55 protein-coding genes and 2 rRNA genes (1 of these 57 cut by a window edge) are annotated in these 55,774 nt (G+C 70.2%); 33 read left to right on the top strand and 24 right to left on the bottom strand.

Going from position 1 to position 55,774, the window contains the following annotated elements:
* The 8 genes from D7231_RS17560 to D7231_RS17595 form a co-directional block, all read left to right on the top strand.
* A 23S ribosomal RNA gene (locus D7231_RS17560) occupies positions 1–95 on the top strand; the annotation flags it as partial.
* Positions 96–170: 75 nt separating this feature from the next.
* A 5S ribosomal RNA gene (rrf, locus tag D7231_RS17565) occupies positions 171–287 on the top strand.
* A gap of 85 nt (positions 288–372) precedes the next feature.
* Positions 373–1,545: an acetoin utilization protein AcuC gene (locus D7231_RS17570; protein ID WP_120756435.1), complete on the top strand. Its 1,173-nt coding sequence runs from the start codon at positions 373–375 to the stop codon at positions 1,543–1,545.
* A 175-nt stretch (positions 1,546–1,720) separates the two neighbouring features.
* Positions 1,721–2,587 carry a phosphatase gene (locus D7231_RS17575; protein ID WP_120756801.1) on the top strand — a complete coding sequence of 289 codons (867 nt, stop codon included), beginning with the start codon at positions 1,721–1,723 and terminating at the stop codon, positions 2,585–2,587.
* A gap of 128 nt (positions 2,588–2,715) precedes the next feature.
* The gene (locus D7231_RS17580) at positions 2,716–2,925 is read left to right on the top strand and encodes a helix-turn-helix domain-containing protein (protein ID WP_158673778.1); all 210 of its coding nucleotides are present in this window, start codon (positions 2,716–2,718) and stop codon (positions 2,923–2,925) included.
* 110 nt (positions 2,926–3,035) lie between these two features.
* Positions 3,036–3,134, top strand: coding sequence for a 30S ribosomal protein bS22 (locus tag D7231_RS17585; RefSeq protein ID WP_003948845.1), 99 nt, complete (start codon positions 3,036–3,038; stop codon positions 3,132–3,134).
* Between the two features lie 287 nt (positions 3,135–3,421).
* On the top strand, positions 3,422–4,468 hold the full coding sequence (locus D7231_RS17590; RefSeq protein ID WP_120756437.1) for an NAD-dependent epimerase/dehydratase family protein: 1,047 nt from the start codon (positions 3,422–3,424) through the stop codon (positions 4,466–4,468).
* Positions 4,469–4,482: 14 nt separating this feature from the next.
* Entirely contained in the window at positions 4,483–5,556 is a 1,074-nt protein-coding gene (locus D7231_RS17595) for a lysophospholipid acyltransferase family protein (RefSeq protein ID WP_120756438.1), read from the top strand.
* A 66-nt stretch (positions 5,557–5,622) separates the two neighbouring features.
* Here D7231_RS17595 and D7231_RS17600 read toward each other — a convergent pair whose 3' ends face one another.
* From D7231_RS17600 to D7231_RS17615, 4 genes are all read right to left on the bottom strand, one after another.
* Positions 5,623–6,828, bottom strand: coding sequence for a DUF5667 domain-containing protein (locus D7231_RS17600; protein WP_120756439.1), 1,206 nt, complete (start codon positions 6,826–6,828; stop codon positions 5,623–5,625).
* A 205-nt stretch (positions 6,829–7,033) separates the two neighbouring features.
* On the bottom strand, positions 7,034–7,870 hold the full coding sequence (locus D7231_RS17605) for an ECF subfamily RNA polymerase sigma factor, BldN family (protein WP_120756440.1): 837 nt from the start codon (positions 7,868–7,870) through the stop codon (positions 7,034–7,036).
* Between the two features lie 453 nt (positions 7,871–8,323).
* Complete coding sequence (locus D7231_RS17610; RefSeq protein WP_120756441.1) at positions 8,324–9,271, bottom strand: HAD family hydrolase; 948 nt, start codon at positions 9,269–9,271, stop codon at positions 8,324–8,326.
* A 119-nt stretch (positions 9,272–9,390) separates the two neighbouring features.
* Complete coding sequence (locus tag D7231_RS17615) at positions 9,391–9,678, bottom strand: glutaredoxin family protein (RefSeq protein WP_120756442.1); 288 nt, start codon at positions 9,676–9,678, stop codon at positions 9,391–9,393.
* A 422-nt stretch (positions 9,679–10,100) separates the two neighbouring features.
* Here D7231_RS17615 and D7231_RS17620 point away from each other — a divergent pair, with 422 nt between their 5' ends.
* From D7231_RS17620 to D7231_RS17645, 6 genes are all read left to right on the top strand, one after another.
* Positions 10,101–10,895 (top strand): redox-sensing transcriptional repressor Rex, encoded by a 795-nt coding sequence (locus D7231_RS17620; RefSeq protein WP_120756443.1) that lies wholly within the window; start codon positions 10,101–10,103, stop codon positions 10,893–10,895.
* Entirely contained in the window at positions 10,892–12,406 is a 1,515-nt protein-coding gene (locus tag D7231_RS17625; RefSeq protein ID WP_120756444.1) for a glutamyl-tRNA reductase, read from the top strand. The genes D7231_RS17620 and D7231_RS17625 overlap by 4 nt, the downstream gene beginning before the upstream one ends.
* Positions 12,403–13,410 (top strand): hydroxymethylbilane synthase, encoded by a 1,008-nt coding sequence (gene hemC / locus D7231_RS17630; protein WP_120756445.1) that lies wholly within the window; start codon positions 12,403–12,405, stop codon positions 13,408–13,410. Before D7231_RS17625 ends, hemC begins: the two co-directional genes overlap by 4 nt.
* Entirely contained in the window at positions 13,407–15,056 is a 1,650-nt protein-coding gene (locus D7231_RS17635) for a bifunctional uroporphyrinogen-III C-methyltransferase/uroporphyrinogen-III synthase (protein ID WP_120756446.1), read from the top strand. The genes hemC and D7231_RS17635 overlap by 4 nt, the downstream gene beginning before the upstream one ends.
* Positions 15,053–16,048 carry a porphobilinogen synthase gene (gene hemB / locus D7231_RS17640; RefSeq protein WP_120756447.1) on the top strand — a complete coding sequence of 332 codons (996 nt, stop codon included), beginning with the start codon at positions 15,053–15,055 and terminating at the stop codon, positions 16,046–16,048. The genes D7231_RS17635 and hemB overlap by 4 nt, the downstream gene beginning before the upstream one ends.
* A 114-nt stretch (positions 16,049–16,162) precedes the next feature.
* Entirely contained in the window at positions 16,163–16,627 is a 465-nt protein-coding gene (locus D7231_RS17645) for an ATP-binding protein (RefSeq protein ID WP_120756448.1), read from the top strand.
* A gap of 22 nt (positions 16,628–16,649) precedes the next feature.
* Here D7231_RS17645 and argS read toward each other — a convergent pair whose 3' ends face one another.
* Positions 16,650–18,410 (bottom strand): arginine--tRNA ligase, encoded by a 1,761-nt coding sequence (argS, locus tag D7231_RS17650; protein WP_120756449.1) that lies wholly within the window; start codon positions 18,408–18,410, stop codon positions 16,650–16,652.
* Between the two features lie 160 nt (positions 18,411–18,570).
* On the opposite strand from argS, the gene lysS reads away from it, so the two are divergent.
* Positions 18,571–20,319, top strand: coding sequence for a lysine--tRNA ligase (gene lysS, locus D7231_RS17655; protein WP_120756450.1), 1,749 nt, complete (start codon positions 18,571–18,573; stop codon positions 20,317–20,319).
* A 175-nt stretch (positions 20,320–20,494) separates the two neighbouring features.
* Here the strand turns inward: lysS and D7231_RS17660 are convergent, their stop codons facing one another.
* Together D7231_RS17660 and D7231_RS17665 are read right to left on the bottom strand one after the other, a co-directional pair.
* Complete coding sequence (locus D7231_RS17660) at positions 20,495–21,214, bottom strand: hypothetical protein (RefSeq protein WP_120756451.1); 720 nt, start codon at positions 21,212–21,214, stop codon at positions 20,495–20,497.
* Positions 21,215–21,387: 173 nt separating this feature from the next.
* Positions 21,388–22,275 carry a hypothetical protein gene (locus D7231_RS17665; protein WP_120756452.1) on the bottom strand — a complete coding sequence of 296 codons (888 nt, stop codon included), beginning with the start codon at positions 22,273–22,275 and terminating at the stop codon, positions 21,388–21,390.
* A gap of 187 nt (positions 22,276–22,462) precedes the next feature.
* Here D7231_RS17665 and D7231_RS17670 point away from each other — a divergent pair, with 187 nt between their 5' ends.
* Positions 22,463–23,656, top strand: coding sequence for an RtcB family protein (locus D7231_RS17670; protein WP_120756453.1), 1,194 nt, complete (start codon positions 22,463–22,465; stop codon positions 23,654–23,656).
* Positions 23,657–23,683: 27 nt separating this feature from the next.
* On the opposite strand, the gene D7231_RS17675 is transcribed toward D7231_RS17670, so the two are convergent.
* The 3 genes from D7231_RS17675 to D7231_RS17685 all read right to left on the bottom strand — a co-directional run bounded on the left by D7231_RS17675 (position 23,684) and on the right by D7231_RS17685 (position 25,365).
* The gene (locus D7231_RS17675) at positions 23,684–24,079 is read right to left on the bottom strand and encodes a VOC family protein (protein ID WP_120756454.1); all 396 of its coding nucleotides are present in this window, start codon (positions 24,077–24,079) and stop codon (positions 23,684–23,686) included.
* Between the two features lie 123 nt (positions 24,080–24,202).
* On the bottom strand, positions 24,203–24,946 hold the full coding sequence (locus D7231_RS17680; RefSeq protein ID WP_120756455.1) for an SDR family NAD(P)-dependent oxidoreductase: 744 nt from the start codon (positions 24,944–24,946) through the stop codon (positions 24,203–24,205).
* A 77-nt stretch (positions 24,947–25,023) separates the two neighbouring features.
* Entirely contained in the window at positions 25,024–25,365 is a 342-nt protein-coding gene (locus tag D7231_RS17685; RefSeq protein ID WP_120756456.1) for a YnfA family protein, read from the bottom strand.
* Positions 25,366–25,840: 475 nt separating this feature from the next.
* Between D7231_RS17685 and D7231_RS17690 the strand changes: the two genes are divergently transcribed.
* The 3 genes from D7231_RS17690 (at position 25,841) to D7231_RS17700 (ending at position 27,760) form a co-directional block, all read left to right on the top strand.
* Complete coding sequence (locus tag D7231_RS17690; protein ID WP_158673779.1) at positions 25,841–26,224, top strand: STAS domain-containing protein; 384 nt, start codon at positions 25,841–25,843, stop codon at positions 26,222–26,224.
* Between the two features lie 70 nt (positions 26,225–26,294).
* A complete protein-coding gene (locus D7231_RS17695; protein ID WP_120756458.1) occupies positions 26,295–27,026 on the top strand; it encodes an ANTAR domain-containing protein in 732 nt (243 codons plus the stop codon).
* 5 nt (positions 27,027–27,031) lie between these two features.
* Complete coding sequence (locus tag D7231_RS17700) at positions 27,032–27,760, top strand: GAF and ANTAR domain-containing protein (protein ID WP_324196809.1); 729 nt, start codon at positions 27,032–27,034, stop codon at positions 27,758–27,760.
* 20 nt (positions 27,761–27,780) lie between these two features.
* Here D7231_RS17700 and D7231_RS17705 read toward each other — a convergent pair whose 3' ends face one another.
* The gene (locus D7231_RS17705; protein ID WP_120756460.1) at positions 27,781–28,422 is read right to left on the bottom strand and encodes a hypothetical protein; all 642 of its coding nucleotides are present in this window, start codon (positions 28,420–28,422) and stop codon (positions 27,781–27,783) included.
* A 199-nt stretch (positions 28,423–28,621) separates the two neighbouring features.
* Between D7231_RS17705 and D7231_RS17710 the strand changes: the two genes are divergently transcribed.
* Entirely contained in the window at positions 28,622–30,418 is a 1,797-nt protein-coding gene (locus D7231_RS17710; protein WP_241999781.1) for a recombinase family protein, read from the top strand.
* A 44-nt stretch (positions 30,419–30,462) separates the two neighbouring features.
* Here the strand turns inward: D7231_RS17710 and D7231_RS36195 are convergent, their stop codons facing one another.
* The 5 genes from D7231_RS36195 to D7231_RS17730 all read right to left on the bottom strand — a co-directional run bounded on the left by D7231_RS36195 (position 30,463) and on the right by D7231_RS17730 (position 34,612).
* Positions 30,463–31,080, bottom strand: coding sequence for a recombination directionality factor (locus D7231_RS36195; RefSeq protein ID WP_147449755.1), 618 nt, complete (start codon positions 31,078–31,080; stop codon positions 30,463–30,465).
* The gene (locus D7231_RS17715; protein ID WP_120756802.1) at positions 31,077–32,450 is read right to left on the bottom strand and encodes a replication initiator; all 1,374 of its coding nucleotides are present in this window, start codon (positions 32,448–32,450) and stop codon (positions 31,077–31,079) included. Before D7231_RS17715 ends, D7231_RS36195 begins: the two co-directional genes overlap by 4 nt.
* Before the next feature lie 296 nt (positions 32,451–32,746).
* Positions 32,747–32,947, bottom strand: a complete 201-nt coding sequence (locus D7231_RS17720) for a hypothetical protein (protein ID WP_120756462.1) — start codon at positions 32,945–32,947, stop codon at positions 32,747–32,749.
* Positions 32,934–34,244, bottom strand: a complete 1,311-nt coding sequence (locus D7231_RS17725; protein ID WP_120756463.1) for an FtsK/SpoIIIE domain-containing protein — start codon at positions 34,242–34,244, stop codon at positions 32,934–32,936. Before D7231_RS17725 ends, D7231_RS17720 begins: the two co-directional genes overlap by 14 nt.
* Positions 34,244–34,612, bottom strand: a complete 369-nt coding sequence (locus D7231_RS17730; protein ID WP_120756464.1) for an SCO3933 family regulatory protein — start codon at positions 34,610–34,612, stop codon at positions 34,244–34,246. Before D7231_RS17730 ends, D7231_RS17725 begins: the two co-directional genes overlap by 1 nt.
* A 173-nt stretch (positions 34,613–34,785) precedes the next feature.
* Between D7231_RS17730 and D7231_RS17735 the strand changes: the two genes are divergently transcribed.
* Entirely contained in the window at positions 34,786–35,562 is a 777-nt protein-coding gene (locus D7231_RS17735; protein ID WP_120756465.1) for a GntR family transcriptional regulator, read from the top strand.
* Positions 35,563–36,177: 615 nt separating this feature from the next.
* Here the strand turns inward: D7231_RS17735 and D7231_RS36200 are convergent.
* From D7231_RS36200 to D7231_RS17755, 5 genes are all read right to left on the bottom strand, one after another.
* Positions 36,178–36,444, bottom strand: coding sequence for a hypothetical protein (locus D7231_RS36200; RefSeq protein WP_147449756.1), 267 nt, complete (start codon positions 36,442–36,444; stop codon positions 36,178–36,180).
* Between the two features lie 464 nt (positions 36,445–36,908).
* Complete coding sequence (locus D7231_RS17740) at positions 36,909–37,178, bottom strand: hypothetical protein (protein ID WP_120756466.1); 270 nt, start codon at positions 37,176–37,178, stop codon at positions 36,909–36,911.
* An 860-nt stretch (positions 37,179–38,038) separates the two neighbouring features.
* The gene (locus D7231_RS36535; protein ID WP_158673780.1) at positions 38,039–38,203 is read right to left on the bottom strand and encodes a hypothetical protein; all 165 of its coding nucleotides are present in this window, start codon (positions 38,201–38,203) and stop codon (positions 38,039–38,041) included.
* 38 nt (positions 38,204–38,241) lie between these two features.
* Entirely contained in the window at positions 38,242–38,667 is a 426-nt protein-coding gene (locus D7231_RS17750) for an ATP-binding protein (RefSeq protein WP_241999782.1), read from the bottom strand.
* Between the two features lie 255 nt (positions 38,668–38,922).
* Positions 38,923–40,140: a helix-turn-helix domain-containing protein gene (locus tag D7231_RS17755; RefSeq protein WP_199739404.1), complete on the bottom strand. Its 1,218-nt coding sequence runs from the start codon at positions 40,138–40,140 to the stop codon at positions 38,923–38,925.
* Between the two features lie 115 nt (positions 40,141–40,255).
* Here D7231_RS17755 and D7231_RS17760 point away from each other — a divergent pair, with 115 nt between their 5' ends.
* Positions 40,256–40,729, top strand: a complete 474-nt coding sequence (locus tag D7231_RS17760; protein ID WP_120756470.1) for an NUDIX domain-containing protein — start codon at positions 40,256–40,258, stop codon at positions 40,727–40,729.
* 54 nt (positions 40,730–40,783) lie between these two features.
* On the opposite strand, the gene D7231_RS36205 is transcribed toward D7231_RS17760, so the two are convergent.
* Positions 40,784–41,680, bottom strand: coding sequence for a hypothetical protein (locus D7231_RS36205; RefSeq protein WP_147449757.1), 897 nt, complete (start codon positions 41,678–41,680; stop codon positions 40,784–40,786).
* Between the two features lie 365 nt (positions 41,681–42,045).
* Between D7231_RS36205 and hemL the strand changes: the two genes are divergently transcribed.
* The 8 genes from hemL to D7231_RS17805 all read left to right on the top strand — a co-directional run bounded on the left by hemL (position 42,046) and on the right by D7231_RS17805 (position 50,575).
* Positions 42,046–43,395 (top strand): glutamate-1-semialdehyde 2,1-aminomutase, encoded by a 1,350-nt coding sequence (gene hemL / locus D7231_RS17770; protein ID WP_120756472.1) that lies wholly within the window; start codon positions 42,046–42,048, stop codon positions 43,393–43,395.
* Positions 43,396–43,460: 65 nt separating this feature from the next.
* The gene (locus tag D7231_RS17775) at positions 43,461–44,108 is read left to right on the top strand and encodes a histidine phosphatase family protein (protein WP_120756803.1); all 648 of its coding nucleotides are present in this window, start codon (positions 43,461–43,463) and stop codon (positions 44,106–44,108) included.
* 179 nt (positions 44,109–44,287) lie between these two features.
* Complete coding sequence (locus D7231_RS17780; protein ID WP_120756473.1) at positions 44,288–45,499, top strand: polysaccharide deacetylase family protein; 1,212 nt, start codon at positions 44,288–44,290, stop codon at positions 45,497–45,499.
* A 97-nt stretch (positions 45,500–45,596) separates the two neighbouring features.
* On the top strand, positions 45,597–46,220 hold the full coding sequence (locus tag D7231_RS17785) for a TlpA family protein disulfide reductase (protein ID WP_120756474.1): 624 nt from the start codon (positions 45,597–45,599) through the stop codon (positions 46,218–46,220).
* Between the two features lie 49 nt (positions 46,221–46,269).
* Positions 46,270–47,007 (top strand): cytochrome c biogenesis CcdA family protein, encoded by a 738-nt coding sequence (locus D7231_RS17790; RefSeq protein ID WP_030368516.1) that lies wholly within the window; start codon positions 46,270–46,272, stop codon positions 47,005–47,007.
* Between the two features lie 5 nt (positions 47,008–47,012).
* A complete protein-coding gene (resB, locus tag D7231_RS17795) occupies positions 47,013–48,788 on the top strand; it encodes a cytochrome c biogenesis protein ResB (protein ID WP_120756475.1) in 1,776 nt (591 codons plus the stop codon).
* The gene (gene ccsB / locus D7231_RS17800) at positions 48,788–49,942 is read left to right on the top strand and encodes a c-type cytochrome biogenesis protein CcsB (protein WP_120756804.1); all 1,155 of its coding nucleotides are present in this window, start codon (positions 48,788–48,790) and stop codon (positions 49,940–49,942) included. The genes resB and ccsB overlap by 1 nt, the downstream gene beginning before the upstream one ends.
* A gap of 81 nt (positions 49,943–50,023) precedes the next feature.
* A complete protein-coding gene (locus D7231_RS17805) occupies positions 50,024–50,575 on the top strand; it encodes an SRPBCC domain-containing protein (RefSeq protein ID WP_120756476.1) in 552 nt (183 codons plus the stop codon).
* A gap of 6 nt (positions 50,576–50,581) precedes the next feature.
* Here the strand turns inward: D7231_RS17805 and D7231_RS17810 are convergent, their stop codons facing one another.
* Together D7231_RS17810 and D7231_RS17815 are read right to left on the bottom strand one after the other, a co-directional pair.
* Positions 50,582–52,009 carry a phosphocholine-specific phospholipase C gene (locus tag D7231_RS17810; RefSeq protein ID WP_120756477.1) on the bottom strand — a complete coding sequence of 476 codons (1,428 nt, stop codon included), beginning with the start codon at positions 52,007–52,009 and terminating at the stop codon, positions 50,582–50,584.
* Between the two features lie 299 nt (positions 52,010–52,308).
* Positions 52,309–52,602, bottom strand: a complete 294-nt coding sequence (locus D7231_RS17815) for a PLD nuclease N-terminal domain-containing protein (protein WP_120756478.1) — start codon at positions 52,600–52,602, stop codon at positions 52,309–52,311.
* 87 nt (positions 52,603–52,689) lie between these two features.
* Between D7231_RS17815 and D7231_RS17820 the strand changes: the two genes are divergently transcribed.
* The 3 genes from D7231_RS17820 to D7231_RS17830 form a co-directional block, all read left to right on the top strand.
* Positions 52,690–54,141 carry a menaquinone biosynthesis decarboxylase gene (locus tag D7231_RS17820; protein WP_120756479.1) on the top strand — a complete coding sequence of 484 codons (1,452 nt, stop codon included), beginning with the start codon at positions 52,690–52,692 and terminating at the stop codon, positions 54,139–54,141.
* A complete protein-coding gene (gene mqnP / locus D7231_RS17825) occupies positions 54,138–55,037 on the top strand; it encodes a menaquinone biosynthesis prenyltransferase MqnP (protein WP_120756480.1) in 900 nt (299 codons plus the stop codon). The genes D7231_RS17820 and mqnP overlap by 4 nt, the downstream gene beginning before the upstream one ends.
* A gap of 204 nt (positions 55,038–55,241) precedes the next feature.
* Positions 55,242–55,774, top strand: partial view of a UbiX family flavin prenyltransferase gene (locus D7231_RS17830; RefSeq protein ID WP_120756481.1) — the 5' portion only. The gene runs 142 nt beyond the window's last position; 533 of the gene's 675 nt are visible here — the first part of the coding sequence; the start codon lies at positions 55,242–55,244; the stop codon falls past the right edge of the window.

Here is a 55,774-nt window from a genome sequence, read left to right on the forward strand (position 1 = left end):
AAGGCTCCCAGTAGACGACTGGGTTGATAGGCCAGGTGTGGAAGACCGGTAACGGTTGGAGCTGACTGGTACTAATAGGCCGAGGGCTTGTCCTCAGTTGCTCGCGTCCACTGTGTTAGTTCTGAAGTAACGACCTGTGAAAACAGCCGGGTTGGTTAACTTCATAGTGTTTCGGTGGTCATAGCGTTAGGGAAACGCCCGGTTACATTCCGAACCCGGAAGCTAAGCCTTTCAGCGCCGATGGTACTGCATGGGGGACCGTGTGGGAGAGTAGGACGCCGCCGAACAATTTTTAGAGAAAGCCCTGGTGGGAACCTTAGAGTTCCTGCCAGGGCTTTTTCGCGTTTTCCGCCACCTAGTACCGTGACGCCCATGAGCGGCCGTGCGCAGTTGATGTGGGACGAGGCAGTAACGGGCTACGACTTCGGGCCCGGACACCCCATGGATCCGGTGCGGCTCGCCCTCACCATGCGGCTTGTCGAGGCACTCGGGCTGGACCGGGCGCTTCGCGTCACTGCTGCCCCGGCCGCCGGCGAATCCACTCTGCGGCTGGTGCACCGCGAGGACTACATCACCGCCGTTCGTGCCGCCTCGGCCGACCCTGCCTCCGCCGACGGCTCGTACGGGATCGGGACGGCCGACGTCCCCGCCTTTCCCGGAATGCACGACGCGTCGGCCCTCATCGCCGGACAGTCGGTGGCGGCCGCCGAAGCCGTATGGAGAGGTGAGGTCCAGCACGCCGTGAACTTCGCCGGCGGGCTGCACCACGCCATGCCCGGCGCGGCCTCCGGGTTCTGCGTCTACAACGACGCCGCCCTCGCCGTCGCCCGGCTCCTGGAGCTCGGCGCCGAGCGGGTCGTGTACGTCGACGTGGACGTGCACCACGGCGACGGCGTCCAGGCGGCGTTCTGGGAGGACCCGCGCGTCCTCACGATCTCCCTGCACGAACACCCCAGCACCCTCTTCCCGCAGACCGGCTGGCCCGAGGAGACCGGGGCACCGTCCGCGGAGGGCGGCGCCGTCAACGTGGCCCTGCCGGCGGGCACGGGTGATGCGGGCTGGCTGCGGGCGTTCCACGCCGTAGTGCCCGAGCTGGTGGCGGCCTTCCGGCCGCAGGTGCTCGTGACCCAGCACGGCGCGGACACCCACTTCGAGGACCCGCTGGCCCACCTCGCCGTCTCGCTCGACGCCCAGCGCCTGATCGCCGGCGCCTGCCACTCCCTTGCGCACGAGCACGCGGACGGGCGCTGGGTCGCCCTGGGCGGCGGCGGGTACGCCGTCGTGGACGTCGTGCCGCGGTCCTGGGCCCACCTGGTGGCGATCGCCGCGGGGACGCCCGTGGCCCCTGAGACGGCGGTGCCGGAGGAGTGGCGGGCCGACGTGTACCGGCGCACCCGGCAGTCGGGGCCGCACCGGATGACGGACGGGAGCCGGCCCGAGTGGAAGGACTTCGTGGACTCCGGTTACGACCCGGCGGACCGCCTGGACCAGGCGATCCTCGCCACCCGGCGGGCGGTCTTCCCGGCCCACGGCCTCCTGCCGTAACGCGAACGCGAGCGAGGAGAACGCGAACGCGACCCCCGCAGCCCCTCTCTAGCCATTCCCCAGCCTCCATTCCCCAGCCCTCAGGGCGCCATTAGGCCGACCGTGGGATCCCCGCGCGAACTCGCCCCGCCCCACCCCGGCTTCCGTCAGCATCGGAAGCGTGCTGTCGACCCGGCTGTCCACTCCGTGCTCCACCACTCACCCTTCCCGGCCCTCCCTCCCGCCCCTCCCCTCTCTCCCTTCCCTCCGCTCCCACCTCCTCCGCTCCGGTCTCGCCGGCGTCGTATCCACCACCAGGGAACGGAGTCTGAGCCGGTATCGGATGTTCGTGGCCGGGGATCCGCGGGCGTTGCTCGGGCTGGAGCCGGAACGCCCCTGGCGGCTGGGGGACTTGTTGCGCCTGATGTCCCGTACGTGTGGGGTTTCGGCCGATCCCCGTCACACGTCGGGGCAGGATGTCATCGACCCCGACCGTACGATCGTGGCACTGGGTGCCTTCGCCGACCGGCTGGCGGCGGTGGCCGAAGCCGGGGCTCCGGTGCTCATCGGGACCGGTCATCCGCACCGGCTCCTGGACTTCTACGCCTCCTTGGCCGCCGCCCTCTCGTCGGCGGGATGTCCTGTCCTCAGCCCGGCGCAGGGTCGAAGTGTCGACATAACGACCCGGTTCGGGGTACGCACCTACAACCTGGACTACGTTCGAGGCGTCGCGCTGGTGCGTGAACCCGGCGCGCGAGGGTGCGCAAGTGAGCCGGGCGTACATACGCATTCTCCGCTCCCGCTTCGGCTGGCCGTGGGGGCGTCGATCGACGGTGACGGACCGCTGCCGGCGATGGTCATCGGGGACCACGGATGGCTCTGCGGGGCAGGTCAGCTGGGTATTGAGGCCATCGGCCCGGCCGATGCGGACGACCCCGCGCCGTTCGTCGGACAGGCGGAGGGGCGGGTGTCCGTCGTCGTTCCGCTTGATGACACTGTGCGGTCTGATTACTACCGACCGCTTACTCGCTATGTACTCAATCGAGCGTGTCTGTCACAGTAGGCGGCCGATGGCTGCTCCTCTTCCCCACTCGCATCACCCGCCCCTAACCTGGGGAGTGAGCGCGCAGCGACGAGGAGTCACCGGAGGGGAAGCCGGTGCGCGTCATGTGCGGAAGGTTCAGGTGTGTCATGGCTGCTGACCAGAGGCCTCTCAACGAGGTCGTGTTCCTGACCGTGGCGGAAGTCGCCTCGGTGATGCGAGTGTCCAAGATGACCGTGTACCGCCTGGTGCACAGCGGTCATCTGCCGGCGATCAGGGTGGGCAGGTCGTTCCGGGTCCCGGAGCAAGCGGTGCACGAGTACCTCCGAGAGTCCTACGTGGGGGTGGAAACAGCCTGACGGGGGCCCTGGATTACGCTGATCGCCCGGTGCCGGGTAGGCTGGCCCGATGTAGGTCGTGTGGGCTCGGACGCCCCGCACCGAGTGAATCGATGTAAGCGAGGGTAGTCGTGGGCTCTGTTATCAAGAAGCGGCGTAAGCGGATGGCCAAGAAGAAGCACCGCAAGCTGCTCAAGCGCACGCGCGTTCAGCGTCGCAACAAGAAGTAAGCGGTACGCCGCTGTGCTCGTCCCGCAGCCCTTCCACCGATCATGGTGGGAGGGCTGCGGTGCATTGTGGCCGTGTTGCGGTGAGTAAAGCTTCGGCTACGGCTTGAAATGTAGCTCCACGCAGCGGCTGGTCATCACAGCGCAACAACGACCCGCTACGGTGGCCGCGGCAGCACCACTCATGGGCTTGAGCACGGGCTCAGGCACGGGCTTGAGCATGAGCTTGATCATGGGCTGGGTCATGGGCTCCGTCGTGGGCGGATCGTGGGCAGAGGAAGGCGCTGATCTTGGGCAAGGTCGTGCTCGTCACCGGAGTCGCACGGCAGCTGGGCGGCCGGTTCGTCCGCCGCGTTCAGCGTGAGCCCGATGTGGACCGGGTGATCGGGGTGGACGCGGTGCCACCCGGACACCATCTCGGCGGGGCCGATTTCATACGGGCGGACATTCGCCATCCCAGGATCGCGCGGGTTCTGGCCGAACACGGTGTGGACACGGTGGTCCACATGGATGTGAACGGCACCCCGCTGGGCAAGCGCGGCAGCCGGGCCACGGTCAAGGAGACCAACGTCATCGGCACGATGCAGCTGCTCGGCGCGTGCCAGAAGACGCCGTCGGTGCGGCGGCTGGTGGTCAAGTCCAGCACCAATGTCTACGGGTCCGCGCCACGCGATCCGGCGATCTTCACCGAGACCACCCCGCCCAAGTCGCTGCCCAGCGGCGGCTTCGCCAAGGACGTGGTGGAGGTCGAGGGGTACGTGCGCGGCTTCGCCCGCCGCCGGCCCGACGTGGCGGTGTGCGTGCTGCGCTTCGCCAACATCCTCGGGCCGTGCGCCGACTCGCCGCTCGCGGAGTACTTCGCGCTGCCCGTGCTGCCCACGGTCCTCGGCTTCGACCCGCGGTTGCAGTTCGCCCATGAGGACGACGTGATCGAGGTGCTGCGGATCGCCTCGGGGGAGCCGCGCAGGGGCACGCTCAACAGCGGCACCTTCAACGTCGCGGGCGACGGGGTGCTGCTGCTCTCCCAGGCGGCGCGCCGCCTCGGGCGCCCCACCCTCCCCTTCTTCCTGCCGACCGTCACCTGGGTCGGCTCCGCACTGCGTTCGGTCGGCGTGACGGACTTCTCGCCCGAGCAGATCCGGCTGCTCACCCACGGGCGGGTCGTCCGGACCACCCAGATGCGCGAGACCCTCGGCTTCGACCCGCGCTACACGACGGCGGGGGCCTTCGAGGACTACGCGCGCAGCCGGGGCCCCGGGCTGCTGCCGCCCGAGACCCTTGCCCGTACCGTCGACCGGATCGCCGCGGCACTGCCTGCCGGCCGCGGCCAGAAGTGAGGAGCGCACCCACCATGGCGGACGCGAAGGTCATCCCGTTCGGCGGCGAGGAGCCGCGCTCCAAGCGCGGCAAGGGCAAGCGGCCGGGGCGGGCCCGTACGAGCCGGATGTCGTCCTCCCTCGCGCCCGTGCCGCCGCAGCGGTACCTGGACCGGGCCGAGGACGCCCGGGCCGCCCAGGCCGCCTCCGAGGAGCACGCGGCCGCCGCCGAGGGCGCCCGCGGGCAGGCCGCGGAGGCCGCGCAGCCCGGTGGCTGGGACCGGAAGCTGGCGCACGGGCTGAGCTTCCTGCGGCGGCGGATCACCGGCGAGTACGAGGTCGACGAGTTCGGCTATGACGAGGAGCTCACGGACCAGGTCCTGATGTCCGCGCTGCGGCCCTTCTACGAGAAGTACTTCCGGGTCGAGGTGAAGGGCATCGAGAACATCCCGGACAAGGGCGCGGCCCTGGTCGTCGCCAACCACTCCGGCACGCTGCCGGTGGACGGGCTGATGCTCCAGGTCGCGGTGCACGACCACCACCCGGCGGACCGGCACATCCGGATGCTCGCCGCGGACCTGGTCTTCATGCTGCCGGGCGTCAACGAGGTCTCCCGGAAGCTCGGGCACACGCTCGCCTGCGCGGAGGACGCCCAGCAACTGCTGGAGCGAGGCGAGGTGGTCGGCGTGATGCCGGAGGGGTTCAAGGGGATCGGGAAGCCGTTCTCGGAGCGGTACAAGCTCCAGCGGTTCGGCCGGGGCGGCTTCGTGTCGACGGCACTGCGTGCCGGGGCGCCGATCGTGCCGTGCTCGATCGTGGGCGCCGAGGAGATCTTTCCGATGCTCGGCAACTCGCGGACGATGGCCCGGCTGCTGGGGATCCCGTATTTCCCGCTGACGCCCTCGTGGCCGTGGCTGGGGCCGCTGGGGCTGGTGCCGCTGCCGACGAAGTGGACGATCCAGTTCGGGGAGCCGATCGCGACGGACGGGTATCCGGCGGAGGCGGCGGACGACCCGATGCTGATGTTCAACCTCACCGACCAGGTACGAGAAACGATTCAGCACACGCTCTACAAGCTGCTCGTACAGCGGCGGTCGGTCTTTTTCTGAGGACGGACCCGAAGGCTGGTTGTTCTTCCGGTCCGAACGGATCGGAAGAACAACCAGCCTCCTCGCCTACTTGGGGTCCTCGCCGCCCTGGATCCCCAGGCCGGGGATGATCTGCGGCAGCACCGGCGGGATGTCGATGCTCGGCTGCTTGGCCGGCTTGCTGTCCTTGCTGCGGGGCGTGCCGCCCGGGCTGGCGCTGCCGGGGGGCGACGGGGGCTTGAGCAGCCCCGTCCCGCCGAGGAGGCCCTCGTGCTCCTCATGGGTGCCCGGGGACGGCTGCTGCTGCTTGCTGCCCGCCGCGTGCTTGCCGCCGCCGGCCGAGGCGGACGGCTGCGGGGTGTGGCGGGTGGTGTGCCCGGAGGTGCCGGCCCGGTCCGTCTCGGGCTGGGCCGGGGCGCCGTGCTTGCCGTGGTGCGCGGGGGGCAGCAGGGACCGCAGCGAGCCGACCTCATCGTCTATGGCCGAGAGGACCGAGCTCACCTCGGCGCCCACATCGGCCAGTTGGACCGGGAGCTTCTCGCGGAGCTGGCTCCAGCTCTCGCGGTGCGAGGCCGCGAAGCTGGAGAGCCGCTGGATGGGCCCGATCGAGCGGTCGTGCTTGTAGGCGGTGTGGAGCAGGCGGTGGCCCTCGGAGGCGTCCTGGCGCATGCCCGAGAGGGTCCTGCGGATCTCGCCGAGGACCTCGTGGTCCAGGTGGCCGCCCAGCTTGCCGCGCTCCATCAGGCGCCGGGCCTCCTGGAGGCGGGTCGAGGCCCGGTCGAGCAGCAGGCTGCCGCGGTCGGAGTCGTCGCCCGCCATGCCGAGCCGGAGATCCTCCATGCCGCGCTTGAGCGGGTAGAGCGAATCGCCGGGCAGGGCATTGGAGCTGGCGGCCGCCACGCCGCCGAACGCGCCCGCCGCCACGCCCACGGTCAGGCCGCCCGCCGCGAGCCCCTTCGACCAGCGGGAGCGCGGCCGGAGCCGGCCCAGGGCGCGGTGGGCGCCGCGGCCCGAGCGGCGGGTCTTCTGCTCGGGGATCGCTGCGCTGTCACCCCCGGCGAACTGGCTCTCCATGGCAGCGATGAGCTGCGCCCGCTGCACGACCCTGGTCTCGGGGTCGAGACCGGGCCGGGGCAGTTCTCCGAGCCGGCCCGTCAGGGCCAGCAGCCTGCCCTGCTCGGCGCCTTCGGCCGGCGGATCGGGCTCTGTGGCCGCCGTGCCCTGGACTTCCTGATGCTCCAGGGACTGGGCGAAGGCGTTCGCCCGCCGGTGCGCCGATACGTTCGCGATCACAGGCGGCACCTCCTCTCGTCATGACGGTCGACTCCTCTGAACACCTGGAGGGTTGCACGCCGTGATGAGCATCCACTCGATCGAGTGAGTGGCTGCGGGCATGGCGTGACCGCAGGGAGTCTGCATCCCGCACAACGACTGGCGCGTCGGGCGGGTTACGCGTCCTGGACGATGTGACCGCTGGTGAGTGAACGCTTGCAAATGGTTAACGCGCGTCGTCGGGCAGGAGGCGGGCCAGGGTGCGGACCGCCCGGTACTGGAGGGTCTTGATGGCGCCCTCGTTCTTGCCCATGACGCGGGCGGTCTCGGCGACGGAGAGCCCCTGGAGGAAGCGCAGGGTGACGCACTCCTGCTGCTGGGGATTGAGCTTGCGCACCGCCTCCAGCAGCGCGGCGTTGGACAGGGACTCGAGGACGGAGTCCTCCGGGCTGCGCTCGACCTCATTGGCGTCGAGCATCTCGCCGGTGGTCACTTCGAGCCGGAACCTTGACGACTTGAAGTGGTCGGCGACCAGATTGCGGGCGATCGTCACGAGCCAGGCGCCGAAGTCGCGCCCCTGCCAGGTGAAGGTGCCGATGCGGCGCAGGGCGCGCAGGAACGTCTCGCTGGTGAGGTCCTCCGCGGTGGCCCGGCCGCCGACCCGGTAGTAGATGTAGCGGTAGACCGTATCGGCGTACTGGTCGTAGAGGCGGCCGAAGGCTTCGGCCTCCCCGGCCTGGGCGCGCTCGACCAGGTCGAGCATGCGGGCGCTGTCGCTGTCCGCGCTGGGGCGGCGCGTTGACGTGGCGGAGCCGGACGACGCGGCGGACGGCGCGGTGGCCGCACCGCCGCGGCGGGCGGCTCGTCTGCCCACCGCCGCGCTGCTTTCGGCGAGGGCGTAGCAGGGGCCGGCGTGACCGGCGCGGCCGCCTCCTGCGGCAGGGGCGAGCGTGGCGAGGGCGGGGACGGCGTACGCGGTGGGGACGAAGTCGCGCAGGCGGTCGAGGACCGTAGCGCGAAGCGTAGCCAGGCCCGAGGCGTCAACCCCGACGTGTGGGTACACGGGACTCCCAGAGGCAGAGCTTCCATCACGTGCAGTACGGAACCGTTCACTCGTCGTAGGGACAAGGGGGTACCGGTTTGCGTCTGAGGAGAATAACGCTTCGTACAGGCAGCACTACACCGAGTTGCTCAAATCATCGTTTCCGTTCGATCTCTTACCGGTTCGAGATCGATCAAATATCGAACTATGAAAGGAGGTTGAACAGATTTGGTCATGGTGTGGCCGAATGGGCGGCGTGTTGTGGCAATCCGGACGCGGAAGGACTGGGGAGAAGGATGTGAGGGTATGAAGACAGGATTGCCTGAGAGTGACGGTCGGCTACGCGCTGTTGCCGAACCCCCGTGGCGACCGCACGGGTGGTGGCGCGAAGTGGACGGCGTGCCGCCGTGACAGCGCCGCCCCGGAGCCGCTAGTGAGCGGCAGCCGGGGCGGGGAGGCCTGGGGAGGGGCGGGTCAGCGCCTGCGCCGGTGCAGGGCGACCGCCGCGGCCGCGCCGCCCGCCAGTGCGCCGAGGCCGGCCGCCGCCGGGATGCCGACCTTGGCCGCCTTGCGGCCCGTACGGTAGTCGCGCAGCCGCCAGCCGTGCTCGCGGGCGTGCTTGCTCAGCCGGCCGTCCGGGTTGACGGCGTAAGGGTGACCCACGAGGGACAGCATCGGGATGTCGTTGGCGGAGTCGCTGTACGCCGCGCAGCGGTCCAGCTCCAGGCCCTCGGCCGCGGCCAGGGCGCGGACGGCCTCGGCCTTCGCCGGGCCGTGCAGCGGCTCGCCGACCAGCTTGCCGGTGTAGACGCCGCCGATCGACTCGGCGACGGTGCCGAGCGCGCCGGTCAGGCCGAGGCGCCGGGCGATGATCGTCGCGGCCTCGACGGGCGCGGCGGTGACGAGCCAGACCTTCTGGCCCGCGTCGAGGTGGGCCTGGGCGAGGGCGCGGGTGCCGGGCCAGATCCGCTCGGCCATGTACTCGTCGTAGATCTCCTCGCCGATGGTCATCAGCTCGGAGACGCGGTGGCCCTTGACGATGGACAGGGCGCTGTCGCGGGCGTCCTGCATGTGCTCGGCGTCCTCGCCGGCCAGCCGGAACCACACCTGCTGCCAGGCGAAGCGGGCGAGCTCGCGCTTCTGGAAGAAGCGCCGCTTGTACAGGCCGCGCCCGAAGTGGAAGAGGGAGGCGCCCTGCATGACGGTGTTGTCGAGGTCGAAGAAGGCGGCGGCCTGCACGTCGCCGGCGACGGGGAAGTCCGGCTCGGCCGGCCCGGACGGCTCCTGCGCGCCTTCGAGGGCGCTCTCTGCGGCGCTCTCCTGAGCGGTCTTGCGGGCTGCCTCCGCCGCGGCCTCGCCTGCCAGCACGCTGCGTGCGGTGGCGGAGCGCCTGCGCGGAGTGATCCATCCCAGTGCGGCCATGGCCCGAGCATAGCCAGTTTGTTCGGGGTAACCGGAGCCGGGATGATTCCGGGGCGTGAACTTCCCTTGACGCTCCGGTTACCCCCTGCGCGGCGGCGTGCGCGAAGGCCGGGGGAGGGTCAGCCCGTCAGGGCCTTGCGCAGCCGGTCGGGGTCCACGCGCCAGAAGTCGTGCTGGGCGCCGTCGACGAGGACGACGGGGATCTGCTCCCAGTACTTGCGGTGGAGTTCCTCGTCCTGGGTGATGTCCTTCTTCTCCCAGCGGGCACCCAGTTCGCCGCAGACGCCGGCGATGACGGCCTCGGCGGCGTCGCACAGGTGGCAGCCGGGCTTGCCGATCAGGGTGACCGTGCTGTCGGCGGGGTTCTTGCGGGGGCGGCGGCGCAGCAGGGACGTCATGTCCGCCATTGTGCCCGCACCTCGTGCGCCTCTCCGTGCTCCCGGCGCGCGCCCGGAGGTGATCCCGTATGCAATGAAGGTGCTTCCGCTCGCTCAAACGTGCTGGATGGGTGCCTGAGTCGACTACCATCATGTGGCGATTTGTTGGTGTCCGGGGGTATGTCGGTGAGGAGTGAGCGCCCGTGTCCCCGTCGGCGCTCCCCTGTGTTGCGTGTGACAGGTGTGGCTGCTGTGGCAGCGTGGCCGGTCGTCCCCGGAAGGGGCCGAATGGTTCCCGCCCAGGGCCGAAAGGCCGCGTGACACCGGTCACTTTGACCGGGCAAAACGGACACCATCTTTGTGCACGCGTTCACAAAGGCATAGCCTGCGTTCGACGGGGCGGTCCTGGGACGAGGCGCCGCCCGCAGCCCCGCTCTACCCGCAGGAGCACCGTGGCAACTGGCCGAACTCACCGACCGGCGACCCGAAGCCGAGGGATTCCCGAGGCCACCGTCGCCCGGCTTCCGCTGTACCTGCGCGCGCTGACGGCGCTCTCCGAGCGCTCGGTGCCCACGGTCTCCTCCGAGGAGCTCGCGACCGCGGCGGGCGTCAATTCCGCCAAGCTCCGCAAGGACTTCAGCTACCTCGGCTCGTACGGCACCCGCGGCGTCGGCTACGACGTCGAGTACCTCGTCTACCAGATCTCCCGCGAGCTCGGCCTGACCCAGGACTGGCCGGTCGTCATCGTCGGCATCGGCAACCTCGGCGCGGCCCTCGCCAACTACGGCGGCTTCGCCTCCCGCGGCTTCCGCGTCGCGGCCCTGATCGACGCGGACCCCGCGATGGCCGGCAAGCCGGTCGCCGGGCTGCCCGTGCGCCACACCGACGAGCTCGAATCGATCATCACCGACAACGGCGTCTCCATCGGCGTCATCGCCACCCCGGCCGGCGCGGCCCAGCAGGTCTGCGACCGGCTCGTGGCCGCCGGTGTCACCTCGATCCTCAACTTCGCGCCGACCGTGCTCTCCGTGCCCGAGGGCGTGGACGTCCGCAAGGTCGACCTGTCGATCGAGCTCCAGATCCTCGCCTTCCACGAGCAGCGCAAGGCCGGCGAGGAGACCACCTCCGCGCAGGAGCCCGCCGCCGCCGTGCAGCCCCGCTCCTCCGCGGCCGCGCGCACGCCCGCGGCCGGGCGGGCGGCAGGAAAGGGACCGGACGGGGACGTCCCCGCCGTGATGCCGGCATGAGCCTCCTCGTCGTCGGACTGAGCCACCGCAGCGCGCCGGTGAGCGTGCTGGAGCGCGCCGCCCTCGCGCGCGAGGCGCAGGCGAAGCTGCTCCAGGACACCCTCGCGGCCGAGCCCGCCACCGAAGCGGCCGTGCTCGCCACGTGCAACCGCATCGAGCTCTACGCCGACGTGGACAAGTTCCACGCCGGTGTGGCCGAGCTGTCCACGCTCCTCGCCCAGCACACGGGCGTCGGACTGGACGAGCTCACTCCGTACCTCTACGTGCACTACGAGGACCGGGCCGTCCACCACCTCTTCTCGGTGGCGTGCGGGCTGGACTCGATGGTCGTCGGCGAGGGCCAGATCCTCGGCCAGATCAAGGACGCCCTCGCCCTCGGCCAGGAGCTGCACACCGCCGGCCGGCTGCTGAACGACCTGTTCCAGCAGGCCCTGCGGGTCGGCAAGCGCGCCCACAGCGAGACCGGCATCGACCGGGCGGGCCAGTCCCTGGTCACCTTCGGGCTGGAGCGCCTCGCCGACGGCGCGCCGCTCGGCGACTGGGCCGGCGGCAAGCGGGCCCTGGTCATCGGCGCGGGCTCGATGTCCTCCCTCGCGGCGGCGACGCTCGCGCGGGCGGGCGTGGCCCACGTGGCCGTCGCCAACCGCACGCTGGCCCGCGCGGAGCGCCTGGCGGAGATCCTCCAGGAACCGGGCGGCCGGTCCGCCGCCGGCTTCACGGCCTCGGCGGTGGAGATGGCCGCGGTGCCGCAGGAGCTCGCGCTCGCGGACGTCGTGGTCAGCTGCACCGGCGCCATGGGCGTCGTCCTGACGGCCGAGGCCATACGCGCTGCGCTGGCGTCCCGTACGGACGCGGCCGGCGCCTCCGGCGCTGCCGCCGGTTCCGGCCGTACGGACGCGGCTGCCGCCTCCGGGGCGGCGGACCGTACGGACCACGGCGGTACGGACCACGTCTGCGCTCTCGACGCCACGTGCGCCGTCGGCGCCCGGGCCGGCATCCGCCTCGCCCTCCTCGACCTCGCCATGCCGCGCGACATCGACGCCGCCGTGCACCGCCTGGACGGCGCCCGGCTCGTCGACATCGAGTCGCTCGCCGAGGCCTCCGCCGACGCGCCCATGGCCGCCGACGTCGACCAGGTGCGCACCATCGTCTCCGACGAGGTCGCCGCCTTCGGCGCCGCCCAGCGCGCCGCCCACATCACCCCCACCGTGGTCGCCCTGCGCACCATGGCCGCGGACGTCGTCGCGAGCGAGATCGCCCGCCTCGACGGCCGCCTGCCCGACCTGGACGACAAGCAGCGCGCGGAGATCACCCAGACCGTGCGCCGCGTCGTCGACAAGCTCCTCCACGCGCCGACCGTGCGCGTCAAGGAGCTGGCCTCCACCCCCGGCGGCGCCGGTTATGCCGACGCGCTGCGAGAGCTCTTCGACCTCGACCCGCAGGCGGTCGCCGCCGTCAGCCGGGCCGACTCGCAGGCCGGTACGCACAACACGGCACGGGAGCCGGCATGAACGACACCTCTTCGCGGCCGCTGCGCCTCGGCACACGCCGCAGCAAGCTCGCCATGGCCCAGTCCGGGCAGGTGGCGGAGGCCGTGCGGCAGCTGACCGGCCGCCCGGTGGAACTGGTGGAGATCACCACCTACGGCGACGTCTCGCGCGAGTCGCTCGCCCAGATCGGCGGCACCGGCGTCTTCGTCTCCGCGCTGCGCGACGCGCTGCTCGCGGGCGGGATCGACTTCGCCGTGCACTCCCTCAAGGACCTGCCGACCACGCAGCCCGACGACCTGGCCCTCGCGGCGGTCCCGCCGCGCGAGGACCCGCGCGACGTGCTGATCGCCCGCGACGGCCTGACGTTCCAGGAGCTACCGAAGGGTGCCCGCATCGGCACCGGCTCCCCGCGCCGCATGGCCCAGCTCAACGCCTGGGCCCGCGACCTCGGCCTGGAGATCGAGACCGTGCCCATCCGCGGCAACATCGACACCCGGATCGGCTTCGTCACCGACGGCGAGCTCGATGCCGTGGTGCTCGCCGCCGCGGGGCTGGCGCGCATCGGCCGCAGCGCCGAGGTCACGCAGTTCCTGGAGACCGACGCAGTTTTGCCCGCCCCCGGCCAGGGGGCCCTGGCGATCGAGTGCGCCATGACCAACGCACCCCTCGCCGCGACGCTCGCCGAGCTCGACGACCCGTACACCCGGGCCGCCGTGACCGCCGAGCGTTCCCTGCTCGCCGCCCTGGAGGCCGGCTGCTCCGCACCCGTGGGTGCGTTGGCCGACCTTTCCCCAAGCTCTCGGCTTCGCTCGAGCAGGGGATACCCCAATGCCGACGAGCAGATTGTCACCGAAATGCGCCTGCGGGGCGTCGTCGGCACGACCGACGGCAAGACGCTGGTGCAGCTGTCCACCACCGGCCCCGTGCCGTCGTCCCGCGAAGAAGCCGTGGCCATGGGCCGCGAGCTCGCCGCTGCGATGCTCGACAAGGGTGCGGCCGGTCTTATGGGGGAGCGAGCACTTTGAACCCCACCGTCCCGAACCACCCCGTGCACGGGCACGTCACCTTCCTGGGTGCCGGCCCCGGAGACCCGGGACTGCTGACGCTCCGCGCCGTGGAAGCGCTGGCGGCAGCGGACGTCCTGATCGCCGATCCGCAGGTGCTCGACGTGGTGCGCACGCATGCGCGCGCTCATGTGGACATGCCTGCCCAGACGGTTACTGACGAGGCATCAAAAACCGCGGACATCCCTGTCCTTAGGGATACCGCCAATCTTGTCATGACGGCCGCGCGCAGCGGCAAGCGGGTCGTCCGTGCCGTCCTCGGCGACCCGGGCCTCGACGGCGACGCCGGCGGCGAGATGCTCGCCTGCGCCGCCGAGGGCATCACCTTCGAGGTGGTCCCGGGCGTCGCCACGGCCGTGGGCGTGCCCGCCTACGCCGGGGTGCCGCTGCGCGACGGCAAGGGCGCCGACGTGCGCTTCATCGACGCCCGCACCGCCTCGGCCACCTGCTGGTCCGAGGTCGGCGCCAGCGCGGTGACCGCGGTCGTCTCCACGACCCTCGACTCCGTCGTCTCCGCCGCCGGCGAACTGGTCTCCGCCGGCCGCGGCCCCGACACCCCGATGACCGTCACGGTCGCCGGCACCACCACCCGCCAGCGCACCTGGACCGCCACTCTCGGCAGCGTCGCCCAGGTGCTCAAGGCGGCCAAGGTGCTGCCGTCCGCCGACGGCGCCCAGCCCGTCATAGCCGTGGTCGGCGAGCGCAGCGCTGCCGAGCAGCGCGACCGGCTCTCCTGGTTCGAGTCCAAGCCGCTCTTCGGCTGGAACGTCCTCGTGCCGCGCACCAAGGAGCAGTCCGCCTCGCTCTCCGACCAGCTCCGGTCCTACGGCGCCGTGCCGAGCGAGGTCCCGACCATCGCCGTCGAGCCGCCGCGCACCCCGCAGCAGATGGAGCGCGCGGTCAAGGGCCTGGTCACCGGCCGCTACGAGTGGATCGCCTTCACGTCCGTGAACGCCGTCAAGGCGGTGCGCGAGAAGTTCGAGGAGTACGGGCTCGACGCGCGCGCCTTCGCCGGCATCAAGGTCGCGGCCGTCGGCGAGCAGACCGCCAAGTCGCTGATCGAGTTCGGCGTGAAGCCCGACCTCGTGCCGTCCGGCGAGCAGTCCGCCGCCGGCCTGCTGGAGGACTGGCCGCCCTACGACCCGGTCTTCGACCCGATCGACCGCGTCTTCCTGCCGCGCGCCGACATCGCCACCGAGACCCTGGTCGCCGGCCTGATCGACCTGGGCTGGGAGGTCGACGACGTCACCGCGTACCGCACCGTACGGGCCTCGCCGCCGCCGGCCGAGACCCGCGAGGCGATCAAGGGCGGCGGCTTCGACGCCGTGCTCTTCACCTCTTCGAGCACGGTCCGCAACCTCGTCGGCATCGCCGGCAAGCCCCACAATGTCACCGTCATCGCCTGCATCGGCCCGGCCACCGCGAAGACCGCGGAGGAGCACGGCCTGCGGGTGGACGTGCTGTCGCCCGAGCCCTCGGTGCTCAAGCTCGCCGAGGCGCTCGCGGAGTTCGGCGCGGCCCGCCGCGACGCCGCCCTGGAGGCCGGCGACCCGGTGACCCGCCCGAGCGAGCGACGTCCCGGATCGCGTAGAAGGGCACGGAGTTGAGCACCACGTACGGCACGTTCCCGGGGTCCCGGCCCCGGCGACTGCGCACCACCCCGGCCATGCGCCGCATGGTCGCCGAGACCCGGCTGCACCCGGCCGACCTGATCCTCCCCGCCTTCGTGCGGGAGGGCATCAGCACCCCGGTGCCGATCTCGGCCATGCCGGGGGTCGTCCAGCACACCCGCGACACCCTGCGGAAGGCGGCCGTCGAGGCGCTGGAGGCCGGCGTCTCGGGGATCATGCTCTTCGGCGTGCCCGAGGACGCCAAGAAGGACGCCGCCGGCACCGCCGGCACCGACCCGGACGGCATCCTCCAGGTCGCCATCCGCGACGTCCGCGCCGAGGTCGGAGACGACCTCATCGTCATGTCCGACCTGTGCCTGGACGAGTTCACCGACCACGGCCACTGCGGCGTCCTCGACGCCTCCGGCCGCGTCGACAACGACGCCACTCTCGAGCGCTACGCCGAGATGGCGCAGGTCCAGGCCGACGCGGGCGTCCACGTCGTGGGCCCCAGCGGCATGATGGACGGCCAGGTCGGCGTCATCCGCGACGCCCTCGACCAGACCGGCCACGAGGACGTCTCCGTCCTGGCCTACACCGCCAAGTACGCCTCCGCGTTCTACGGCCCCTTCCGCGAGGCCGTCGGCTCCTCGTTGCAGGGCGACCGCAAGACCTACCAGCAGGACCCGGCCAACGCCCGCGAGTCGCTGCGCGAGCTCGCCCTCGACCTCGCCGAGGGCGCGGACATGGTCATGGTCAAGCCGGCCCTGCCGTACCTGGACATCCTCGCCAAGGTCGCGGAGGCCGTCGACGTGCCGGTCGCCGCGTACCAGATCAGCGGCGAGTACGCGATGGTCGAGGCCGCCGCCGCCAACGGCTGGATCGACCGCGACCGCGCGATCATGGAGACCCTGACCAGCGTCAAGCGCGCCGGGGCGAACATGATCCTCACCTACTGGGCGACCGAGGCCGCGCGCCGGCTCCGGTAGCAGCCGCAGACAGCCGGGGCCGGTGCCCGGGGGAATTCCGCTGAAACAGTGGAAAGGCCCCGGGCACCGGCCCTAACTTGTGGCGCACACCGACCCCTCCGCGGAGACGCGCCCATGAGCACCGACCCAGGGCTCCCCGAGAGCTGGGAATACACCCTCCAGGTCCCCTGCGACCCGCTCGCGCCCTGCATCGCCCGCCGCACGCTCCGCACGATCTTCGAGGAGCACGGCTTCGCGCGCGTCGCCGACACCGCCGAACTGCTCACCTCGGAGCTGGTCACCAACTCCTACCGGCACTCCGACGGGCCCGCCTCCGTACGCGTCAGGCGCGAGGGCAAGGGCAGCGCGGTGCGCGTGACCGTATGGGACACCAACCCCGCCCTGCCCGGCCTGCGGGCCACCGCCCTGCCCCGCGCGGACGCCGAAGAGGGGCGCGGGCTCGCGCTCGTCATGCGCTGCGCCGACAGCTGGGGAGGGTTCGCGCTGCGCCGGCAGCCCCAGGGGCTCACCGGCAAGCTCGTCTGGTTCGAGCTGGGCGGAAACGGCGGCGGGGGCGGGGCCGGCGGAGAAGCCGCCTGACCCCGCCCCCGCCCACCGGCAGTTACAGGCGCTCGGGCGTGCGGATGCCCAGCAGCTCCATGCCCTTCCGGAGCGTGCGGGCCGTCAGGTCGCACAGGAAGAGGCGGTTCTCCACCTGGGCCGGCTCCCCGGCCTTGAGCACCGGGCACTGGTCATAGAACGACGTGTAGAGCGAGGCCAGCTGGTAGAGGTAACCGGCCAGCTTGTGCGGCGCGTACTCCCCGGCGGCCTCCGCCACCGTCGCCGCGAACTGGTCCAGGTGCAGACCCAGCGCCCGCTCGGCCGGGGCCAGCGCCAGCTCCGGGTGCGCGACCGGGCCGGCCTCGCCCGCCTTGCGCAGGATCGACTGGATACGGGCGTACGCGTACTGGAGGTAGACCGAGGTGTCGCCGTTGAGCGAGACCATCTGGTCCAGGTCGAACTTGTAGTCACGGGCCGCCGACGTCGACAGGTCCGCGTACTTCACCGCGCCGATGCCCACCTGGGCACCACGCTCGGCGATCTCCTCCTCCGTGAGGTCCTGCGCCTTCTCGCGGACGATCGCCGAGGCGCGCTCGATGGCCTCGTCCAGCAGGTCCACCAGGCGGACCGTCTCGCCCTCACGCGTCTTGAACGGCTTGCCGTCCTTGCCCAGGACCGTGCCGAAGCCCAGCTGCACGGCCTCGGTGCCCTCCGTCAGCCAGCCGGCCCGGCGGGCCGTCTCGAAGACCATCTTGAAGTGCAGCGACTGGCGGACGTCCACCACGTACAGCAGGGTGTCGGCCTTCAGGTTGAAGACGCGGTCGCGGATCGCCGACAGGTCGGTGGCCGCGTAGCCGAAGCCGCCGTCCGACTTCTGCACGATCAGCGGGACCGGATTGCCGTCCGGGCCCTTCACGTCGTCGAAGAACACGCACAGCGCGCCCTCCGAGCGCACCGCGACGCCGGACTCCTCCAGCAGCCGGCACGTCTCCGCCAGCATGTCGTTGTAGCCGGACTCGCCGACGATGTCCTCGTCGCGGATCTCGACGTCCAGCTTGTCGAAGACCGAGTAGAAGTAGATCTTCGACTCGTCGACGAAGCGCTGCCAGAGCGCGAGGGTCTCCTCGTCGCCCGCCTGGAGGTCCACCACCCGGCGCCGGGCCCGCGCCTTGAACTCCTCGTCCGAGTCGAAGAGCGTGCGCGACGCCTTGTACAGGCGGTTGAGGTTCGACATGGCCTCCTCGCCGGAGACCTCCCCGTCCGCCTTGTGGTCCAGCTCGTGCGGGTGCTCCAGCAAATACTGGATCAGCATGCCGAACTGGGTGCCCCAGTCGCCGATGTGGTGGCGGCTGATCACCTTCTCGCCGGTGAACTCCAGGATCCTGACGACGGCGTTGCCGATCACCGAGTTCCGCAGGTGGCCGACGTGCATCTCCTTGGCCACGTTCGGCTGCGCCCAGTCGATGACCGTCGTGCCCGGCCGCTCCACGAGCGGCACGCCGAGGCGGTCGTCCGCGGCGCGCGCGGCGAGGGTCCTGGCGATCGCGCCGTCCGTGATCGTGATGTTCAGGAAGCCGGGGCCCGAGACCTCGACCTGCTGGATCAGATCACCGGCCGGGAGGCCTTCGACGACCTTGCCCGCCAGCTCGCGGGGGTTGCCCCCCAGCTTCTTCGCCAGTGCCAGCATCCCGTTGGCCTGGAAGTCGGCCCGGTCGCTTCGTCGCAGCAGCGGATCGGCGGCACCGGCCTCCGGCAGGGCTGCCGAGAGGGCGTCCGCGATGCGCTGGTGGAGCGAGGAAGCGAGGGAGGGAACCGAAGCCATGGGATGGGTGCCATTCCGGTAGGCGGCATTGATGGTCCCGCCGATTATCCCATGCGCCTACCACGGCCCCCGCGGTAATTTCCCCGGAGCCGGGCAACCCCGGAGCCGGCCCTCCCGTCTGGGACAATGGTCATGCCAGGACCGTAAGGAAGGAAGTGCCGTGGCTCAGGCTCAGAGCACCGAGGCCGATTGGGTCTCCCGTTTCGCCGACGAGGTCATTGCCGAAGCGGAGCGCCGGGCCCCCGGCAAACCGATCGTCGTCGCCTCGGGCCTGTCGCCCTCCGGCCCGATCCACCTCGGCAATCTGCGCGAGGTCATGACGCCGCACCTCGTCGCCGACGAGATCCGCCGCCGCGGCCACGAGGTCCGGCACCTGATCTCCTGGGACGACTACGACCGCTACCGCAAGGTGCCCAACGGCGTCCCGGGCATCGACGAGTCGTGGGCCGAGCACATCGGCAAGCCGCTGACCTCCGTCCCGGCCCCCGCCGGCTCGGCGTACCCGAACTGGGCGGAGCACTTCAAGGCCGCCATGGTCGCCGCGCTCGCCGACCTCGGCATCGAGTACGACCCGATCAGCCAGACCGAGCAGTACACCTCGGGCGTCTACCGCGAGCAGATCCTGCACGCGATGAAGCACCGCGGCGACATCGACGCGATCCTCGACCAGTACCGGACGAAGGACAAGGCGACCGGCCAGCCCAAGAAGCAGGGCCAGAAGCAGCAGCAGAAGCCCGTCGACGAGGCCGAGCTGGAGGCCGCCGAGGGCTCCGGCGCCGCCGCCGAGGACGACGGCAGCGGCTCCGGCGCGGGCTACTTCCCGTACAAGCCGTACTGCGGTGCCTGCGAGCGCGACCTGACGACCGTCACCGCGTACGACGACGAGACCACCGAGCTCGCCTACACCTGCGTGTGCGGCCACACCGAGACCGTCCTGCTCAGCGAGTTCAACCGCGGCAAGCTGGTCTGGAAGGTCGACTGGCCGATGCGCTGGGCCTACGAGGGCGTGATCTTCGAGCCCTCGGGCGTGGACCACTCCTCCCCGGGCTCCTCCTTCGTCGTCGGCGGCCAGATCGTCCGCAAGGTCTTCGGCGGCGAGCAGCCGATCGGCCCGATGTACGCCTTCGTCGGCATCAGCGGCATGGCCAAGATGTCCTCCTCCAAGGGCGGCGTGCCCACCCCGGGCGACGCCCTGAAGATCATGGAGGCGCCGCTGCTGCGCTGGCTGTACGCCCGCCGCAAGCCCAACCAGTCCTTCAAGATCGCCTTCGACCAGGAGATCCAGCGGCTCTACGACGAGTGGGACAAGCTGGAGGCCAAGGTCGCCGACGGCACCGCCCTGCCCGCCGACGCCGCCGCCCACAGCCGCGCCGCCCGCACGGCCGCCGGCGAGCTGCCCCGCACGCCGCGCCCGCTGCCGTACCGCACGCTCGCCTCCGTCGTCGACATCACCGCCGGCCACGACGAGCAGACGATCCGCATCCTCAGCGACCTCGACCCGGCCAACCCGGTCGCCGACCTCGACGAGGTCCGCCCGCGGCTGGACCGGGCCGAGCACTGGATCAACACCCAGGTCCCGGCCGAGTCCCGCACGATCGTCCGCTCCGAGCCCGACGCCGAGCTGCTCGCCTCGCTCGACGAGCAGGGCCGCGAGTCGCTGCGGCTGCTCCTCGAAGGCCTGGACGAGCACTGGTCGCTCGACGGCCTGACCACGCTCGTCTACGGCGTGCCCAAGGTCCAGGCCGGCCTCACGCCCGACGCCAAGCCCACCCCCGAGCTGAAGGTCGCCCAGCGGTCCTTCTTCGCCCTGCTCTACCACCTGCTGGTGAGCCGCGACACCGGCCCGCGCCTGCCCACGCTGCTCCTCGCGGTGGGGGCGGACCGGGTGCGGAAGCTGCTCGCCGCGTAGGCTTCGGCGCACGAAAGGCGCCGGGCCGCTCGATCATGATCGAGCGGCCCGGCGCCTTCGTCGTTTACGCGCTGCTGCTGCTGGCGCTGCCGCGCATGCCGCCGGACCCTCGCCGCCGTGGTGCTTCGCCGCTGCGGCGGAGAAAAACAGCGGCGAGGCCCACGGGCCGGAGCCGCTAGCCCTTGTTCGCGGCGGCGACCGCGGCGACGGCCTCCTTGGCCGCGTCCTTCGCGCCCTTGGCGATGTCGTCCGCGGCCGGGTTCTTCGCGCCCTGGAAGCCGGCGCCGCTGTACTTCACGGTGACGACGACATTGCCGGTACGGGTCACGACCGTCGCGTTGCGGTAGTCGTCGTCGTCCTTCTTGGTGTCCGTGGCGACCAGGTTCGCGCCGTCGCCGATGCCCTCGGCCTTGTCGGTCTTCGCGTCCTTCGCGCCGTCGGCGGTGGTCGCCTTCGTCACCTGCTGCTCGGCGAACTTCTCGGCGCGCTTCTCGCCCGAGCCGAGCGTCGGGTCGGAGGCCAGCCGCTTGAAGGAGACCGTCAGCGAACGGAACTGGAGGTCCTTGACGTCCTCGTCGTTCAGGCCGTTCCAGAAGCAGCTCGCCGAGTCGTTGGCGTCGCTGGTGGGGAGGGCCTCGCCCTCCTTCTTCTTCGCCTTCGGCACCAGCGAGTCGATCGTCTTCTCGCCGATGCTCTTGCAGACCTCCGGCGGCAGCTTGGCGAACGCGGCCGCCTTGACCGAGGGGGAGGCGCTGGGCGCGGACGCCGGGGCCGAGGGGGAGGGCGACTTCTTCTTGGCGCCGCCGTCGTCGTCCGAGCAGCCGGTGGCGACGAGCATCACCGGTACTGCGGCGCAGGCGAGGAGTCGGGCGAGTCGCGGGGCTGTTCGGTGCATGGGTCCTTCGCTCGTTCGGTGTCGAGGGGCGGGGCGCCGGGGGCTCCCGCCCTGTCTGGTCGGCCTTGACTGGTCTGGTCCGGCCTTCTGCTCGGCACGGTACGCGGCCGATGCCGGGCGGTGGCCGTATTGGGCGTTACTCGCCGGGCCGGGTCGGGCTAATTGCCGACAAGCTAATTGCCGAAGTGCCCCGCTTCGAGCTCGCGGGCCAGGGACTGGGCCTTGCCCTGGAGGTCCTCGCTCGCGGGGACGTGCAGCTTGTCGACCGACCACTGGTCGTAGGCGATGGTGACGATCACGTTCGCCGCCCGGAAGACGATGTTGATGTCGCGGTGCACGCCCGAGCCCGAGTTGATCAGCTTGTCGTCGATGAAGGCGTCGTCGCCGAGGTCGTCGAGGGAGCGCGGCGCGAGCGAGGCACCGCCGGCCGGGGAGCCGGAGGCGGACGGCGCGCCCGTACGGGAGGCGGACGGGGACGGCGAGCCGCTCGCCGCGCCGCCCTGCGGGTGCGGGCCCGAGCTCGCGCCGCCCGAGGCGCCGGCGGCGGACGCGGAGGACGAGCCCGACGCTCCGGAGGCTCCCGAGGCGGAGGGAGAGGCCGAGGAGACCGGGATGTGCGCGGCGGACGCCTGCCGGCCGTACAGCTGCTCCGCGCGCTGCTCGTCGCTGACGCCGGGCTGGTACGACACGACGCGCTCGAAGTCGACGGCCAGGTGCCGGGTGCCCTGCGGGGTCTCCAGCTTCCAGCGGCAGCCGACGCGGCGGTCGGTGTCGTACGTGATCGCGGCCTGGCCCTTGTAGAGCTTCGCGGTGTCGCGGCCGTCCTCGTCGTCGCCCGTGGCGGGCAGGAGCCGGCGCAGGGTGTCGCGGTTCACGTAGCCGCAGGGCTCGGGGAGGCTGTGGTACTTGCCCGGCTGCGCGGCGGGCGCGGTGGAGCCGGCGTGGCCGGGCTTGGAGTCGTCGCCGCCGTCGGCGCCGGCCCCGCCGCCGCATGCGGTGAGCACCGCGGCGAGCAGGGTGGCGGCCAGTGCGGCGGCCGGTGCGTGAGCCCTTCGCTGCACTGTCCGTGGCTCCTTCCACCGGCTGCGGGCCGCATCCCGTGCCGGAAAACGTGTTGCCGCCGCGGAGGCGGCGGCTGGACAGTATGTCTACCGCACGCGCCGCTGCGTCTGCCGGTTCGCTGTCGTGAATCGTGAGATATGCCCGGCTTTTGCGTTATCTTGCTTTTACGGGGTTATGAGGAAAACCATGTCCTACACCGAGGTGCCCGGCGCCCGGGTGCCGATCCGCATGTGGACCGATCCGGCCACGGTCGAGGACGTTGCCATGCAGCAGCTGCGCAACGTCTCCACCCTGCCATGGATCAAGGGACTCGCGGTCATGCCGGACGTCCACTTCGGCAAGGGCGCGACGGTCGGCTCGGTGATCGCCATGGAGGGCGCGGTGTGCCCGGCGGCGGTCGGCGTCGACATCGGCTGCGGGATGTCCGCGGTGAAGACCTCCCTGACGGCCAACGACCTCCCCGGCGATCTCTCGCGGCTGCGCTCGAAGATCGAGGAGGCCATTCCGGTGGGCTTCTCGATGCACGACTCCCCGGTCGACCCGCGCCGGCTGCACGGCCTGCCGACGGCGGGGTGGGACGACTTCTGGGGGCGGTTCGACGGGGTCGCGGAAGCGGTCAAATTCCGTCAGGACCGTGCGCTGAAGCAGATGGGTTCGCTCGGCGGAGGAAACCATTTCGTCGAGTTCTGTCTCGACGAGTCGGGTTCGGTCTGGCTGATGCTCCACTCCGGCTCCCGCAACATCGGCAAGGAACTGGCTGAGTACCACATCGGCGAGGCCCGGAAGCTGCCGCACAACCAGGGGCTGGTCGATCGGGACCTCGCGGTCTTCGTCGCGGACACCCCGCAGATGGCCGCCTACCGGCACGACCTGTTCTGGGCCCAGGAGTACGCGCGGCACAACCGCGAGATCATGATGGCGCTCTTCAAGGACGTGGTCCGCAAGGAGTTCAAGAAGGCCAAGCCCATGTTCGAGCAGACCATCTCCTGCCACCACAACTACGTGTCGGAGGAGCGGTACGAGGGCATGGACCTGCTGGTCACCCGCAAGGGCGCGATCCGCGCGGGCGGCGGCGAGTACGGCATCATCCCGGGCTCGATGGGCACCGGCTCGTACATCGTCCGCGGCCTGGGCAACGAGGCCTCCTTCAACTCCGCCTCGCACGGCGCCGGCCGCCGGATGAGCCGCAACCAGGCGAAGAAGCGGTTCTCCGAGCGGGACCTGGCCGAGCAGACGCGCGGCGTCGAGTGCCGCAAGGACCGCGGCGTCGTCGACGAGATCCCGGCCGCGTACAAGCCGATCGAGCAGGTCATGGACCAGCAGCGGGATCTCGTCGAGGTCGTGGCCAAGCTCAAGCAGGTCGTCTGCGTGAAGGGCTGACGGCCCTGCCCGGGCGCCGCCGGGACCTTAGGCGCGCACGTCCTCGGCGTACCAGCGGAGTTCGACCGTGTTGCCGTCCGGGTCGAGGACGTAGAGGGATTCGGCGTTGCCGCGGGCGCCGAAGCGCTGACCGGGGCCGTCCACGACGGTGAAGGTGCCGGAGTCGACGACGGTCTGCCAGTCCAGCGGCTCGACCACGAGGCAGATGTGGTCGACGTTGGCGGCGGCCGTCTCGCCGCGCTCGCGGTCCACCAGGTCGATGATCGTGGTGGGGGAGACGCGCACGGACGGGAACGGCACCCGGCCCGCGCGCCACTCCTCGACGCGGACCGGGTCGAGGCCCAGCGGGCCGGTGTAGAAGGCGAGGGACCGCTCGACGTCGGAGACGTTGAGGACGAGGTGGTCGAAGGCTATGACGCGCATGGCTTCCCTTTCGTGCCGGGCCGTCCCCCCGGACGGCCGCTCGCTCAAGGTAGCCGCTGTTGATCTTTCGCGCGATCGGTCGCCGGTCCTGCTTCCGGGTGCGCGGGGCCCGCGACGGAGGTCTCAGGCCTCTCGGTGGACCTTGTAGTTGCTGGCCTGGGCGCGGGGGCGCACGACGAGCAGGTCGATGTTCACGTGCGGGGGCCGCGTGACGGCCCAGCCGATCGTGTCGGCGACGTCCTCGGCGGTGAGCGGCTCGGCGACGCCCGCGTAGACGGCGTCGGCCTTGGCCCGGTCGCCGCGGAAGCGGGTGAGGGCGAACTCGTCGGTGCGCACCATGCCGGGCGCGATCTCGATGACGCGGACGGGCTGCCCGCACAGCTCCAGGCGGAGGGTCTCGGCGACGGCGTGGGCGCCGTGCTTGGCGGCGGCGTAACCGCTGCCCCCTTCGTAGGTGCCCAGGGCCGCGGTGGAGGACAGGATCAGCACCGTGCCGTCGCCGCTCGCGGTCAGGGCGGGGAGCAGGGCCTGGGTCATGTGGAGCACGCCGAGGACGTTGACCTCGTACATGGTGCGCCAGTCGGCCGGGTCGGCGGTCGCGACGGGGTCGGCGCCGTGCGCGCCGCCGGCGTTGTTGATCAGGACGTCCACGCGGTCGAGGGTCGCGGCGAAGGCCTCGACGGCGGCGCGGTCGGTGACGTCGAGGGCGTGGGCCCGCGCGCCGGGGAGCTCCTTCGCGAGGGCCTCGATGAGGTCGGCGCGGCGGGCGGTGAGGACGACGCGGTAGCCCTCGGCGGCGAGCCGGCGGGCGGTGGCGGCGCCGATGCCGCTGCTCGCGCCGGTGATGACGGCGGTGCGGGTGCTCATGGTGGTGCTGCCTCCTGGGGCGCGACGCGGCCGATGTGATGTGGGGGCCCGACGTGGGTGGTCCCCGGGCAGGATATTCAGCGGGCCCGTGGCACGTACATGATGATCGCCACGCCGACGAGGCAGACGAGCGCGCCGAGGACGTCGTAGCGGTCGGGCCGGAAGCCGTCGGCGACCATGCCCCAGGCGAGCGAGCCGGCGACGAAGATCCCTCCGTAGGCGGCGAGGATGCGGCCGAAGTGGGCGTCGGGCTGGAGGGTGGCGACGAAGCCGTACGCGCCGAGGGCGGCGATGCCGGCGCCGATCCACGCCCAGCCGGGGGAGCGGTGCTCGCGCACGCCCTGCCAGACGAGCCAGGCGCCGCCGATCTCCAGGAGCGCGGCGAGGAGGAAGAGGGCGATGGAGCGGGCGATCAGCATGATCGCAGCGTACGGCGGTGCGGGGGCGGGCCCGGGAGGGGCCGATCCGGCCGGTACCCCGCCCTCCCCTGGTGGGAGTACCGGCCGGTCTGTCTGCGACCACGGGGCGACCGGCGGGGCGGGAGGCGTCCGGCGCGTCCGAGGGAGACTGCGGCCGGGGGCCGGGGCCACGGCTGCACGATAGGGCGCCCGCGGGTTCTCCGGAAGGTGGTGGAGGCACATGTTCCGGGGAGGCGTGGGTTCTCGGCCAGGGGCGGCAGGGTGGCTATAGACCCTCTGAATTGAAGCACTGGCCAGGGCATTCCCGGGTCGGTTCCGGCTGATTTCCAGCATTTCAGTGGGGAGATGGCTGCCTGCCGGTGGTGATGCCCGCGGTAGACGTAGGTTCGAGATTGCTGCCCTGGACCTTGGTGGCGACGGCACGTGGAAGCGAGTCTTCCGCGCCGTCCACGCCATCCGAGCAGGGGGATCATCCGTGGTGGAGTCGGAGTACGGGGCCCGGATCCGGGTCAAGGGCCGGTGGGCCGTGCTGGAGCTCGCGGGTGAGCTCGACATCGCGGCCGTGCCGGCGGTGGAGGAGCTGCTGTTGCAGCTGGTGGCGCCGGGCGCCCCCGTCGTCGTGATCGACCTGCGCGAGGTGACGTTCTTCGACTGCTCCGTTCTGGGGGCGTTGTACCGGGCCCGGGCCGGGGTGCTCGCGTCCGGGGGGTGTTTCGCGGTGCTGTGCGTCCGGCCGTGGGCGCTGAAAATCATGCACATGGCGGAGCTGCTGGACGTCTTCCGGCCGGTGGCGGCGCTGGTGGATCTGGCCGACCTCGACTCCCTCGACAACGGCCGCCGGAGGGACGCCAGGGCGTAGGGTGAAGCCGACGGGGCGTTCGCCCCATGAGGGGCGTCGGTGGATCGGCCTCGGGAAGCGGGTGTCAGCGGTGGCGACCAGCTCGGGCATGGCCCGGCTGTTGCGCGATCTCTCGTCGCGGTCGGGCCCCGGCCTGATCACCGGGGATCCCCTGGAGTGCGCGCGGATCCTGGGCGTGGACGGGGTGGCGGTCTCCCTCAGCACGGACGGGGCCCTGAGCGAGGTCGTGTGGTCCTCCCCTGGCGTCAGCGAGCGCCTTGAGGACGAGCAGTTCATGCTCGGCGAGGGCCCGGGGGTGGAGTCCACCGTCTCCTGCGAGGTGGTCGTCGAGCCGGATCTGGCGCTGATCCGGCCGGGCCGGTGGCCGGTGCTGCTGCCGGCGCTGGCCGGAATGGGCGTGGGCGCCCTCTTCTGTTTCCCGCTGCGGATCGGCGGAGTCTGCCTGGGCGTGCTGACCGCGCAGCGGGCGCTCGCCGGTCCGCTGCCGCCGGCCGCGATGGACGACGCCTTGATCCTGGCGGCGGCGGTGACCGCGGTGGTGCTGGACGGCGGGCAGGGGGCGGAGCGGTTCGCCGCGGGCGAGGGCACCGCCTATCTGCACCGGGCGGTGGTCCATCAGGCCGGCGGGATGATCAGCGTTCAGGCGGGGGTGACGGTGGCGCAGGCGCTGGTGCTGCTGCGTGCCCATGCCTACCGGTACGAGCTTGCGTTGTTGCAGGTCGCAGAGGATGTCGTCGCCCGGCGCCTGCGTTTCGACCACATTGGTGACGGGTCGGGCCCGTCGTTCGAAAGAAGGGGATGATGGCCATGGCTAGCCAGCAACGCACGCTGGAGATCCTGGTCGAGGCCGTGGATTCACTGATCGACGACTTCGATCTGATCGACTTCCTGCACCGGCTCACCGTCCGTTGCGTGGAACTGCTCGACATCGAGGCCGCCGGCGTGATGATCATCGACCCGTGCGGCGAGTTGCAGGTCATCGCCGCCTCGGACGAGCACACCCGGCTGCTGGAGCTGTTCGCGCTCCAGCACGCGCAGGGCCCCTGTGTGGAGTGCTGCCGGACCGGGCAGCCGCAGCTGGACATCGACCTGGCGTCGGCGGAGGCCGCGCGGGCGTTCGGGCCCTTCGCGACCCGTGCCCGCACGGCCGGTTTCCGTACGACGCACGCGATTCCCATGCGGCTGCGCAACCAGGTCATCGGCGCGCTGAACCTCTTCCACTCCCGGCCCGGCAGGATCTCCGAGTCCGACGCCCGGCTGGGGCAGGCGCTGGCGGACGTGGCCACGATCGCGATCCTTCAGCAGCGCACCATCGAGCAGGGCAACATCGACAAGGCCCAGCTCCAGGCCGCGTTGCACAGCCGGGTGGTCATCGAGCAGGCCAAGGGTGTGCTGGCGGAGCGGTGGCAGGTCAGTCTGGACGAGGCGTTCGAGAGCCTGCGGAACTACGCCCGGCCGCGGCAGATGCGGCTGGCGGACCTGGCCCGCCAGGTGGTGCAGGGCACCATGGACACCGCCGAGCTCCAGCGGAGCTGACGCGCGGGCCCGCGGGTCGCTCACGGCCAGACGAGGCAGTACGGCTGGTGGCCGTTCTCGTGGAGGCGGTGGGAGAAGTCCTGCCACTCGCGCAGGAGCTGGTAGACGCCGAAGGCGTCGCGGGGGCCGCCGCGGTCGGGGACGGTGGACCAGATGAAGGCGGCGGCGCCCACGGACTCCTCGCCGATGCCGCGCAGCGGGTCGACGACGGTCATGGGCAGTTTGACGACGGCGTAGTCGGGGTGGAGCACGACCAGTTCGAGCGGGGGGACCTTGTGCAGGGGTATGCCCTCGATGCCGGTGAGCACCATGGCGGCCACGGTCTCCGGCTTGATCCGGGTGAACATGCCGCCCATGCCGAGCTCGTCGCCGCCGAGCTCCTCGGGGCGCATGGAGATGGGGACGTTCGCCGCGGCCGCGCTGCTGGGTGCCCCGAAGTACTTGTAGGTCACCCCCACGCGGCCGCTCCTGTTTCCCGTGCTGTTCGTGTCGCTCGTATTGCTCGTACTGCCGCTGTTCGTGCCGCCGGTGTTGTCCGCGCCGTCCGTGAGGTGTTCCTCGCGCCGGTCGCGCCGGCCCCTGTGGCGCCCCCTGCGGGACTGCCGGGCGCGCTCGGGGCCCAGGTCACCGGTGCCCTCACCCAGTCCGCCACCGCGCTGCATATCTCCACCTGACCGCTTTTTCCTACGCAGCACTGCCCCCGCCGCGCAACCCGATCATCGTCTCAGAGACCTCCCCCGTGGGCGCCGTGCGAAACGCCCGGAACCGAGTCCGGGCGAGGCTCTGAGACTATGGCTAGCGTGAGCTACCCATTTAATGCCCCAGCTGCATAACAGAGGGGTAGTTCGCTAGCCTACTCGGGTGACAGCGACCTTGGAAGCTGCACCGGAGCACGGGCCTAGCGTGCTCCGGCTAGCAGTAGGGTATGCCCGCCAGTCAAAGAAGAAGGCCGACAAGTCGGAAGCCAGTCCGCAGACGCAGGACGAGGCGATCAGGCGGAAGGCGCCGGAGCGCGGCTGCCGTCTCCTCAAGATCTACCGGGACATCGGTGTCTCCGGCTACGACCCGACCGTAAAGCGCAAAGACTTCGAGCAGCTGCTGAATTACTGCCGCCAAAACGAAGTCCACGAGATCATCGTCTACAACATCACGCGTTTCTCGCGCAGGGAGCCGAAGGACGCCATTCCCGTCGTCCTCGAACTGTTCTCGCTCGGCATCACGATCACGTCTGTTTGCGAGGGGTCGTTCTCGCCCGACAACACGATGGAACTCATCATGTTGATCATGCGGATCGACGCGGCGCATCAGGACAGTAAGAACAAGAGCGAAGCAATCTCTGACGCGAAGCGGCTCGCCAAGCAGTTCGGCGGCTGGACCGGCGGAGTTCCTCCGTACGGGATGGAGAGCTACGCGCAGTCGGTGACACGGGTGCTGGATGGCGAGCCGGTCACGGTGACGATTCGCTTGCTGCGTCCGGTTCCGAGGAACGAGGACGGAACGGATCAAGCCAGCATTGCTCTCCGCATGGTGGATCGCATCTTCGAGTTCAAGGACAAGCCGTGGAGCGGGAAGAAGAATGGCCATCCCGCGTCGGTGAGCGCGGTTGTCGCGTGGATGAACTCTGCCGGGTGGGTGGGGCAGAACGGGGCCGCATGGCGTACACCCACCGCAAAGCGGATTCTCTCTGACCCGCGCTTGGCGGGTTTCGCGGCGGAGACCGTCTATCACAAGGACAGTGACGGAAATCCGACACGGACGCTGAGCGGCTACAAGATGCTCCGGGACGAGGAGACGGGGGAGCCGATCACGATCGGGGAAGCGCTCATCCCTCCTGCCCGCTGGTTCGAGCTCCAGAAGTGGCTCCGTGGGCGGGAGTGGGGGCGCAGTGATACCCCGTGGAGCGAGAAGGTGCTGACGGCCATGGGTGTGCTCAAGTGTGAGTGCAGCCGGCCGATGACGGGATCGCCACGCCTCTACAAGTGTTCGCGGCCCCCCGGTGTGGTGGAGGAGGGGAAGCACGCCGGAGGGAACACCATCAATCTGGCGGACGTGGATGACTACGTGGCCCGCCGCATCATGGCTGTTCTCATGACGGCGGAGCGGGACGAAGAGACCCTCGACACGCTGGCCGAAGCGACGCGGCGACTGGCGAAGCTCCGGGAGAACCCCGCGGCGCGTGGTGAGCGCGCCTCGCTCGTGGGGGAGCGGAGAGAGATCACCAACGACATCAACCGGTTGTACGACGACCTCAAGGCCGGCATCTACGAGGGCAAGATCGGTCGTGCGCGCTTCCTCCAGGAGAAGGAGACGCTGGAGAAGCGGCAGGCCGTCATCGAGCGCCGGATTGCGGAGGTGGGCGGCCCGGAACTGCCCGCTCTGCCCATCGCGGAGTGGACGTACACCGAAGACCCCAACGGCGACCCGCTGGGGGAGGGGTCGTGGTGGCAGAAGGCTGATACGGCGGATCGGCGCATGCTGGTCAGCCTCTTCGTGGACGAGGTGCGGGTGCGTAAGGCGGCGGGGAGGGGCGGGCGCAACCGTGTCTGCCGCGTCGAGGAGCGCGTGAGCGTCTTCATGGCGAAGCCGAAGCATGAGGAGCATGAGGCGCAGGAGAGCGAAGGACAGGTAGCTCTCTCGGAATCCGTATCAGCGGCATAGGACCCAGCAGTGACCCCGGTGAGGCGTAAGCCCACCGGGGTCCATTACTTGGGTTTCTGTAACTCAATTGCTGGTTTGTGGTAGAAAACGGCGACGCCGCGCCGGGTCTTCAGCTCCACGCGTTCCAGCCGTAAAGCAGCAATCGCCGGACCGTTGCTCTCCATGAGAGCCTGTTTCGTCTGCTGAATTCCTTCGGCCAACTCCCAGCTCATTGAGTGGAAAAGGAATGGCCCAAGGTGCGGAGCGCCCGTTAAGGAGAAGGTGAGGGCTATGTGTGGTTGCGGCCCCTGAAACGCTTTTGCAGCTGCCTTGCGTTCCGTGATGGATTGTGGGCAACCGCAGGGCTTCCCCCGAGCGCTCTCGGGTGTTAGATGCGCTGCGCCGTCGCAGTGATGCACGAGCCCGCGGCGGTGCCAAAGCCTCATGTCGACAGTCAGGGCAGACGGGCCACTGATGACAATCTCCACCTCGTTCACCTTGGTTTCAATCTCCAGGTGAGTCCTACTGCCGATCTGACGCCCTTCCGGATGTCCGCCCAGGAGCTGTGTCACCTCAGCGGCAACGTCCGAATCGCTGGTGGAGATGAGCCAGTTGGGCAGTGACTCCGGCCGGTTTCCTTCGACACGGCCGCCCCGGAACCGGCCTACGAACCGCTCGGTCACGTGGCCACCGGAGCTTCGGCACGAGCGATGTCACGGTTACGAGTGATGTCTTCGGCGATTCCGGCGGCGAGGAGGGTGGCGCCGGGGGTGTGGCCGGAGCCGACGTAGCGCCACTGGGCTTCCGTGTCGCCGTCCGGGTTGTCGGGGAGTGGTCCGCGTTGGTGGTGGGCGCGTTCGGTGCGGAGTGCTGTGTAGGTGGTGGAGTAGGCGCGGGATTTGGTGAGGATGTGGCCGCGGTAGCCGAGGGTGTGGGCCCAGGCGCGGAGGCGGAGGGGTTCGAGTTCGGGGAGGCTGCCGAGGCGCCAGCAGGTGTGCATGAGGGTGCGGGCGTGTGGAGTGGCCGGTAGGGCGTTGATGTCGTCCAGGGTGCGGAGTCGGTGGTCCGCGCCGGCTGAGGTGTCGGTGGCGCTCTTGGTGACGTACTTGGCGACGTAGGCGGCTACGGCGTCGTCGGCCAGGCCGTTGCCGTCATCGACGGTGGCGCGGAGAGGGCGGGCGTCGAGTTGGGCGCCCCACTGGAGGGTGAGTTCGCCGAGGGCCGGGCTGTAGGGGGTGCGGACGGCGGCGGAGCGGGCCGCGGTTTGAACGGCGGTCGTGAGTGCGTCGGCGGTGCCCCAGGGCGGGGGTGGGGTGTGGGGGCCGTCGGGTCCGTCGAGGCGTATGACGGCGTGGACGTGGACGGCGGCGCGGCGCTGGTACTCGGCGACTTTGGCGAAGGAGAGCCGGGCGTGGCGGGGGAAGTGGGATTGGGGCAGGCCGGCGGTGGTGGCGAGGTGTCGGCGGGTGGCGCGGGTGAAGCGGTCCCAGAGCTGTCCGGCGTGGGCGTGCCACAGGACGTGCCCGGTGTAGTCGTAGCAGGCCGGGCAGAGCGGTTGCCCCACGTGCGGGTCGGTCTCGGCGTGGGCGGCCGTGCAGCTCAGGGGCGCGCCATGCTGGCAGGCCCCGGCATTGCGGCGGGGATGGCAGCGTTCGCGGTGGGCGGTGGTGCGGTGGACGGGGCCGAAGCTGGGGGCGGTGAGGGTGGCGAACAGCCGCGGGCGTTCCCGTATCTGTTGGGGGATGGTTTTGCCGCCGGTGAGGCCTGCGCGGACGAGGTGGAAGGTGTCGCCGGCGTGGAGGCGGGAGCAGGGCGGGCAGACGGAGGCGCGGCGGTTGCGGCAGCGGACCAGGAGGCGTTCGCCGGGTTCGGTGCGGGTGTCGTAGTGGTGGAGGATCTCGCCGGTCGTGGCGTTGCGGGTGGTGGTGTGGCCGGTGAGGTGGACGGGGTGGGCGCAGCCGCCGGTAGCGGTGATCTGTTCCAGGAGCCGGGGGAAGAGCGGGTCTCCTGCGAGGCGGATGACGTCTTGGTCAACGGCGGGGAGGTGACGCAGGCGCGCCGCGGTGTCGAGTGCGGCGCGCCGGTCAGCCGGGGTGGTGAGGTCGGCGCGGATGGTGGGGGCCTCCCGGGGTGGGCCGCCGGAGTGGCGGGGCGGATGACGGGTGGTGGGCCGGTGTCGTCCATGGGCTCGGCCTTTCTGGCGGGGGTGGGGGTTCAGCGGATGGTGCCGGTGCCGCGGCAGCAGCGGCAGCGTCGCCGGCGGCCGGTGCGGGTCGTCTTGTAGCGCTCGCCCTTGCAGACCGGGCAGCGCACGGGGCGCATGGGCACGACGGGCGTGTCCTTCCTGGGCTAGGTGTGGGTGAAGCCGGAGAGGAACCAGGTCAGGAGGCTGTTGACGGTGAAGATCACCGGGGTCTGTCCGATGTAGACGCCGAAGACGGCGATCAGCAGGGCTTGCCACCAGCGGACGTCGCGGGAGCGGACGAGCAGGACGGTGATGCCGCCGAAGATCAGGGCGAGGAAGAGCGCGGATCCTTCACTGACCTGCATCGCGCTTCACCCCCAGGTCGTAGAGGGCCTTGTGGACGTCGAGGAGTTCGGGCGTGAGGTGCGCGTGGGCGATTGCGGCCTTGTGAGCCTCTTCGACCGTGGTCAGGTGCGAGCGGGCTCGATCCCAGCCGCCATCCGGCCCGGTGCACACGGCCACGCCCTTCTCATCCGGAGTGATCGATTGCGCGACGGCGACGGCGTCCTTGTTGAGGTCGCCGAGGGTCATTTCGGCGGTGCCTGGGTCGTTGACCCGGTGGCAGATCCGGCCGGACAGCTGGGCGCGCAGGGCGGTTACGCCGGGGCCGAGGTCAGAGCCCATCCGTTGCCCGGCGACGACCAGGTGAAGGCCGAGGGCTGCGCCGAGCTGGGCGATCCGCAGCAGCAGTACCGAGCACCGCTCCGCCTCCGCTTTCCCCTCTCTCGTGCCGTCCGACAGGTACAGCTCGGCGAGCTCATCGACCAGGGTCACGATGGGCACCGGCCGGAGCTTCTCCGGGAGGTCCCAGATCGATCGGACGCCGTGATCACGGCAGGCCTTCATGCGGAGCTTCATCCGCGCCACCAAGGCGTCCAGTACTGCGACGGCCTCTTTGCGGCTGGTGGCGAGGGCGGAGAGGCGGACGTCGAACAGCCCGAGCTCCATACCGCCCTTGCAGTCGATCCCCACCAGGGCGACGGGCTGTGGGGCGAGTTGCGTCACGATCCGGGCGAGGAGGGTGGACTTCCCGGACTGGGTGGCGCCCACGATCAGCCAGTGAGGCACTGTGCGCAGGTTCATCACCCACGCGCCGCCGGATTCGCAGATGCCCAGCAGCGCCGACAGCAGCGGCACCCGGGCCGAGGCGAGACCGGGCTTCTGGAGCGGGTCGCCGGCCGTGGCCAGGAGGTGGACCAGGCCGCGCTCCGGTGAGGTGACCCGGACCGCGTGGACCCGCCAGGCGTGGGCCAGGGCGTCCGCGGCCTGGATGAACGGTGTTGGCGTCTGCCCCGGATGGAGCCGGACGATCAGACTCAGGCCGGTCCGGGTGGCTTTGGGGAAGGAGATCCGCGGCGCGACCAGCCGCAAGGCTTCGCCCTTGACGATCAGGTCACCGATCAGACCGCGGGCCGGGCGGGGTGAGACGGCCAGGTCGTTGAGGACAGCGACCTTCCGCCAGGTCCGTACGACGCGTAATGCGGTGATCGGGTAGCCGGTCAGGTACCAGAACCACGCCGGGTATTTCTGCCGCACGTGTGCTGCGGCGACCAGGGCCCAGGCGAGGGCGGCGAGGAGGAACGCGAGGGTGATCGGTCCCATCACGCACCCCCGGTCTTACCCGCCGGAGCGGACGCCGCAGCAGCCGTGGTGGTGGGTGCGGGGGTGATCGCGTTGGCGCGGAAGCTGATCCCGTGCCGGTCGCCCATCGCCCAGGCGAACGCTTCCAGTCCGGTCAGGCGCACTTCGACGCCTTCCACGACGCCTTTCGGTTCGCCGGCCACGGCGACTTCGATCACGGAGACGCGGCGCCCGTCCTGCCGGACCATGACGCCGACGGTCCAGATGGTGTTGCCCTCCCGGTCGCGCTTCACCTCCTTGTTCTGGTCCAGGCCGGTCATCTTCGGTTCCGGGGCGACAGCGCAGCGCAGTACGCCGAGCCGGGTTGTGTCCACAGGGATGGACTGCATGAGGTGGGGCCTCCCAGGCCACTCAGGACACCCTCTCGCGATCACGAGAGGACGTCACTCGTCCTTACGAGTTATGAGTGTGGGGCCCTACCGACCCGCAGTGCAAGTACTTATGCTGACGAGTGATGACGCTCGTATGACGTGACGTTCAGGTTGAGACGAAGGGTCCGCATATGTCGGAGATCCAGCGCCCCGGGGCGCTCTACCAGCAGGTCGCAGCAGCGATCCGCGACGCGATCCTCGCCGGGGAGTTCCCGCCCGGAGCCTCGCTCCCCTCCGAGGCCCAGCTCATCCAGCGGTACGGGGTCTCCCGTCCCACCGTCCGCAACGCCGTCTCCGCCCTCCGCGCCGAGGGGCTGATCGACGTCCAGCATGGCAAGGGCAGCTTTGTCCGTGCCACCGGCCAGCCGGTCGTCACCGTCGAGCGCCGCATCACCCGCACCGCAGCGGGGCGCTTCGCCACGCACGATGGGGTGGAGTGGGAGCAGGCTGAGGAGCCGAGCGTTCACCGTACAGAGACGACCGCCGCGACCGGCCGTGCGCTGGGGTTGGGGGAGGGGGAGGAGATGTTCGGGTGCGACCGGCTGCTGACCGACCCCGCTACCGGGGCCCGCGCGCTGCACCGGGTGTTGATCCCGCTCGCGACAGCCGAAGGCACCCCGCTCGCCCAGGCCCCGGACACCGAGCCGGCCGCAGCCTACGAGCTCCTCACCGCGGCCGGGCACACGCTGACGTGGACCGAAACCGTCCAGGCACGGATGCCGCTACCGGATGAGCGCACCGCGTTGCAGATCCCCGACGCCACCCCGATCCTGCACACCACCCGCATCACCCGCGGCACCGACGATCAGCCCTTGCTCCTGGAGGAGTTGCGCATCAGCGCCGACCGCGCTCAGGTCGCCTACCGCATCACTGCCGAGAAGGCCCCCGCGCGCCGCGCCCACGCATGAGGCGCCGAGAGGTGATCGGTCGAAATCTTCTTCACTTCCTCAAGGGCGCGCCGTTGGCGCGCCGGGCGGCGTCGGACGCCCCGGCGGGCTGCGGCCTGACGGCCGGTCCCGCCGGACGCCCACGCCACCCACGCACACCCGCAGGCCCGCCACGGCGTGAAGAGACGGCGAGCACCCGGCCCCAGCGCGACACGACGCCGGATCTTCGACCTTCCGTCAACGCCAGCCGCGGTCAGCAAGGGCGCACCGGGAACCGGATGACCGTCGACCGCGGACCGGCCGGGGCAGAGGGTCTGTGGCTTGGCTCGCTTCGCGTGCGGCGCCGTCGCTGCCTGCGGGAGGGGGACAGCAGCATCGCCGCGGAGTCTCGGGTGGTACCGGCCGTGACGTGGAGAAAAACATCGGCATAGTGGCCGGGGCCGGAACGTGGCGCAGGTGCACACGTGGCGGGTGATCGTCCGGCCGCCCCGCCATCGTGGCTGACTGTCGGTGGTGCCGGCTGACAAGGGCCACAGTCAGGGCATTTCCTGCGGATCACCTCGCTGACCAGATGAAGATGGCGGCGAGGTGGAGTAAGGAAACGGCCTAGGCGTTCGATCGAGTCAGGGCCACTGCCTATTCCTTGATCGCCTTGTTCAGGATCTTGGCAATCTTGCCCTTGTAACCGTTCACGGTGCTCTTGATCACCGGCCCGGCAAACGCCCTGTACTGAGACGGGATCGGGAGTTCGAGCTTCCAGTTGACGAAGCCGATGGGGTCATCCTTCACCGCCTTGACGACCCCCACGGGGTCTGGCCGGTCGGCTGCGTGCGCTGTTCCGGTCATCGTCATTGCGGCCCCGGCGAGGGCGAGAGCTGTAAGTACACGCTTGGCGCTGTTCATGCGCTGCCAACGATCTTGACCCATGTGGGTCACGCACGAATCACATACCTGGGACGACGTCGTAGGCCAACCCGGCAAGATCCGAAAGAGACGGCCCAAGCCAATCACCACCACCTCGACCCCGCCGACTGCAACCTGCTGAGTGGCACGGCTACGCACGGCGGCACACATGGCGGGTGATCCGCCGACCGTCGGCACCGTCGTTGCGCGCATCAAGGAGGCCAGCAGCGGGGGGACAGGTGGGGGGCGCGGCTCCGGTGGTCGAGCTGTGCGGCCGGTGGGAGGCCGGGCGCCGTACTCCCACCGTCACGGATGCGGGCGCGTAAGGAGACCGCACCCTCCGGCCCTGGGCTGAGGGGGAGCGGGCAGCTGCCGCGATGTGGCTGAGCCCGTCATGGGCGCGTCCGCTCAGCCGATCACCATCGTGGCCGAGCGTCCGCCTGCCCCTGGCCGGTAGCTGAGACTCACGCCGCCAGCGGCTCCGGACCGCCCCTGCGCACCAGCTCTGCCACGGCCCGTACGGTCTCCGCCGACCACAGCAGCCGCACCACCCCCGACCCGTCCGCCGCCGACCGGGCCGTAGCCCGCGCACCGTCCAGCGGCACTCCGGCCACGGTCAGCGCCGACACTAAGTCCGCCGCCGCATCCGTCGCCTCACGCCAGCCGGCCACGTAGTCCACCCCGCGCACCCACGTCACGTCATCCGGGTCGAACTCCTCGACGCCGAACCCCATCTGACCCACACCCTCCTTGAGAACTGGACTGATACCAAGTGGGGTTCATGGCGCTGACACACGGCGACCACCCCGGTACCATCGGCACCGGGGATCTTGAAGGTCTCCCGCCGGACCACCCCCGAGCCCGCCAGGTGAACGGGGTGGTCCGGCTTTTCTGTTCGCTTGTTGTGCACGGTCCTGCTCCCGCTCGTGAAACGGGAGCAGGACCGCAGGCGGCGGTAGACCCGAAGACCACCGCCTTCCCCTCAGGGTGTCGGGGGAGCCGCAGTACCCACAGCGGCCGAGGAACGGCGACCGCTATGAGCCCTGACCCTGAGGAGACCAGAGGGGGAAGGCTGCCGGACCCTCCCAGGCTGGGCAGCCTCCGCCCCGTCTATGGGGGCGCCTGCCCTCCCCGCTCGCCCCGGCCTTTCACGGAGCATCCCGGTACATGGCATCAGCCAGGCCGGGATCAACATGGAACTTGATCAAGGCCCATTGGTAGAACCAGTACCAGCTCTCATCCACCCGCCCCAGGACGTGCAGTGCGACCCGTCGAGCTGTCGACGTCAGTGTCATTACTGCCTTCTCCACGTGTAGCTCATCGCGTGCGGCCCGGCCCCTGGCTGCGTATGTCGCTCAAAGGCCGGGCCGCTGGCAGCGGCTGAAGCAGGCAACCGCTGCCGGACCCTCCCCGACGGGCGGTCCTCGCCCCGTCTATGAGGGGGCTTGCCCTTCCTGTCGTTGCCGAGCTACGCGATCAAGGATCCGCCGCAACGCGGCTTCGCTCTCCTCACGCGTCACCGGCCGCAGGCGCAGACGGAGGCCTTTCAGCACCTCATCCAGCCGCTGCTCCGAGATGCGCGTTCGGGCCGCCGTCATCGCCTCAGCTGACGCCAGTGCAACGACGTCTGGACTTCGTCCGTCGGCTCCAGGCGCAAGGGAGATCCGGTCTTGAAGACCAGCACCAACTCCGTACCGCGCGACGTCTCCAAGCTGCGGATGTCTTTGATCTCGCGGATGTCGCCGCTGAGGCTCACCATGTCACCTCGCCGCAGCTCTGTAGCTTTCAAGCGCGCCATCATTCGCCCCCTTCGTGGGTGCCGTTGCCGAGGCGGTCAGAGCCGAGGTCGAAGCGGCAGACCACGGTCTTCCCGCCCTGCTCCCCGGGCGCCCACCACAGGGCGTCAACCAGGCTCTGAACCATCAGCAGGCCTCGCCCCGAATCGGGAAGCACAGCCTCAGGGAGGTCTCCCACCAGCGCAGGCGAGAAGACCTCTCCCATGGGGAGCATCGGGGGGCTGGAGTCTTCATCAGTCACTTCAATGAAGGTCCACTTGGGCCAGCTCCGGAAGGCGACGTCGATGCGCCTCGGCGCACCGGGCTTGGTGAGGCACTCGTCCGGGGTGGTGTGCTGGACGACGTTGGCGATGAGCTCCGAGACGACCGCCCGGGCGTCGCCCGCCCGGCTGTGCAGCCCCCAGTCCCGGAAGGTGGTTTGTGCCATGTCGCGCGCCGCCTTGGCCGCGTCAGGGGACTCGGCGAAGAGCGTCAAGGCCCGGAAGCGCTGCGCGAGTGCGACTGATCTTGTCTCGTTCGAATCGAGTACCGGGAGGGCCCTCGCCGAACGGGACAACCGTGTTGGGTCCATCACTGGCCTCCGAAGTCACGGAAGTTCGACTGGTGTGACCGTAGGCCTGGAACGGTGAGCAAACCCTGAAAAAAATTCAGGGTTAATCGTTTAACTTGCCTTGTCTGGCTTCTACTTAACGGCGCCCAGTCGCACGGCCAGCTCTTGCATGTCTCGTCGCTGGCTGCGCTTGCGCAGCCTCTTGGCCAGGTCGCGAGCGAACTCGTGTGCGCGGATCTGCTCCGGTGCCTTCTGGAACGCTCGTTTCAGGTTGTCCACGGCGTCATCTGTCCGTCCGGCTTCACCGAAGGCTCTGGCGATGTCGAGTCGTAGTCGTGCTTGGCGCTCGACGGGCAGACCAGGCCCGACGCCCCTCATGTCTGACGCTATGGCGACGGCCGACCCGATGTCCTCGAACTCCAGGGCCGTCGCCAGCCGGTGGATCTTCACGTTGGCGGGCCCGAAGGAGGTCCACATCTCGTTGCGGTCGCTACCCAGCCGGTCCGCGGCGTCCTGCGCTTTGGCCAGCATCTCGTTCGTCAACGACTGATCCGCCTGATCTTCGATGCGGGCTGCTGCCACGGCACCGTTGAGGAACAGCGTCCCGTACACGGACAGTGCCAAGGGGGACGACGTCCACCAGCCCGAGGGCACTTCTCCCGGCGCCGTCAGGGTGACGCGCACAGCATCCTCAGGCAAGCCGGCGCCCAACTGGACGTGTGCAACGCCACGGCGCAGCGTCATCACGACGGCTGGATCGCCCAATTCATCGGCCGCGACGTCTCCCTCGTCGACAGCCTTCCACGCCAGGTTGGTCTCCCCGAGCTTACGAAGGTAGACCGCAGCGAGGTGCAAGGTCAGCGCGAATCCGCGGAGCGCCTCGTCCTTCTGCGGCCCGGCCGAGAAGGTGTGCACTGCGAGACGTGAGTCCGCCAGCAGATCGGGGAGCTTGGAGCCGAGGTTGGCGTACTCCGACGCTTGATAGAGCTCCCAGGCTTGGCCGACCTGGGCCGACATCCGTTCGAGGCGAGGAACTTCCCGGTTGTCGAACAAAGACCCGGACAGCCGGCGTGACTGCATGAGCGCAGCTCGGATGACCGGCACGCTCGCCCGATGCCCGTCTTGGTCCTCCAAGAGCGTCGGTGAACCCTGGAGGTCCTCCACGTGGACTCGCAAGGCCTCAGCGATACTCGTCAGCTGCTTGACGCTGTTGACCGAGAGACGGTCGGTTTCGACCCTGTACACCCAGTTCTCGGAGCGGTTCAACAGTTGCCCGAGCTCCGACTGGGTCAGCTTCCGCCGCTTCCGGTAGAACCTCACGCGTTCGCCGAACGTGAGGTGATCGCTCATGCCCCGCATCGTTGCCCTCCCCGGCTACGTCGGATCGAGTGTCACACGCTGCATCGTGCAACGACAGGAGATCCCATCGCTCCGAGGCGGGAAGTTGACTCATTAGGCTCGCCGCATGACGGAGACAGAGCAAGACCGGCGACCCGCCCGCCCCCGCATGGCAGCGGGCGCGTTGTTCTTCAACGACAAGGGGCACGTGCTCTTGGTCCGCCCCTCGTACAAGCCCAAGTGGGAGATCCCCGGCGGATACATCGAAGAAGGGGAGTCCCCTCTGGCCGCGTGCCGTCGGGAGGTGGAGGAGGAGCTGGGGATCACGCCGGCTATCGGCCCGCTCCTGGTCGTGGACTGGGCACCGAACGACGCCGAAGGCGACAAGGTCCTGTACGTCTTCGATGGCGACGAGCTGCAGCCGGAGGACCTGAACGCGATCAGGCCCGACGGTGATGAGGTCCTCGCCGCCGAGTTCCATCCGGCGGACGCCGTCGAACAGCTACTGATTCCGAGGCTCGCCCGCCGCGTGAAGCAAGCGATCATGGCTCGTGGGCAGGCCCATCCGCAGTACCTCGAACACGGCGAGCCAGTGACGTAAGGCATAGAGATGCCCTGGCGCCAGGGATAAAGCCCAGAATTATTCGTGGGGCCGCTACGCCTCGGTCTCAGCCATCGCTTTGCTCGGGGTGGCCTTGCGGGGGCGGCGGCGCTTGGTCGGCGGGCTGGTAGGTCTCGGCTGCCCGTTGAGCATTGCGCTCGCTTCGAGGACTTGTTCGATGATCCTCTTGCGCATGCTTCCCTCAAGATCATTCTTTAGTTCCGTGGCGAGGCGCTCGGCCGTGAGGTAGTAGCTGGTCAGTACTGGCTGTTCGAAGTACCGGTTGAGCTGTCCTAGCGTCTGCCCGTACATGCGGAGATAAGTCCGACTCAAGTAGCCAGCCAAGGCTGTACCGACCGTAGCGAGTGCTCCGATGAATACGCGTGCTTCGATGGTCGGCGCATAGATTCCTGCAGTGAAGCATGCCGCCATAACTAGCAGGCCCAGTGCCATCGCTCGCTGAGAAGAGCGGAACGATCTGTCTGCCTGGTTTGTGGCGATGCGATGGTACTCGTCGATCTGCTGCTGGTTGAGTTCAAGCAATGTGGCAAGTGCGGTGACCGCCTTAAGATCCGAAAGTCGCTTCTCGTCGATTGCGCGTTGACGGTCCCAGGCCTCCACCGCGCTCTTAAGCGTCGCGCGCTCCCGTTGGATGCGCGTCCAGAGATACCAGCCCGCGAAGCCCGTAGCTCCGATGATGCAACACGTGGCCGTGACCCAGAGCCAGGTCGGTGGGACCTCAAGTTGAGCGACAGTAGTGGGTTGGGCGGCTCGGGGGCTTTTAGGTGAGAGGGTGTGGAGGGTCAGTAGGCCGGCTATTAATCCTGCGGTAATGACCGACATGAGGGTGAAGCCGACCGTAAAGATCAGTGGTCGGTTATTGATGCTAAGGCTGAATGGCTCGATGCGAATATCCGGATCAGCTCTCCGTGAAGGTTGTTCGTATGGCATTGCGTCTCCGGTCTCCTGCTGGGCAGCCTGTGCGGCCTCACGACGGACCGGCGCGCCCAGTGGTCGTGCTGCTCATCGGACAGCCTTACAAGCGGTGTAACGGATCCGGAGCCGCGAGGTCACCCTCAGTGAGAGTCTGATGTTGGCTCGATGGGTGAGCGAAGGAGGCCTGCGCGCGGCTAAGCCGTAGGAGGCGAGACGTACGCTGTCCGCATGGCAGATGAGTACGTAGAAGGGGCTCCGGTGTGCCCTCATGGCCCCGGGTGCGCCGCGCCGTCGGCGCTAGCGTGGGCCTCGTCGGTGGCGTGCGGCCAGAGGGTCCTAGGGGGCCCGAGTCAGATGTCGTGGGCGAACGGAGCGCACCAGTGAACGAGAAGCCGCAGGTCAGGGCCGAACTACCTTTTTCGTATGAAGCTCCAGTCTCGCAGGTCCTGTTCGATCGCGCCGCTGTCGTGACGCCCGGCGGCGTGAACTCCCCGGTCCGGGCCTTCCGGGCCGTGGGTGGTACGCCCCGGTTCATGGTGTCCGGCACCGGTCCGTACCTCACCGACGCCGACGGTCGCGAGTACGTCGACCTCGTGTGCTCGTGGGGGCCGATGATCCTCGGGCACGCGCACCCCGAGGTCATCGCGGCCGTCCAGGAGGCGGTGGCCCGGGGCACGTCCTTCGGCACGCCGGGCGAGGGCGAGGTCGCGCTGGCCGAGGAGATCGTGGCGCGCGTCGAGCCGGTGGAGCAGGTGCGCCTGGTCTCCTCGGGGACCGAGGCGACGATGTCGGCGATCCGGCTGGCGCGCGGGTTCACCGGCCGGGCCAAGGTGATCAAGTTCGCGGGCTGCTACCACGGGCACGTGGACGCGCTGCTGGCCGCGGCGGGCTCGGGCGTGGCGACGTTCGGGCTGCCGGACACGCCGGGTGTCACGGGCGCGCAGGCCGGGGACACGATCGTGCTGCCGTACAACGACCTGGAGGCGGTGCACGAGGCGTTCCACGCGTTCCCGGGCGAGATCGCCTGTGTGATCACGGAGGCGTCGCCGGGCAACATGGGCGTGGTGCCGCCGCTGCCCGGTTTCAACCAGGGGCTGAAGGACGCGTGCGCCAAGAACGGCGCGCTGTTCATCTCCGACGAGGTGATGACGGGCTTCCGCACGTCGAAGGCGGGCTGGTTCGGCGTGGACGGCGTGAAGCCGGACCTGATGACGTTCGGCAAGGTCATGGGCGGCGGCTTCCCCGCCGCGGCGTTCGGCGGCCGGGCCGATGTGATGGCGCACCTGGCGCCGGCGGGCCCGGTCTACCAGGCGGGCACCCTCTCGGGTAACCCGGTGGCGACGGCGGCGGGCCTGGCGCAGCTGCGGCTGCTGGACGATGCGGCGTACGAGAAGGTCGACGCGGTGTCCGCGGAGATCAGCGGCCTGGTGAGCGAGGCGCTGAGCAAGGAGGGCGTGGCGCACCGCCTCCAGACGGCGAGCAACATGTTCTCGGTGTTCTTCACCGGGCGCGAGGTGCGGAACTACGACGACGCGCGGGCGCAGGAGGCGTTCCGGTTCAACGCCTTCTTCCACTCGATGCTGTCGCAGGGTGTGTACCTGCCGCCGTCGGCGTTCGAGTCGTGGTTCGTCTCGACGGCGCACGACGCGGCGGCGGTGGAGCGGATCGCGGCGGCGCTGCCGGCGGCGGCGCGCGCGGCGGCCGGGGCGACCGAGGAGGGGGCGAAGTGAGCTCGGAGCGGGGCGCGGCGAAGGACGCCGGGAAGAAGCAGGACGACATCACCGTCGTGCACCTGATGCGCCACGGCGAGGTGCACAACCCGGAGGGCGTGCTCTACGGGCGCCGGGCGGGCTATCACCTGTCGGACCTGGGCCGCCGGATGGCGGACCGGGTGGCGGAGCACCTGGCGGGCCGGGACGTCACCCATGTGGTGGCCTCGCCGCTGGAGCGGGCGCAGGAGACGGCGGCGCCGATCGCCAAGACGCACGGGCTGGACCTGGCGACGGACGAGCGGCTGATCGAGGCGGCGAACGTCTTCGAGGGCAAGACGTTCGGGGTCGGTGACGGCGCGCTGAAGAAGCCGGCGAACTGGAAGTACCTGACGAATCCTTTCCGCCCGTCGTGGGGCGAGCCGTACGTCGAGCAGGTCGTGCGGATGATGAGCGCGCTGGACGCGGCGAAGGACGCGGCGCGCGGTCACGAGGCGGTGTGCGTGAGCCACCAGCTGCCGATCTGGATCGTGCGGAGCTTCGTGGAGCGGCGGCGGCTGTGGCACGACCCGCGGCGGCGGGAGTGCACCCTGGCGAGCCTGACGACGTTCACCTATAGGGGGGACAAAATCGTATCGGTGGGGTATAGCGAACCGGCCCGGGATCTGGTGCCGGCGCATCTCCTCGCGGGGGCCAAGCCGGTGAAGGGCGCGTCCAAGGCGTTCGGCGCCTGACACCCTTTCGGCGGAGCCCGGGTTGCTCCGTAAGACGTCTCCGGCTGCGTAAATGCGGGGCAACTCCGTAAAGACGGGGGAAACTGCGCAACCGCCGTACTCGACGCGCCCTCTCACGCAATGTCGTCTTATATGGACGACATACGGCGTGGGGCACGGCGAGTACGGACGGAGTCGACATGCGCGACATCAGCCGACGGGGTCTCCTCGGGTGGGGTGTGGGAGCGGCCGCGGCGCTGGGCGGCGTCGCCGGCTGCTCCTCGACTGCGGCTCCCGAACGACGCAGCGGCCCGGCGGCGAAGGCCGTCGAGCGGGCCAAGGCCAGGCCGATCGGCGACGGTTCGACGGCGGACGCGGGGCCGCAGCCCAACCAGCCGCCGGAGCCCGAGCGGCTGGAGCCGGGGCAGAAGCCGCCGCAGTTCGTGATCTTCTCGTGGGACGGGGCGGGCGAGGTCGGCAACGGGCTCTTCCCGCGCTTCCGGAAGCTGGCGCAGGACCACAACGCGCGCATGACGTTCTTCCTGTCCGGGCTGTATCTGCTGCCCGAGTCGAAGCGGCACCACTACAAGCCGCCGAACAACCCGGTCGGCGCCTCCGACATCGGCTACCTCACCGACGAGCACGTGCGGGCCACGCTGATGAACGTGCGGGAGGCGTGGCTGGAGGGGCATGAGATCGGCACCCACTTCAACGGCCACTTCTGTTCCGGCGAGGGGTCGGTCGGCCGGTGGGAGGGGGAGGACTGGGAGTCGGAGATCGACCAGGCGGTCTCCTTCGTCACCGAGTGGCGGACGAACACCGGGTTCGGTGATCTGGAGCCGCTGCCGTTCGACTACCGCAAGGAGCTCGTGGGCGCCCGGACGCCGTGTCTGCTGGGGCAGGACAATCTGCTGCCGACGGCGGCGAAGCTCGGCTGGCGCTACGACGCGAGTTCCCCGGGCGGTACGCAGGTGTGGCCGTCGAAGAAGCACGGGCTATGGGATTTCCCGCTCCAGCAGATTCCCTTTCCCGGGCATTCGTTCGAAGTCCTGTCGATGGACTACAACATCCTCGCCAATCAGTCGAAGAACACCACGCGCGGTCCTTCGATCCACTATCCGGAGTGGCGGCAGCAGGCCACCGACTCGTACCTGGCCGGCTTCGAGCGGGCGTACGAGACGAATCGGGCTCCCTTCTTCGTCGGGAACCACTTCGAGGAATGGAACGGGGGCATTTATATGGATGCGGTGGAGGAAGCTCTGAAACGCATCGCCGACGATCAGTACAAGGACGTGCGGCTGGTGTCCTTCCGGCAGTTCACGGACTGGATGGACGCCCAGGACCCGGCGGTGCTGCGGGGCCTGCGCCGGCTGGAGGTCGGCGAGAAGTGGCACGCCGGGGTGGCCGCCTGACCGCCTCCGCGGCCGGCTCGCGGGGCCCCGCCGGGCGGCGGTTCACGTCACAGGGGGGCGCGGAAGATCCCTAAACGGACCATGCGAAACTTTTCACATGAGTGCCTGCCGCGCCTTTCGACGCCCCGGACCACGCCGGCGTATCACCCTGCCGGCCATCCTCGCCGCCGCCGCGGCCCTGTCCCTGACCGCCTGCGGCTCGGGCGACAACCCCAAGAGCGGCGGTCAGACCCAGTTCGTGCAGGGCACGGGCGGGGTGAGCGTCGTCAGCGACAAGGGCGGGCGGCAGGACGCGCCCGACCTCTCCGGCAAGACGCTGGAGGGCAAGGAACTCGACGTCGCCAAGGACTACAAGGGCAAGATCGTCGTCCTTAACGTGTGGGGCTCGTGGTGCTCCCCGTGCCGCGCCGAGGCCAAGAACCTCGTCAACGTCGCCAACGACTACAAGGACAAGGGCGTCCAGTTCGTCGGGCTCAACACCCGCGACTCCGACCCCGCCCCGGCGATCAAGTTCGAGAAGGAGTTCGAGGTCCCGTACCCGAGCCTCTACGACTCGGCCGGCAAGCTCCTGCTGCGCTTCCCCGCGGGCAGCCTCAACCCCCAGTCCATCCCCTCCACCGTCTTCATCGACCGGGACGGCAAGATCGCCGCGCGGGCGATCAAGGCGCTGACCGAGGAAGAGCTGCGCAAGACGCTCGACCCGCTGGTCGCGGAGAAGTGACCCGGTGACCCCCGCCACCACCGCCGCCGTCACGGTCGCCGTCGGCGAGATGAACCAGACGGTGCTCTCCGGGGCGCTGCTGCTGGCCCTGCCCGTCGCCCTGTTCGGCGGGCTGGTCTCGTTCTTCTCGCCGTGCGTGCTGCCGCTCGTCCCCGGCTACCTCTCCTACGTGACGGGGGTCGGCGGAGCGGACCTGGCCGAGTCCCGCAAGGGGCGGATGCTCGCCGGGTCCACCCTCTTCGTCCTCGGCTTCACCTTCGTCTTCGTCTCCATGGGCACGCTCTTCGGCTGGGTCGGCCGGGCGCTGCTGGTCCACCAGGAGACCATCACGAAGGTGATGGGGGTCCTCACCATCGCGATGGGCCTCGCCTTCATGGGCCTGCTGAACAGGTTCGGGCAGCGCGAGTTCCGCTTCCACACCCGGCCCACCATGGGCCTGGTGGGGGCGCCGCTGCTGGGCGCGCTCTTCGGGCTCGGCTGGGCGCCGTGCATCGGCCCGACGCTCGCCTCCGTCCTCTCCCTCTCCTCCACCCAGGCCAGCGCCGGGCGCGGCGCACTGCTGACCGTCGCCTACTGCCTGGGCCTGGGCCTGCCGTTCATCCTCAGCGCGGTGGCCTTCCGGCGCGCGCTGGGTGCGTTCGGCTGGGTCAAGCGGCACTATGCATGGGTCATGCGCGCCGGCGGGCTGATGCTGGTCGCGGTCGGCGTGCTCCTCGTCACGGGGGTGTGGGACAGCATGATCCGCGAACTGCAGACGTGGTCCAGCTCTTTCTCCCCCGAGGTCTGATGTAAATGGGCACGACAGAGACAACCCCCGCCACCGACGGCGCGGCCGAGGACAAGGACGCGGCCGCCGGCTCGCAGCTGTCCACGGCGCCCGAGGAGGAGCGCGGCCAGGCCGTGCCCGGCTCCTTCGGCGGCATCCGCAAACCCGGCGCGCTCGGGGGAGCGGCCTGGGCCGCCCGCGAGACGCTCGGCTGGGCCCGCTGGTTCTGGCGGCAGCTGACCTCCATGCGGGTCGCCCTGATCCTGCTGTTCCTGCTCTCGCTGGCGACCATCCCCGGCTCGCTCGTCCCGCAGACCAGCGTGGACGCGGTCAAGGCCGAGGGCTGGCGCACGTCCCACGAGACGCTCGGGCCGCTCTACGACAAGCTCGGCCTCTTCCACGTCTACAGCTCGGTGTGGTTCTCCGCGATCTACATCCTGCTGTTCACGTCCCTCGTCGGCTGCATCATCCCGCGCACCTGGCAGTTCGTCGGCCAGCTCCGCGGCCGCCCGCCGGGCGCCCCCCGCAACCTCAAGCGGCTGCCCGCCCACACCACGTGGCGCACCGATGCCGACCCCGAGCAGGTCCTGGCCGCGGCACGGACGCTGCTGAAGAAGCGCCGCTTCCGCACCGAGCCCGGCAGCGACTCCGTCGCCTCCGAGAAGGGCTACCTGCGCGAGGCCGGCAACCTCGTCTTCCACATCGCGCTCATCGTGCTGCTCCTGGCCTTCGCCTCCGGGCAGCTGTGGAAGTCCGAGGGCCAGAAGCTGATCATCGAGGGCGACGGCTTCGCCAACACGCTCGTCCAGTACGACGACTTCAAGTCCGGCTCGCTGTTCACGGCCGACGACCTCAAGCCCTTCAGCTTCTACATGGACGACTTCGAGGCCACGTACGAGCGCACCGGCCCCCAGCGCGGCACCCCGCGCACCTACGAGGCCCACGTCACCTACCACGAGGGCGCCGACGGGCCCGGCCGCAAGGCCACGATCAAGGTCAACGAGCCGCTGGAGACCTCCGGCTCGAAGGTCTACCTGATCGGCCACGGCTACGCGCCGGTCGTCACCGTCCGCGACGGACAGGGCGACGTCTCCTTCCGCGGCGGCATCCCGTCCCTGCCGATCGACAACAACATCACCGAGTCGACGGTCCTGAAGGTCGGCGACTACCGCACCAAGGACGGCAAGAAGGACCAGATCGGCTTCAAGGGCAACTTCGTGCCGACCCTGGACCTGACGACCGGCACGATGCTGTCCCAGTTCCCCGACCTGGACAATCCGCGCCTCGTCCTCACCGCCTACCACGGCTGGCTCGGCACCAACAGCGGCACGCCGCAGAACGTCTACCAGCTCGACGTCTCCAAGATGGAGCAGTTCAAGAACAAGGACGGCAAGGCCTTCGCGCAGGCCCTCAAGGTCGGCGACACCATGACGCTGCCCGACGGCGGCACCCTGAAGTTCGAGGGCATCAAGCCCTGGGCCACCTTCCAGATCTCCCAGCAGCCCGGCAACGCCACCGCCCTCGCCGGTGCGGTCGCGGCCCTCGCCGGTGTCGCCGGCTCCCTGTTCATCCAGCGCCGCCGCGTCTGGGTGCGGGCCGTGCGCGGCACGGACGGGCACACCGTCGTCGAGCTGGCCGGCCTCGGCCGCAGCGAGTCCGCCAAGCTCCCCGAGGAGCTCGCCGACCTCGCCGCCGCCCTGCAGGCCGACGCCCCGCCCGTGACCGCCACGGACGCCCCCGACCCCGCGGAGTCCGCCGAGTCCGCGGATTCCTCCGCAGCATCCGAAGGAGCGCGCGCGTGATCCCCCTCGCTGCCGCAGCCAACGAGAACCTGGCCCACATCAGCAATGTGCTGATCTATTCGGCCATGGCCGTCTACACCCTGGCCTTCCTCGCCCACATCGCCGAGTGGGTGTTCGGCAGCCGGAGCGCCGTCGGCCGCACCGCCGCCGCGATCACCACCGAGGCGGATAAGGCCGCCACCGGCACCGCGGCCGCCGCGAGCGCACAGGGCGGCGGCACCGCCGTCCTGGAGCGCCCCAAGGTCGTCACCCGCGCCGCCGCCGGCCGCCGCGACGTCCCCGACGGCCCCGGCGCCGCCGGCACCAGCGAGAAGGGCGACGTCTACGGCCGCATCGCCGTCTCCCTGACCGTGCTGTCCTTCCTGCTGCACGCCGGCTCGGTGCTCACCCGGGCGCTGTCCGTGGAGCGGGCCCCCTGGGGCAACATGTACGAGTTCTCCACGACCTTCGGCATGACGGTCGTCGGCGTCTACCTCGGCCTGCTGGCCTTCAAGAAGAACGTGCGCTGGCTCGGCCTGCCGCTGACCACCACGATCCTCCTCGACCTCGGCCTCGCCGTCTCCGTCCTCTACACCGAGAGCGACCAGCTCGTCCCGGCCCTCCACTCGTACTGGCTGTGGATCCACGTCTCCACCGCCATCCTGTGCGGCGCCGCGTTCTGGGTCGGGGCCTGCTCCACCCTGCTCTTCCTCTTCCGCGACGGCTACGAGGCCCGCCTCGTCGAGGGCCGCACCGGCGCCGGCCTGCGCCGCTACCTGAACGAGCTGCCGCAGGACCGCAAGTACGCCCGCTTCAAGGCCAAGCTCGCGCTGCGCACCGACAACCCCATGTCGCGCCTGCCCTCCGCCGCCACCCTCGACAAGCTGGGCTACCGCATCAACGCGACGGTCTTCCCGCTGTGGACCTTCACGATCATCGCGGGCGCGATCTGGGCCGAGGCCGCCTGGGGCCGCTACTGGGGCTGGGACCCCAAGGAGGTCTGGTCCTTCATCACCTGGGTCGCCTACGCCTGCTTCCTGCACGCCCGCGCGACCGCCGGCTGGAAGGGCCGCAAGGCCGCCTACATCGCCCTCGCCGCCTTCGGCTGCTACATCTTCAACTACTACGGCGTGAACATCTTCGTCACCGGCAAGCACTCGTACGCCGGAGTCTGACCCGCGCCCACCCCCTCGTACGGCCCGCCCCGCGCGCTCCCCGGAGCGCGCGCGGCGGGCCGCGGTGGTAGAGCTGGGGGTATGGAGATCCCCTCCCTCTACGGGAAGTCCGAGCCGCGGGGTGAGGACAGCCACCTCCTGCGCTACGAGCTGTCGCTGCCCTACCCCGTGCCCGAGGTGTGGGCGGCCGTCGCCACCCCCGAGGGCCTGCCGGCCTGGCTGGCCGCGGCCGAGCCCTTCGAGCAGCGCGAGGGCGGCGCCATCACCCTGCGCTGGCTGAACACCGACGCCGCCGGGAAGTCCACGGTCGCCCCCGGCCGCGTCACCGCCTGGCAGCCGCAGCGGCTGGCCGAGTACACCGTCGAGATCCACGGCCGGGTCCGCTTCGAGCTGGAGCCGGCCCCGGCCGCCGTCGGCGGCACGCTGCTGCACTTCACCAACGAGTTCACCGGCCCCGACACCGTCCGCCTGGACTGCCTCGCGGGCTGGCACCACCACTTCGAGTACCTGCTGGAGGCCCTCGCCGGCCGGCCCGCGGACTGGACGGGGTGGACCCTCGAACGGTGGCGCAAGCTCCGCGCCGAGTACGAGCTGCGCGGCACCGGCGACCCCGGCGCGCCCCCGAAGGGCTGAGGACCGTCAGCGCCTGGGCCGCTTGCCCTTCTCCTGCTCGGGCGGGCTCTGCCGGGCGCCGGGGAATGCGGGCTTGGGCAGGTGCGTCACGTCCCACTTGGCCTGCTCCAGCTGCTGCGCGGTGTCCGCGGGCAGCCGCGGCGGGCGCTTGGCCCGGTCCGTGAAGCCGAACGCCGAGGTCAGGTCGCCGAAGGCGCGCCGCCGCCAGGCGCTGATGTTCGGCTCCCGCACTCCCGTCCACACCTCCAGGAAGCGCAGCACCGAGGTGTGGTCGAAGGCGTCGCCCGCGGCCCAGCCGCCCACCGTCCACGGCGACACGATCAGGCACGGCACCCGGAAGCCGCCGCCGATCGGCAGCTTCCCCACGAACTCGTCCGCCGTGCCCGCGGGCGGCACCGGCGGCGGCACGTGGTCGAAGAGGCCGTCGTTCTCGTCGTAGTTCAGGATGAAGACCGTCTTCGCCCACACGTCGGGGTTGTCCGCGATGGCCTCGATCTTGCGTGCCACGTAGTCCGCGCCCGCGGCCGGCAGGTAGCGCGGGTGCTCCGACTGCGCCGCGGTCGGGATGATCCAGGAGACGGCCGGCAGCTTGCCGCCCCGCGCGTCCTCCTCGAAGGCGCCGGCGGGCAGCCGCCGCATCCCCCGCTCGTACAGCGGATCGCCCGGCTTCGCGTCCTTGAACTGCTGGAACTGCTCCAGCAGGTTGCAGCCGTAGTTGTCCTCCTCCTGGTACACCCGCCAGCTGACCCCCGCCGCCTGGAGCCGCTCCGCGTACGTCGTCCAGCGGTACGGCTCGGGGGCGGTGTTGTCGATGACGGGGCCGCCGCGGGCGCCGGCCGGGTCGATGGTGCCCGTCATCCAGTACAGCCGGTTGGGCCAGGTGGGCCCCATGACCGAGCAGAAGTAGTTGTCGCAGAGGGTGAAGGCCTCGGCGAGGGCGAACTGGAAGGGGATGTCCTCGCGCGTGTGGTAGCCCATCACGTACGGGCCGTTCGCGCCGTCCGCCTTGCGGTGCGCCGGCATCCAGCGGTCCATCTTCCCGCCGTTCCACGCCTCGTGCTGCACGGACCAGGCGTGGCTGGTGGACGGGATGGCCTGGGCGCTCGACTTGTGCGTGTCGAGGCGGAACGGCAGCAGGTGGCCGGCGGGGTTCTTCTCGTCGGGCTGGTGGAAGACGTCCTGGCCGTTCGGCAGCTTGATGGCGTCCGGGTCCCCGAAGCCCCGCACACCCTTGAGGGTGCCGAAGTAGTGGTCGAAGGACCGGTTCTCCTGCATGAGCATGACCACGTGCTCGATGTCGCGCAGCGAGCCGCGGCGGGCCGGGCCGGTGGCGACGGCCCGCTGCACGCTCGGCGGCAGCAGCGACAGTGCGGCGGCGCCGCCGACGGCACCCGCGGCGGAGCCGAGGAGTCTGCGTCGGGTCATCTCGGGCATGGTGTGTGCCCCTCTCCCTGGAGTCGCGTGAGGCCTCAGTGTGGCTTCTCGGACTCTCCCGGCACGGGTGCGTCAAGGGCAGGAGGGGGTGTGTGAACGGGGCGCCAAATGGCTGTGAAGAGGAGCGAGTTGATCCGGAAGCCCGTGTGCGGGGCCCGAAATCTGCTTTTCTTATGACCCGATCGAGGGATCGTCTGCTACGCCGTACGGCGGGTGACGTGCGCGAAGCCGGGTGACGGCCGGTCGGGCGAATCGCCTGGCGGGGCGTCAGGGCCTCGGGTAGGCGCCGGGGCGGGCGGTCAGCTCGCGGGCGGCGGATCGCCCTGGTCGCGCCGGAGCGACTTCAGGAACTCGGGGTTGTCGTCGGGCGCGACCCACTTCCGCTCGCCGCCGCGGGCCGCGGCCGCGGCCCGCGGGCGCCCCGCGATCAGCCAGGCGACCGGCCCGATCAGCACCTCGCCGAAGAGCAGGATGACGATCACCCAGGCCGGCTTCGGCAGGCCGCGGACCTCGTTCTCCGGAGTGTTCAGGCAGTCGACGAAGGCGTAGATCCACAGCGCCAGGATCAGCAGGAACGGCAGATACCTGAGCATGTCGGACGGCTCCCCGGAGACGGCGGTACGGGCCGCGCGGCGGCCCCGATACGCAGCCAGCGTAGTGCGTGCTTGATACTGGAACGCATGGCTTACGACGACCTTCGCTCGCTCCTCCGGGCGCTGGAGCGCGACGGCGACCTCAAGCGCATCAAGGCGGAAGTCGATCCGTACCTGGAAATCGGCGAGATCACGGACCGCGTGAACAAGGCGGGCGGCCCCGCCCTCCTCTTCGAGAACGTCAAGGGCTCGGCCATGCCGCTGGCCATGAACGTCTTCGGCACCGACCGCCGGCTGCTCAAGGCGCTCGGCCTGAGCTCCTACGACGAGATCAGCGAGAAGATCGGCGGCCTGCTCAAGCCCGAGCTGCCGCACGGCTTCACCGGCGTCCGCGAGGCGTTCGGCAAGCTCGGCTCGATGGCGCACGTCCCACCGCGGAAGATCAAGGACGCGCCGGTCCAGGAAGTCGTCCTCACCGGCGACGACGTCGACCTCGACCAGCTGCCCGCGCTCTTCACCTGGCCCGAGGACGGCGGCTCCTTCTTCAACCTGGGCCTCACCCACACCAAGCACCCCGAGACGGGCGTGCGGAACCTGGGCCTCTACCGCCTCCAGCGCCACGACAAGCGCACCATCGGCATGCACTGGCAGATCCACAAGGACAGCCGCAACCACTACCAGGTCGCCGCCAAGCGCGGCGAGCGGCTGCCGGTCGCGATCGCCTTCGGCTGCCCGCCGGCCGTGACGTACGCCTCCACGGCGCCGCTGCCCGGCGACATCGACGAGTACCTCTTCGCGGGCTTCGTCTCCGGCAAGCGCGTGGAGATGACCGACTGCAAGACCGTCCCGCTCCAGGTCCCGGCCAACGCCGAGGTCGTCCTGGAGGGCTGGCTGGAGCCGGGCGAGATGCTCCCGGAAGGCCCCTTCGGCGACCACACCGGCTTCTACACCCCGCAGGAGCCGTTCCCGGCGCTGACGATCGACTGCGTGACGATGCGCAAGCGGCCGCTGCTCCAGTCCATCGTCGTCGGCCGCCCGCCGACGGAGGACGGCCCGCTGGGCCGGGCCACGGAGCGGTTCTTCCTGCCCCTGCTGAAGATCATCATCCCGGACATCGTGGACTACCACCTGCCGGAGTCCGGCGGCTTCCACAACTGCGCGATCATCTCGATCGACAAGAAGTACCCCAAGCACGCGCAGAAGGTCATGCACGCCGTCTGGGGCGCGCACATGATGTCGCTGACCAAGCTGATCATCGTGGTGGACGCGGACTGCGACGTGCACGACCTGCACGAGGTGTCGTGGCGGGCGCTGGGCAACACCGACTACGCGCGCGACCTGACGGTCGTCGAGGGCCCGGTGGACCACCTCGACCACGCCTCGTACCAGCAGTTCTGGGGCGGCAAGGCGGGCATCGACGCGACGGCGAAGTGGCCCGAGGAGGGCTACACGCGCGACGGGGGGTGGCCGCGGATGGTCGAGTCGGATCCGGAGACGGCGACGAAGGTCGACCGCCGGTGGAAGGAGTACGGGCTGTGACCACTGCTGCCGCCGTTCCGCAGCCGGGCCGGACCCGGTCCTTCCTGAAGCTCGTCATGATCGAGCACTCGGTCTTCGCGCTGCCCTTCGCCTACATCGCCACCCTCACCGCGATGTTCCGCACGTACGGCAACATCCACTGGACGCGGCTGCTGCTGGTCACCGTGGCGATGGTCGGCCTGCGCACGTTCGCGATGGCCTGCAACCGCATCATCGACCGCGAGATCGACGCGCGGAACCCGCGCACGGCGGGCCGCGAGCTGGTCACCGGCGCGGTGTCCGTGCGCTCGGCGTGGACCGGCGCCGGCATCGCCGTCTTCTTCTTCCTGGGCGCGGCGGCGCTGCTGAACCCGCTGTGCCTGGCGCTGGCCCCGATCGCGGTCGTGCCGATGGTGGTCTATCCGTACGGGAAACGATTCACCGACTTCCCGCACGCGATCCTGGGCCTGGCGCAGGCGATGGGCCCGGTGGGCGCGTGGCTCGCGGTGACGGGGGAGTGGTCGTGGGAGGCGGTGATCCTGGGCCTCGCGGTGGGCGTGTGGATCGGCGGCTTCGACCTGATCTTCGCCTGCCAGGACGTGATGGCGGACCGGGCGCACGGCGTGAAGTCGACCCCGGCGCGCTTCGGCGTCCCGGCGGCGCTGCACGGCGCCCGCGTGTGCCACGTGATCACGACGGGCCTGCTGGCCTGGTACGGGGCGGCGACGCACGCGGGGGCGTTCTTCTGGGTGGGCCTGGCCCTCGTCGCGGCGGCGTTCGTCTACGAGCACACGATCGTCCGTCCGCATGACCTGTCGCGGCTGAACCGGGCCTTCTTCACGGTGAACGGCGTGATCGGGATCTGCTTGTTCGTGTTCACGCTGCTGGACCTGTCGGTGCGGGGCCTCGGGCTGTAGCTGGATCGTGTGATCACCCACGAAGGGGGCGGAAGCCCGGGCGGGGCAGCGGCTAGCTTGGGCCGCGTTCCCCGCCCTTGCGGGGGTGTTCCGCCGTTGACCGTCAAAAGCGCCCTGTTCAGGCGTTGCTCCCCGCACATGCGGGGGTGAGTGGGCCACCCGGCGGTCCGAGGCCGGCTCGGAGCGCCGGGATAGGCTCGCCGTATGAACGACGGCAAGCGCCGCCCCTGGGTGGTTGGGGTCTCCGGCGCATCTGGGACGCCCTACGCGGCGGCAGTGCTGCGGGCGCTGCTGGACGCGGGCGAGAGCGTCGACATCGTCGTCTCGCGCGCGTCGCGGCTGACGCTGCTGGACGAGACCGGGATCAAGTTCCGTGACGCCCACTGGCAGGAGGACCTGCGCGAGTGGCTGGCGCTGGGCGCCGACGGCAAGCCGCACTTCCCGGGCGCCCGGCTGGAGGACGTCCGCTACTGGCCGGCGGGCGATCTCGCCGCGGGGCCGTCGTCCGGCTCGTATCCGGCGAAGGGGATGCTGATCGTCCCGGCGAGCACGGCCTGTGTGGCCGGGGTGGCGCTGGGGCTGTCGAAGGACCTGTTGCAGCGCGTGGCGAGCGTGACGCTCAAGGAGCGGCGGCCGCTGGTCGTCGCCGTGCGGGAGACGCCGCTGAGCGGGCAGTCGCTGAAGCAGCTGGTGGCGCTGGACGAGGCGGGCGCAGTGGTGCTGCCCGCCTCTCCGGC

This window comes from Streptomyces klenkii (genome assembly GCF_003626645.1).
In the GTDB taxonomy this organism is placed as follows: Bacteria; Actinomycetota; Actinomycetes; order Streptomycetales; family Streptomycetaceae; genus Streptomyces; species Streptomyces klenkii.

Coding starts and splice junctions, on each gene's coding strand:
- D7231_RS36535 (WP_158673780.1), bottom strand. CDS start 38,203: ATGGTGAGCCTCAGCGGCGACATCCGCGAGATCAAAGACATCCGCAGC.
- D7231_RS17785 (WP_120756474.1), top strand. CDS start 45,597: ATGAGTGCCTGCCGCGCCTTTCGACGCCCCGGACCACGCCGGCGTATC.
- resB (WP_120756475.1), top strand. CDS start 47,013: ATGGGCACGACAGAGACAACCCCCGCCACCGACGGCGCGGCCGAGGAC.
- D7231_RS17810 (WP_120756477.1), bottom strand. CDS start 52,009: ATGCCCGAGATGACCCGACGCAGACTCCTCGGCTCCGCCGCGGGTGCC.
- D7231_RS17750 (WP_241999782.1), bottom strand. CDS start 38,667: ATGGCACAAACCACCTTCCGGGACTGGGGGCTGCACAGCCGGGCGGGC.
- D7231_RS17780 (WP_120756473.1), top strand. CDS start 44,288: ATGCGCGACATCAGCCGACGGGGTCTCCTCGGGTGGGGTGTGGGAGCG.
- D7231_RS17820 (WP_120756479.1), top strand. CDS start 52,690: ATGGCTTACGACGACCTTCGCTCGCTCCTCCGGGCGCTGGAGCGCGAC.
- D7231_RS17645 (WP_120756448.1), top strand. CDS start 16,163: ATGAGCACCGACCCAGGGCTCCCCGAGAGCTGGGAATACACCCTCCAG.
- D7231_RS17625 (WP_120756444.1), top strand. CDS start 10,892: ATGAGCCTCCTCGTCGTCGGACTGAGCCACCGCAGCGCGCCGGTGAGC.
- D7231_RS17775 (WP_120756803.1), top strand. CDS start 43,461: ATGCGCCACGGCGAGGTGCACAACCCGGAGGGCGTGCTCTACGGGCGC.
- D7231_RS17725 (WP_120756463.1), bottom strand. CDS start 34,244: ATGGGACCGATCACCCTCGCGTTCCTCCTCGCCGCCCTCGCCTGGGCC.
- D7231_RS17615 (WP_120756442.1), bottom strand. CDS start 9,678: ATGGCGGACATGACGTCCCTGCTGCGCCGCCGCCCCCGCAAGAACCCC.
- D7231_RS36205 (WP_147449757.1), bottom strand. CDS start 41,680: ATGCCATACGAACAACCTTCACGGAGAGCTGATCCGGATATTCGCATC.
- D7231_RS17685 (WP_120756456.1), bottom strand. CDS start 25,365: ATGCTGATCGCCCGCTCCATCGCCCTCTTCCTCCTCGCCGCGCTCCTG.
- D7231_RS17735 (WP_120756465.1), top strand. CDS start 34,786: ATGTCGGAGATCCAGCGCCCCGGGGCGCTCTACCAGCAGGTCGCAGCA.
- D7231_RS17595 (WP_120756438.1), top strand. CDS start 4,483: ATGGCGGACGCGAAGGTCATCCCGTTCGGCGGCGAGGAGCCGCGCTCC.
- hemC (WP_120756445.1), top strand. CDS start 12,403: ATGAACGACACCTCTTCGCGGCCGCTGCGCCTCGGCACACGCCGCAGC.
- D7231_RS17740 (WP_120756466.1), bottom strand. CDS start 37,178: ATGGGGTTCGGCGTCGAGGAGTTCGACCCGGATGACGTGACGTGGGTG.
- D7231_RS17720 (WP_120756462.1), bottom strand. CDS start 32,947: ATGCAGGTCAGTGAAGGATCCGCGCTCTTCCTCGCCCTGATCTTCGGC.
- D7231_RS17705 (WP_120756460.1), bottom strand. CDS start 28,422: ATGCAGCGCGGTGGCGGACTGGGTGAGGGCACCGGTGACCTGGGCCCC.
- D7231_RS17675 (WP_120756454.1), bottom strand. CDS start 24,079: ATGCGCGTCATAGCCTTCGACCACCTCGTCCTCAACGTCTCCGACGTC.
- D7231_RS17815 (WP_120756478.1), bottom strand. CDS start 52,602: ATGCTCAGGTATCTGCCGTTCCTGCTGATCCTGGCGCTGTGGATCTAC.
- D7231_RS17670 (WP_120756453.1), top strand. CDS start 22,463: ATGTCCTACACCGAGGTGCCCGGCGCCCGGGTGCCGATCCGCATGTGG.
- D7231_RS17700 (WP_324196809.1), top strand. CDS start 27,032: ATGGCTAGCCAGCAACGCACGCTGGAGATCCTGGTCGAGGCCGTGGAT.
- D7231_RS17755 (WP_199739404.1), bottom strand. CDS start 40,140: ATGAGCGATCACCTCACGTTCGGCGAACGCGTGAGGTTCTACCGGAAG.
- D7231_RS17760 (WP_120756470.1), top strand. CDS start 40,256: ATGACGGAGACAGAGCAAGACCGGCGACCCGCCCGCCCCCGCATGGCA.
- D7231_RS17730 (WP_120756464.1), bottom strand. CDS start 34,612: ATGCAGTCCATCCCTGTGGACACAACCCGGCTCGGCGTACTGCGCTGC.
- D7231_RS17790 (WP_030368516.1), top strand. CDS start 46,270: ATGAACCAGACGGTGCTCTCCGGGGCGCTGCTGCTGGCCCTGCCCGTC.
- D7231_RS36200 (WP_147449756.1), bottom strand. CDS start 36,444: ATGAACAGCGCCAAGCGTGTACTTACAGCTCTCGCCCTCGCCGGGGCC.
- D7231_RS17805 (WP_120756476.1), top strand. CDS start 50,024: ATGGAGATCCCCTCCCTCTACGGGAAGTCCGAGCCGCGGGGTGAGGAC.
- argS (WP_120756449.1), bottom strand. CDS start 18,410: ATGGCTTCGGTTCCCTCCCTCGCTTCCTCGCTCCACCAGCGCATCGCG.
- D7231_RS17610 (WP_120756441.1), bottom strand. CDS start 9,271: ATGGCCGCACTGGGATGGATCACTCCGCGCAGGCGCTCCGCCACCGCA.
- D7231_RS17570 (WP_120756435.1), top strand. CDS start 373: ATGAGCGGCCGTGCGCAGTTGATGTGGGACGAGGCAGTAACGGGCTAC.
- D7231_RS17580 (WP_158673778.1), top strand. CDS start 2,716: ATGGCTGCTGACCAGAGGCCTCTCAACGAGGTCGTGTTCCTGACCGTG.
- D7231_RS17680 (WP_120756455.1), bottom strand. CDS start 24,946: ATGAGCACCCGCACCGCCGTCATCACCGGCGCGAGCAGCGGCATCGGC.
- D7231_RS17660 (WP_120756451.1), bottom strand. CDS start 21,214: ATGCACCGAACAGCCCCGCGACTCGCCCGACTCCTCGCCTGCGCCGCA.